This is a genomic window from Antricoccus suffuscus (assembly GCF_003003235.1).
Taxonomy (GTDB): Bacteria; Actinomycetota; Actinomycetes; order Mycobacteriales; family Antricoccaceae; genus Antricoccus; species Antricoccus suffuscus.
Genome location: NZ_PVUE01000008.1, coordinates 1 through 57671 on the forward strand (window position 1 = coordinate 1; position 57671 = coordinate 57671).

Annotated in this window: 51 protein-coding genes and 1 pseudogene; 27 read left to right on the forward strand and 25 right to left on the reverse strand. The window is 64.7% G+C overall.

All coding sequences use genetic code 11. From position 1 onward, the window contains the following. Nucleotides 1–99: 99 nt before the first annotated feature. A pseudogene (locus tag CLV47_RS22780) lies at nt 100–297 on the forward strand (HNH endonuclease signature motif containing protein); the annotation flags it as partial. 45 nt (nt 298–342) lie between these two features. Here CLV47_RS22780 and CLV47_RS10725 read toward each other — a convergent pair. After that, on the reverse strand, nt 343–1434 hold the full coding sequence (locus CLV47_RS10725) for an NAD(P)-dependent alcohol dehydrogenase (RefSeq protein WP_106349047.1): 1092 nt from the start codon (nt 1432–1434) through the stop codon (nt 343–345). A 268-nt stretch (nt 1435–1702) separates the two neighbouring features. Here CLV47_RS10725 and CLV47_RS22040 point away from each other — a divergent pair, with 268 nt between their 5' ends. Beyond that, entirely contained in the window at nt 1703–2056 is a 354-nt protein-coding gene (locus CLV47_RS22040) for a YrdB family protein (protein ID WP_170111034.1), read from the forward strand. Between the two features lie 18 nt (nt 2057–2074). On the opposite strand, the gene CLV47_RS10735 is transcribed toward CLV47_RS22040, so the two are convergent. Continuing rightward, the gene (locus CLV47_RS10735) at nt 2075–3130 is read right to left on the reverse strand and encodes an S-adenosylmethionine:tRNA ribosyltransferase-isomerase (protein WP_106349048.1); all 1056 of its coding nucleotides are present in this window, start codon (nt 3128–3130) and stop codon (nt 2075–2077) included. After that, nucleotides 3127–3834, reverse strand: a complete 708-nt coding sequence (locus CLV47_RS10740) for an SDR family NAD(P)-dependent oxidoreductase (RefSeq protein WP_106349049.1) — start codon at nt 3832–3834, stop codon at nt 3127–3129. The genes CLV47_RS10735 and CLV47_RS10740 overlap by 4 nt, the downstream gene beginning before the upstream one ends. A gap of 147 nt (nt 3835–3981) precedes the next feature. On the opposite strand from CLV47_RS10740, the gene CLV47_RS10745 reads away from it, so the two are divergent. After that, entirely contained in the window at nt 3982–5913 is a 1932-nt protein-coding gene (locus CLV47_RS10745; protein ID WP_106349050.1) for an acyl-CoA dehydrogenase family protein, read from the forward strand. Nucleotides 5914–5925: 12 nt separating this feature from the next. Here CLV47_RS10745 and CLV47_RS10750 read toward each other — a convergent pair whose 3' ends face one another. Genes CLV47_RS10750 through CLV47_RS10765 form a run of 4 tightly spaced genes read right to left on the reverse strand, consistent with a single transcriptional unit; the run spans nt 5926 to nt 12280 of the window. Continuing rightward, complete coding sequence (locus CLV47_RS10750; protein WP_106349051.1) at nt 5926–8487, reverse strand: dynamin family protein; 2562 nt, start codon at nt 8485–8487, stop codon at nt 5926–5928. Further along, a complete protein-coding gene (grpE, locus tag CLV47_RS22230) occupies nt 8484–8987 on the reverse strand; it encodes a nucleotide exchange factor GrpE (RefSeq protein ID WP_202862512.1) in 504 nt (167 codons plus the stop codon). Before grpE ends, CLV47_RS10750 begins: the two co-directional genes overlap by 4 nt. Further along, on the reverse strand, nt 8984–10516 hold the full coding sequence (locus CLV47_RS10760) for a dynamin family protein (protein WP_106349052.1): 1533 nt from the start codon (nt 10514–10516) through the stop codon (nt 8984–8986). Before CLV47_RS10760 ends, grpE begins: the two co-directional genes overlap by 4 nt. A 60-nt stretch (nt 10517–10576) precedes the next feature. Next, on the reverse strand, nt 10577–12280 hold the full coding sequence (locus CLV47_RS10765; RefSeq protein ID WP_170111035.1) for an Hsp70 family protein: 1704 nt from the start codon (nt 12278–12280) through the stop codon (nt 10577–10579). A 361-nt stretch (nt 12281–12641) separates the two neighbouring features. Here CLV47_RS10765 and CLV47_RS10770 point away from each other — a divergent pair, with 361 nt between their 5' ends. The 6 genes from CLV47_RS10770 (at nt 12642) to CLV47_RS10795 (ending at nt 20264) form a co-directional block, all read left to right on the forward strand. Then, nucleotides 12642–14435, forward strand: coding sequence for a MinD/ParA family ATP-binding protein (locus tag CLV47_RS10770; protein ID WP_170111036.1), 1794 nt, complete (start codon nt 12642–12644; stop codon nt 14433–14435). A 415-nt stretch (nt 14436–14850) separates the two neighbouring features. Next, complete coding sequence (locus CLV47_RS10775) at nt 14851–16434, forward strand: MFS transporter (protein ID WP_106349055.1); 1584 nt, start codon at nt 14851–14853, stop codon at nt 16432–16434. Further along, nucleotides 16431–16994: a TetR/AcrR family transcriptional regulator gene (locus tag CLV47_RS10780; protein WP_106349056.1), complete on the forward strand. Its 564-nt coding sequence runs from the start codon at nt 16431–16433 to the stop codon at nt 16992–16994. Before CLV47_RS10775 ends, CLV47_RS10780 begins: the two co-directional genes overlap by 4 nt. Nucleotides 16995–17037: 43 nt before the next feature. Beyond that, nucleotides 17038–18213: an aminotransferase class I/II-fold pyridoxal phosphate-dependent enzyme gene (locus tag CLV47_RS10785; protein WP_106349057.1), complete on the forward strand. Its 1176-nt coding sequence runs from the start codon at nt 17038–17040 to the stop codon at nt 18211–18213. Between the two features lie 35 nt (nt 18214–18248). Then, on the forward strand, nt 18249–19355 hold the full coding sequence (locus CLV47_RS10790) for a saccharopine dehydrogenase family protein (protein ID WP_106349058.1): 1107 nt from the start codon (nt 18249–18251) through the stop codon (nt 19353–19355). A 3-nt stretch (nt 19356–19358) separates the two neighbouring features. Further along, entirely contained in the window at nt 19359–20264 is a 906-nt protein-coding gene (locus CLV47_RS10795; RefSeq protein ID WP_106349059.1) for a PaaX family transcriptional regulator C-terminal domain-containing protein, read from the forward strand. Nucleotides 20265–20392: 128 nt separating this feature from the next. On the opposite strand, the gene CLV47_RS10800 is transcribed toward CLV47_RS10795, so the two are convergent. Both CLV47_RS10800 and CLV47_RS10805 read right to left on the reverse strand, forming a co-directional pair. Then, the gene (locus CLV47_RS10800) at nt 20393–21985 is read right to left on the reverse strand and encodes an ABC transporter permease (protein WP_106349060.1); all 1593 of its coding nucleotides are present in this window, start codon (nt 21983–21985) and stop codon (nt 20393–20395) included. Next, a complete protein-coding gene (locus CLV47_RS10805) occupies nt 21982–22926 on the reverse strand; it encodes an ABC transporter ATP-binding protein (RefSeq protein ID WP_106349061.1) in 945 nt (314 codons plus the stop codon). Before CLV47_RS10805 ends, CLV47_RS10800 begins: the two co-directional genes overlap by 4 nt. A 64-nt stretch (nt 22927–22990) precedes the next feature. Here CLV47_RS10805 and CLV47_RS10810 point away from each other — a divergent pair, with 64 nt between their 5' ends. Together CLV47_RS10810 and CLV47_RS10815 are read left to right on the forward strand one after the other, a co-directional pair. Then, nucleotides 22991–23491, forward strand: a complete 501-nt coding sequence (locus CLV47_RS10810) for a GbsR/MarR family transcriptional regulator (protein WP_106349062.1) — start codon at nt 22991–22993, stop codon at nt 23489–23491. A 39-nt stretch (nt 23492–23530) separates the two neighbouring features. Then, on the forward strand, nt 23531–24232 hold the full coding sequence (locus CLV47_RS10815; protein WP_106349063.1) for a DUF998 domain-containing protein: 702 nt from the start codon (nt 23531–23533) through the stop codon (nt 24230–24232). Between the two features lie 160 nt (nt 24233–24392). Here CLV47_RS10815 and CLV47_RS10820 read toward each other — a convergent pair whose 3' ends face one another. The 4 genes from CLV47_RS10820 to CLV47_RS10835 all read right to left on the reverse strand — a co-directional run bounded on the left by CLV47_RS10820 (nt 24393) and on the right by CLV47_RS10835 (nt 29137). Next, nucleotides 24393–25181, reverse strand: a complete 789-nt coding sequence (locus tag CLV47_RS10820) for an SRPBCC family protein (protein ID WP_106349064.1) — start codon at nt 25179–25181, stop codon at nt 24393–24395. A gap of 171 nt (nt 25182–25352) precedes the next feature. Continuing rightward, a complete protein-coding gene (locus CLV47_RS10825) occupies nt 25353–26207 on the reverse strand; it encodes an FAD binding domain-containing protein (RefSeq protein WP_106349065.1) in 855 nt (284 codons plus the stop codon). Then, nucleotides 26204–28651: a xanthine dehydrogenase family protein molybdopterin-binding subunit gene (locus tag CLV47_RS10830; RefSeq protein WP_106349066.1), complete on the reverse strand. Its 2448-nt coding sequence runs from the start codon at nt 28649–28651 to the stop codon at nt 26204–26206. The genes CLV47_RS10825 and CLV47_RS10830 overlap by 4 nt, the downstream gene beginning before the upstream one ends. Before the next feature lie 3 nt (nt 28652–28654). Continuing rightward, complete coding sequence (locus CLV47_RS10835) at nt 28655–29137, reverse strand: (2Fe-2S)-binding protein (RefSeq protein WP_106349067.1); 483 nt, start codon at nt 29135–29137, stop codon at nt 28655–28657. 244 nt (nt 29138–29381) lie between these two features. Between CLV47_RS10835 and CLV47_RS10840 the strand changes: the two genes are divergently transcribed. Further along, the gene (locus CLV47_RS10840; RefSeq protein WP_106349068.1) at nt 29382–30530 is read left to right on the forward strand and encodes an NAD(P)/FAD-dependent oxidoreductase; all 1149 of its coding nucleotides are present in this window, start codon (nt 29382–29384) and stop codon (nt 30528–30530) included. A gap of 222 nt (nt 30531–30752) precedes the next feature. Then, nucleotides 30753–32354: an ABC transporter substrate-binding protein gene (locus CLV47_RS10845; RefSeq protein WP_106349069.1), complete on the forward strand. Its 1602-nt coding sequence runs from the start codon at nt 30753–30755 to the stop codon at nt 32352–32354. 53 nt (nt 32355–32407) lie between these two features. Here the strand turns inward: CLV47_RS10845 and CLV47_RS10850 are convergent, their stop codons facing one another. Beyond that, nucleotides 32408–33574 carry a carbohydrate kinase family protein gene (locus CLV47_RS10850; protein WP_106349070.1) on the reverse strand — a complete coding sequence of 389 codons (1167 nt, stop codon included), beginning with the start codon at nt 33572–33574 and terminating at the stop codon, nt 32408–32410. Nucleotides 33575–33612: 38 nt separating this feature from the next. Between CLV47_RS10850 and CLV47_RS10855 the strand changes: the two genes are divergently transcribed. Continuing rightward, nucleotides 33613–34566: a DMT family transporter gene (locus tag CLV47_RS10855; protein ID WP_202862513.1), complete on the forward strand. Its 954-nt coding sequence runs from the start codon at nt 33613–33615 to the stop codon at nt 34564–34566. 72 nt (nt 34567–34638) lie between these two features. Here CLV47_RS10855 and CLV47_RS10860 read toward each other — a convergent pair whose 3' ends face one another. From CLV47_RS10860 to CLV47_RS10870, 3 genes are read right to left on the reverse strand one after another with little or no spacing between them, the layout of a single operon-like run. After that, nucleotides 34639–35781: an XdhC family protein gene (locus CLV47_RS10860; RefSeq protein ID WP_106349072.1), complete on the reverse strand. Its 1143-nt coding sequence runs from the start codon at nt 35779–35781 to the stop codon at nt 34639–34641. Next, complete coding sequence (locus tag CLV47_RS10865; protein WP_106349073.1) at nt 35774–36931, reverse strand: vWA domain-containing protein; 1158 nt, start codon at nt 36929–36931, stop codon at nt 35774–35776. The genes CLV47_RS10860 and CLV47_RS10865 overlap by 8 nt, the downstream gene beginning before the upstream one ends. 13 nt (nt 36932–36944) lie before the next feature. Continuing rightward, nucleotides 36945–37817, reverse strand: coding sequence for an AAA family ATPase (locus CLV47_RS10870; RefSeq protein WP_106349074.1), 873 nt, complete (start codon nt 37815–37817; stop codon nt 36945–36947). 170 nt (nt 37818–37987) lie between these two features. On the opposite strand from CLV47_RS10870, the gene CLV47_RS10875 reads away from it, so the two are divergent. Next, nucleotides 37988–40051, forward strand: a complete 2064-nt coding sequence (locus CLV47_RS10875; protein ID WP_106349075.1) for an MFS transporter — start codon at nt 37988–37990, stop codon at nt 40049–40051. Between the two features lie 5 nt (nt 40052–40056). On the opposite strand, the gene CLV47_RS10880 is transcribed toward CLV47_RS10875, so the two are convergent. Next, nucleotides 40057–41334 carry an MFS transporter gene (locus CLV47_RS10880; RefSeq protein WP_106349076.1) on the reverse strand — a complete coding sequence of 426 codons (1278 nt, stop codon included), beginning with the start codon at nt 41332–41334 and terminating at the stop codon, nt 40057–40059. Nucleotides 41335–41614: 280 nt separating this feature from the next. On the opposite strand from CLV47_RS10880, the gene CLV47_RS22045 reads away from it, so the two are divergent. The 7 genes from CLV47_RS22045 to CLV47_RS10910 all read left to right on the forward strand — a co-directional run bounded on the left by CLV47_RS22045 (nt 41615) and on the right by CLV47_RS10910 (nt 45930). Next, the gene (locus tag CLV47_RS22045; RefSeq protein ID WP_170111037.1) at nt 41615–41767 is read left to right on the forward strand and encodes a hypothetical protein; all 153 of its coding nucleotides are present in this window, start codon (nt 41615–41617) and stop codon (nt 41765–41767) included. Between the two features lie 153 nt (nt 41768–41920). Beyond that, nucleotides 41921–42511, forward strand: a complete 591-nt coding sequence (locus tag CLV47_RS10885) for a DUF421 domain-containing protein (RefSeq protein ID WP_106349077.1) — start codon at nt 41921–41923, stop codon at nt 42509–42511. 46 nt (nt 42512–42557) lie between these two features. Continuing rightward, nucleotides 42558–42788 (forward strand): hypothetical protein, encoded by a 231-nt coding sequence (locus CLV47_RS10890; RefSeq protein ID WP_106349078.1) that lies wholly within the window; start codon nt 42558–42560, stop codon nt 42786–42788. Then, nucleotides 42788–43978 (forward strand): alpha/beta hydrolase, encoded by a 1191-nt coding sequence (locus CLV47_RS10895; protein ID WP_106349079.1) that lies wholly within the window; start codon nt 42788–42790, stop codon nt 43976–43978. Before CLV47_RS10890 ends, CLV47_RS10895 begins: the two co-directional genes overlap by 1 nt. A gap of 70 nt (nt 43979–44048) precedes the next feature. Further along, nucleotides 44049–45065: a ketopantoate reductase family protein gene (locus CLV47_RS10900; RefSeq protein ID WP_106349080.1), complete on the forward strand. Its 1017-nt coding sequence runs from the start codon at nt 44049–44051 to the stop codon at nt 45063–45065. Nucleotides 45066–45141: 76 nt separating this feature from the next. Next, entirely contained in the window at nt 45142–45411 is a 270-nt protein-coding gene (gene tatA / locus CLV47_RS22500) for a Sec-independent protein translocase subunit TatA (protein WP_238145324.1), read from the forward strand. A gap of 48 nt (nt 45412–45459) precedes the next feature. Further along, entirely contained in the window at nt 45460–45930 is a 471-nt protein-coding gene (locus CLV47_RS10910) for an SRPBCC family protein (protein ID WP_106349081.1), read from the forward strand. A 113-nt stretch (nt 45931–46043) separates the two neighbouring features. On the opposite strand, the gene CLV47_RS10915 is transcribed toward CLV47_RS10910, so the two are convergent. From CLV47_RS10915 to CLV47_RS10925, 3 genes are read right to left on the reverse strand one after another with little or no spacing between them, the layout of a single operon-like run. Next, nucleotides 46044–47021, reverse strand: coding sequence for a 3-hydroxyacyl-CoA dehydrogenase NAD-binding domain-containing protein (locus tag CLV47_RS10915; protein ID WP_106349082.1), 978 nt, complete (start codon nt 47019–47021; stop codon nt 46044–46046). Beyond that, nucleotides 47018–47905 (reverse strand): beta-keto acid cleavage family enzyme, encoded by an 888-nt coding sequence (locus CLV47_RS10920; protein ID WP_238145325.1) that lies wholly within the window; start codon nt 47903–47905, stop codon nt 47018–47020. The genes CLV47_RS10915 and CLV47_RS10920 overlap by 4 nt, the downstream gene beginning before the upstream one ends. Nucleotides 47906–47928: 23 nt before the next feature. Continuing rightward, nucleotides 47929–48798, reverse strand: coding sequence for a TetR/AcrR family transcriptional regulator (locus CLV47_RS10925; RefSeq protein ID WP_177557527.1), 870 nt, complete (start codon nt 48796–48798; stop codon nt 47929–47931). Nucleotides 48799–49165: 367 nt separating this feature from the next. On the opposite strand from CLV47_RS10925, the gene CLV47_RS10930 reads away from it, so the two are divergent. The 5 genes from CLV47_RS10930 to CLV47_RS10950 are packed head-to-tail and all read left to right on the forward strand — an operon-like array spanning nt 49166 to nt 55394. Beyond that, nucleotides 49166–50737 (forward strand): ABC transporter substrate-binding protein, encoded by a 1572-nt coding sequence (locus tag CLV47_RS10930; protein ID WP_202862515.1) that lies wholly within the window; start codon nt 49166–49168, stop codon nt 50735–50737. Between the two features lie 4 nt (nt 50738–50741). Then, nucleotides 50742–51692, forward strand: a complete 951-nt coding sequence (locus tag CLV47_RS10935; RefSeq protein ID WP_238145340.1) for an ABC transporter permease — start codon at nt 50742–50744, stop codon at nt 51690–51692. Further along, nucleotides 51689–52609 carry an ABC transporter permease gene (locus tag CLV47_RS10940; protein WP_106349085.1) on the forward strand — a complete coding sequence of 307 codons (921 nt, stop codon included), beginning with the start codon at nt 51689–51691 and terminating at the stop codon, nt 52607–52609. Before CLV47_RS10935 ends, CLV47_RS10940 begins: the two co-directional genes overlap by 4 nt. Before the next feature lie 2 nt (nt 52610–52611). Then, nucleotides 52612–54426: an ABC transporter ATP-binding protein gene (locus CLV47_RS10945; protein WP_106349086.1), complete on the forward strand. Its 1815-nt coding sequence runs from the start codon at nt 52612–52614 to the stop codon at nt 54424–54426. After that, nucleotides 54423–55394 carry an alpha/beta fold hydrolase gene (locus tag CLV47_RS10950; protein WP_106349087.1) on the forward strand — a complete coding sequence of 324 codons (972 nt, stop codon included), beginning with the start codon at nt 54423–54425 and terminating at the stop codon, nt 55392–55394. The genes CLV47_RS10945 and CLV47_RS10950 overlap by 4 nt, the downstream gene beginning before the upstream one ends. 1 nt (nt 55395) lies before the next feature. Here CLV47_RS10950 and CLV47_RS10955 read toward each other — a convergent pair whose 3' ends face one another. The 4 genes from CLV47_RS10955 to CLV47_RS10970 all read right to left on the reverse strand — a co-directional run bounded on the left by CLV47_RS10955 (nt 55396) and on the right by CLV47_RS10970 (nt 57296). Then, nucleotides 55396–55710, reverse strand: a complete 315-nt coding sequence (locus tag CLV47_RS10955) for a hypothetical protein (RefSeq protein WP_106349088.1) — start codon at nt 55708–55710, stop codon at nt 55396–55398. Nucleotides 55711–55963: 253 nt separating this feature from the next. After that, nucleotides 55964–56266, reverse strand: coding sequence for an ester cyclase (locus CLV47_RS10960; RefSeq protein WP_202862516.1), 303 nt, complete (start codon nt 56264–56266; stop codon nt 55964–55966). 155 nt (nt 56267–56421) lie between these two features. Then, the gene (locus tag CLV47_RS10965; protein WP_106349089.1) at nt 56422–56913 is read right to left on the reverse strand and encodes a hypothetical protein; all 492 of its coding nucleotides are present in this window, start codon (nt 56911–56913) and stop codon (nt 56422–56424) included. 38 nt (nt 56914–56951) lie between these two features. Beyond that, nucleotides 56952–57296 (reverse strand): MGMT family protein, encoded by a 345-nt coding sequence (locus tag CLV47_RS10970; protein ID WP_106349090.1) that lies wholly within the window; start codon nt 57294–57296, stop codon nt 56952–56954. Between the last annotated feature and the right edge of the window lie 375 nt (nt 57297–57671).

The following is a 57671-nucleotide window of genomic DNA, read 5'->3' on the forward strand; positions in this document are numbered from 1 at the left end:
GTGCGGTGAAAGTCGCACGCCGGGTTCGGAAGGCGGCCTGGGGAAACGGGCCCGGAGTAATTCAGGAACCGCGCCCCAGGCCGACCTAACCACGTCACCGCGTGGCGAGACGGCGGCCCGACCGACATCGATAATCTGGCCCTCGCGTGCGGCTACCACCACCGCGAATACGAAGACCGCGGCTGGGAATCAGTCATGATCGGTGGCCTGCCGCACTGGCGCCCGCCCGCGTGGATCGACCCCGACCGCGTCCCGGTCCTGCATCACCGCATCACCCTGAACAACAGACGCGAATGACCACCAATCTCACTAGTAGATTTTCACTCGGCGCCGGTCAAGATCTCAGGCCTCGGGAATCAGCACCGGTTTGATGGCGCCGCCACTGAGTGACGACTTCTCGGCCTCGTTGATCTGCGACATCGGAAACTTCTCGATCAGCTTGTCGAATGGAAACTTCCCGTCCTGCCACAGATGCACCATTTGCGGGATGAACTTCTGCGGATCGGCGCTGCCCTCGAGGATGTTGAGGATCGTCTTGCCGATGGACGTCGCATCGAGCGCGACGTCGCCTTGCTGTACGCCGACCAGCCCGCACTTGCCCGCCATCCGGGTCGTCGCGATCGCCGTCGAAATAACGGCCGGTACGCCGGTGCTGTCGAAGGCGTAGTGCGCGCCGCCGCCAGAGATCTGGGTGATCTGCTCTGCGAGATCGGGCGCGTCGCCGCGCAGCACGTGGGTCGCGCCGAGTTCACGCGCCAACTCGAGCCGTGAGTCTTGAAGGTCGACCGCGATGATCGTGCTCGCGCCCGCGACCTTCGCGCCCATGACGGCTGCTAAGCCGACCGCGCCCGCGCCGTACACCGCTACCGACGTGCCAGGCTGGACGTCGAGTGCCACGAGGATCGACCCCGCGCCGGTCTGGATCCCGCAGCCGAGCGGACCCATCAACTCCAGTGGTAGCGACTTGTCGACCACCACGCTGTTGCGTTCGCGGGCGATCGCGTGATGGGCGAACGACGACTGGCCGAACCAGCGAGACTTGATGTCCTTGCCGTCCGCGCCGGTCGCGGTCGAAGTGCCATCGACCGCCTGCCCGGACAGGTTGCGGACCATGAACGTGTCGCAGTACGCCGGTACGCCGGCATTGCAGTTTTCGCAGGCTCCACACGAGTCGAAGGACAGCACGACGTGGTCGTCGACCTTGACCGAGTTAACGTCCGCGCCGACGGCTTCGACGATTCCGGCGCCCTCGTGTCCGTTGATGATTGGCGGCGCGGCCATGAAGTCCGGCACGCGCGGCAGCACGTCGGTGTGGCACATGCCTGCCCCGACGATCCGCACCAATACCTCATCCGGTCCGATGTCGCGCAGAGTCACCGTTTCCAAGGTGTATGCGCCATCCGGGGACCTCAAAACAGCGGCAGTCGTTTCCACAACATCTCCCTTGTTGTCAGCTCGCCCAGCCCTTGATGGGCTGCTTGGACAAACCGTAGCCTTGTCGCATCGCGATGTCTGCAAGTCGACTGCCGCGAATAGCCTCATCGCGCGGATCCGTGCCGTACTCCTCACGGAAGGCTGCTTAGCGAACGAAAGTCACCGGCCGGGTCAAGCTGCTCTGAGCCGATGCCTCAATCCGTTGGAGGGCCCGCCGCCTGTGTGGGGCGCGCGCTTGATTTCGCGGCCGCCGCGTAGCGTTGCGATCGTGAAAACGCTCGCGTGGACAGTTTTTACCCTCGTGTTTGTTGCCGAGTTGTGCGCGGTTGTCGCCGTCGGGGTGTTCGGTTGGCACATCGGCCAGCGGCAACCTTGGAAGGCGATCGTCGCCGTGGTGTTCGTTGCGGTCGCCATCGCATTGTGGGCGCTGTTCGCCGCGCCGCATGCGACGTACGACGTCGCGTGGCTAGCGGTGGCAGTCAAGGTGCTCGTGTTCGGCGCCGCCGTCATTGGACTGTGGGTCGTTGGCGCCCACAAGTCGGCAGTGGTATTCGCGGTCGCCGTGATCGCACTGCATGTCGTCGCCGAGCTTCCGGCGATATCCGCGCACAACACGTCCTGAGGCGCGATCGAACCGAGATCACCGTGGCAGCAACAAAGCCGAGTCGCCGAACTCGTGCCACAGGTATTCATGCGCGATCGCGGCGTCGTATGCGCGTTGGGTCAGTTCACGCCCGGCGACTGCTTCGACGAGGAGCAAATGTGAAGCCTCGGGGTTGTGCCAGCCGGTGATGAGACCGTCGACGATCCGCGGCGGATCGGCCGGCGTGACGATCCGCTCGGTCCAGTCGGACCGGGCTACGACGACGTTGTCCGCCGTGACAGCGGACTCGACGGCCCGCGTCGCGGTAGTGCCGACCGCAATGACTCGTCGGCCGTTGGCACGGGTGCGGTTGATCGCCTGCGCCGTCGATCGCGGCACGTCAAATGGTTCGGCCTGCGGGAATTCGCCCGCGTCCTGTGACGAGACGCCGGTATGCAGCGTGATCGGAACAATCCCGACGCCGGATGAGATAAGCCTCGTTACCAGCTCAGTCGTGAAGGGTCGCGCGGCGCTGGCCATCTCGGCGCTGCCGGGGCGAATACCAAATACGGTCTGGTACGCAGGCAACGGGTAGCGCTTGTCGAGATAGCCGTACGCGATCGGCCGGCCGAACAGGGCCATCAAGTTGGTCAGTGATGCCTCTCCGATCAGTGCGACCTGCCAGAGCCGGTTGCCGTGGCCGGTCGGGGAGGAGTTCTCGCGCGGGTACGGCGCGAGCAGGTCGAGTCGGGCGCCGGCCGGTAGGTCGACAGTGTCGCCGGCCTCCGCATCGAGCACGGGCTCGGCTGCGTCTGGAGCGCTGCGCAGCTCTATTACCCAATGTCCGTTGTCCAGCCGGGTCGCGACATGTACGACGATCGGCGCGCCGCGCCAGTGGGCATCGAGCTCCGCGGCCAGCGTCCCTGAGTTGTTGACGACCAGCAGGTCCCCTGTTTCGACGTACGACGGCAGGTCGCGAAACCTCGCGTGCGCAGTACTCTCGCCGGTCGCGACCATCAGCCGAACGCCGTCGCGGGCGAGACCACGGGCCTCGGGAGGTCGCGGTGCCGTGGTCGAATCCGGGCTCGGGAAGTGGATGTTGGGCGCGATCATCGGACGGCCTCCGGAGAAACGACTGACGACGCGTCCGCAGCGAACTCGGCGGCCCGATAGCGACCCGAGGCGGGACGCCGGGCCAGAAGTGCGCGAATCGCCGGTACGACTGATTCGGGCAGCGGGCGGTCGCCGATGTCTTCGCCCGGGAACGCGTCCTGGTGCATCTTGGTGCGCATGTCGCCTGGATCGACCGCATATATGGATAGCTGCGGGTTCTCGACGGCTAGAGTCAAGGTGAGGTGGTCGAGCGCGGCCTTGGATGCGCCGTACCCGCCCCACCTTTCATAGTGTTCGACGGCGGCATCCGACGTGACGTTGACCAGTGCGCCGCCCGATCGACGGAGTGCGGGCAATAGTAACTGGGTCAGTGCGAGCGGTGCGGCGACGTTGGTCAGCCAAATTCCGTCGAAGACGGTCCCGTCGATATCTGCTACCGCGGGCATGGGAGTCGAACCGATCGTGCTTGCATTGTTGACAAGTAGGTCTATGTCGCCGACTGCGGTAGCCAGATCCGCACGATGCAGCGGATCGGTCACGTCGCCGGGGATCGCGCGTACTCGGGGGCCAATCTGGTGCGCGACGCGATGCAGCCGGTTGGCGTCGCGACCGTCGATGACGACGTTCCAGCCATCGTGTGCGAGGTCGGCGGTCAGAGCTTTACCGAGTCCTGCTGAACCGCCGGTAATAAGTGCGGTGGGCATTTGTGCCTCCTTGGGTATCGTGTTGCGATCGGCTACCAGCGTGTCCCCTAAAGTGAACTTGAAGTCAAGGTTTTTCCATGGAGGAGTTCAAGTTCGCAGGTGGTATTTGCGACCACGGGACCGGGAGGATGTGGCAACCTGGGACGCATGACTGACGATGCAGCCGAGCCCGCAGACAAAGAAATCCTTCGCCGTACGCTGGACGGCCGCTGGTACGACGTACGCGAAAGGTCCCGCAAGATCGAGCTCAACGCGTATGCGCCTCCGGCGTACGAGATGGACACCGAAACGCATCGCGCCGCGGTGCTCGAGCGGCTCGCGCAAGTCAGCGCATCGGGACTGCCCCAGGTCGGATTCCCGGCGGCGCAGGGCGGCGCGGACGACACCGGCGGCGGGATGATCGCGATCGAGATGCTCGGATTCCGCGACCTGTCGCTGATGGTGAAGTCCGGTGTGCAGTGGGGCTTGTTCGGTGGGGCGATCCAGAGCCTCGGCACGGCCGCTCACCACGAGCAGTACCTCCCGTCGGTCATGAACCTCGATCTGCTCGGCTGCTTCGCAATGACCGAGTCGGGGCACGGATCCGACGTACAGAAGATTCAGACGACCGCGTCGTACGTCGCCGAGACCGACGAATTCGAGATCCACACGCCGGTGCCGTCGGCGCGCAAGGAATACATCGGCAACGCCGCGCGCGACGGCCGGCTCGCCGTTGTCTTCGCACAACTACACACGCCGGCCGGCGAACACGGCGTACACGCGCTGCTAGTGCCGATCCGCGACGAGTCCGGCGAGCCGATGCGGGGCGTCACGTTGCAGGACTGTGGGCGCAAGGAAGGTCTGAACGGTGTCGACAACGGCCGGATCAGCTTCGATCACGTGCGGGTGCCACGTACGGCGCTCCTCGACCGCTACGGACACGTCGACTCCGACGGCAGCTACACCAGTCCGATCGACAATGCCAACCGGCGATTCTTCACGATGCTCGGCACGCTGGTCCGCGGCCGGATCAGCGTGTCCGGAGCCGCGCAGAGCGCCACTAAGATGGCGCTACTGATCGCCGGTCGCCGCGGCCTCGCGCGCCGCCAGTTCGAACGGGCCGGCGGTGGCGAGGAGGTCATACTCCTCGACTACCAGGCATATCAGCGCCGGCTGCTTCCGTTGTTGGCGACATCGTACGCCTTGAACTTCGCGCAGGACGAGCTGTGCGGGCGGATCCACGACCTGTGGTCCGGGGAGGGTACGCCGGACGGCCGCGCCCAACGTGAGCTCGAGTCGCGTGCCGCGGGGCTGAAGTCGACCGCTACCTGGCATGCGCTCGCGACGATTCAAGCCAGCCGCGAGGCCTGCGGCGGCGCCGGTTTTATGGCCGAAAACGTGCTTCCGCAGTTACGCGCCGACACGGACGTCTTCGCGACATTCGAGGGCGACAACACCGTGCTGCTTCAACTGGTCGGCAAAGGACTGCTGACCAACTACAGCGAGGAATTCGAGGATCTCAACGCGATCGACACGGTCCGGTTCGTCGCCGACCAGTTCGTCGGCGCGGTCATCGAACGTACGGCGGCGCGCAGCATTATCGAGAGTTTCAAGTCGGTGTTCTCCGACACGGACGCCGTACTGCGTGACCGGGCCTGGCAGGTCATGATGCTCGAAGAGCGCGAGAAGCATCTCGTCGACACGCTAGCGGCGCGGATCAAGAAGGGGATTGGGGACGGTACCGAGCCGGCTGAGGTGTTTAACCTGGCTCAGTCGCATCTGCTGCACGCGGGGCGCGCGCACGTCGATCGTACGGTTCTCGAATCGTTTGTCGATGTGATCGAAAAGTGCGAGCACGCGGGTACGGCGCAACTGCTGGGCACGGTCTGTGATCTTTACGCCCTGTCGCTGATCGAGGCCGACCGCGGCTGGTTCCTCGAACACAATCGCCTCACCGACACTCGGGCGAAGGCCGTCGCCTCGGCTGTCGATGATCTGTGCCGTGAATTGCGGCCGCACGTGGCGACGTTGATTGACGGCTTTGGAATTCCGGAGGAATGGGTCGAGGCGCCGATCGCCAAACCGGACTCAATCTCGTAACGAGGACTCTCGTTAGTCGTCGCCGTTTTCGGCTGCGCGGCGTTTAGCCAGCCGCGACGCGGCGATCGCGGCGATGGCCGATACCCGTTCCGGCGCCGGTTTCGCACGTTCGGGTTGGGATGGTCCGCCGGGCGGCACGGGTCGTTCACCGCTCGCGGATTCGGTCGGCTGTGTGCGCTCGGACGGGCTCGAATCGGCGGAAATGCTCGTAGCAGGTGCCGGGGTCGTGGGCGGAGGTGCCGACGTGACGCGTGGCGCTGGAGCGGCAGCGGGGTGTGGCGCCGGCTCGGTAGGCCCGGCATCGCGCGGCCCGGCATCGGTCGGTGCCGGCGGCTGACCGAACTGGGTGGAAACCGGCTGCGGGGCTACGTGGGCTGATGGCGGCGACGGTGAGGTCAACCAGTCGGGTGTCGCCGCTGGATGGGTCGCCTCAGCGACAGCATTCGGTGCGGCGGCGGGGGGTGCGCTGCTCGGGTTCAGGGGCGCGGCGGCAGTCGGCGGTCCGGCGGCAATAGGTGGTGCGGCACTCGAATCCCGCGGTGTGGCGGCGGGCGCGGGCGGGGCCGACACGGCAGACGGCGCGGGCGGGGCCGACTCGGCAGGCGGCGCGGACGGGGCCGACACGGCAGACGGCGCGGACGGTGCGGCGCCGGGTGGCGCGGACGCTGGGACGGCCTGGGGCGTCTTCTTCTTGGCGACTACGGCGTTGCGCAGCCGGGGGAGCAGGATGTCGATCGTGCGGCAGACGTCCTTGACGGCGTGAATCTGCTTGGTGATCTCGGCCGCCCGACGTTCGCGCTCGCCGCGGTCGACCTTCAACGAGTTGTCGATCTGTTTGATGTGGCCGTCGAGGGTCTCGATGCGGCGCAGGAGCGCGCGGTCGAGGGCAAGGGTGAGCTCCTGTTCGGCCTCGATGAAATATGCCGACGCCTCGGCTTCCAGCTTGCCTCGGGTTTCGCCGAGGGTTTCGTTCAGCCACACCTTGAGGTTGTTGCGGTCGGCCGCGGTACGGCGCGCCCACACCATCCAGGAGGCGGCACCGACTCCGACTGCGGCGATGACCGGCAGCATGAGTAGGCCGGCGGTACCGGCCGCGACGCCGAACGCGCCGGCGACGGCCCCTTCGAGCGGCAGGGTCACCAGCTTGCCGAGGGAAAGCGCCGACATAAGGCTGAACCCGGTCATGACCTTTTCGTCGGCGGTCATGCCCTTCTTGTTAGGACCGGAGGTGGTGGTGATGGCGCGCGGCCGCTGCAGCGCGGCGTACACCTCGGCGAGCTCGTGCCGGGCAAACATCGACTGCAGCACCGAGCGAGACACGTTCTGCATGCGGGACTGTTGCCGGTCGTAAATCTGCATCGAGGCGTTCTTGAGCGCGATGTCTAGCGCGGGCGCGATCTGGCTTAGCTTGCTCTTGTCCGAGTCTTCGACGACCTTGCGCCAGTACTGCTGAAATTTGCGTTGTTCGCTGGAAATATCGGCCATGGTGTCGAGCCGCGCGCGCGATAGTTGGGCGCGCAGTCGCAACTGCCACGTCCGTGAGTCGGCCTTGCGGGCGGCCAAGAGCCGATCCCGGTTGTCCTTGAGCTGCTTGGCGTAGGCGAGATCTGGCTGGCAGGCGCGGCGGCTGTCCTCGAGGTTGATCGCGAGTACGTCGAGCTGGGTGTGCATCGTGCGCAGCAGGTTGGCTTCGTGCAGGGCCGAGGCCTTGATCGCGACTTGCTGCTGTAACGCAATCTGAAGATCGATGATCTTGGATTCTTTGCGGAGCGCGACGCCGAGTTCGCTGGCGCCCATTAGACCGGCCTGTTCGAAAAGCTTGGCGGACACGGGCATCATTGGCGCGTCGGCAAAGCGCGGCGCATGCTCGCGTAGTAGTGCCCGGTTGTCTTCGACTACTTGCCGCCAGCCGCGGTAGGCATCGGTCTTGGTGACCGCAAAGATCACCAGGTCAACGGTCTCCGAGGCGCGCAGGAGAAAGTCGAGTTCGGGTTTGGTGAACGGCGCCGATGCGTCGCAGACAAACAGTAGCGCGGTGGCTCGGCCGATCGCGCGCAGCGCGATCTCCGCGTGCGCCGCGTCCAGCCCACCCACGCCCGGGGTATCGACAATATTCAATTTGCCGAGGAGTGGCGAGTCGCATTCGACCTCGATCAGTCGAGGCGGGGAGTACTGCCCGCGGTTGCCGAGGTCGGTCGCCCAGTCGCGCATCCGATCGAGCGGTACGTCGACCGGTACGTCGTTTCCCGGCAGCAGCGCGCGGGCGGCAGTGTGCGGGCCGCGCCGAAACATGATGTAGGTGCTGGTGGCCACGCGCGCGTCGACCGGCGACAGTCCCGGCACGTTGAGCAGGGCGTTAGTGAGGCTCGACTTGCCGCGCTTCGCCTCCCCGACAACGACAACCGTCGGCTTGTCCGGACGAGTCGCGCGCATCCGCGCCAGTCGTTGCGCCAGGTCGGTGTCGTGTTTCTCGATGATGGCCAGACCCTTGTCCGCGGTCTGCCGGGACAGCTGCGACAGGGTGATCTTCTTTGGCGCTCCGCCAGACTGGCCACCGGACTGCGGCTGGCTCATTGCGATTCCTGAGCCTCGGTGCTGTAGACGGTGACAATCGGTGCGCGTACGACACGGTCGCCGTCGATGTAACCGGCAAGCTCGATCTCGGCGATTGTCCCGTGCCGCGCTTTGTCGGTCGTAGGAACGGTCGCCGACGCCTCGTGCTGCTTCGCATCGAACCGATCACCGGGCTCGGGATGGATCACCTGGATGCCGATCTGACCGAGGCTGTCATCCATCCGGCTCGCCACCGCCGGTGAGCTGACTCGGTCGCGGGCGTAGAGGAGTACGTCGATGAGCTTGGTGCGTTCTTTGCGCAAGACCGCGAGCTCTTCAAGGTGCGGCAAGACCTCGGAGTAGAGGACATAGTCGTCCTCGCCCTCGTCGGTTGCGGGCTGATCGTCGTACTCGACTGACTCGTCGACAGGCGCCTCGCGCAAGGCGTGATCGAGGGCGGCGTCGGCCTCTGCGCCGACGTCGGACGCGGTCCGCTCGGGCTCAGGCATGCGATCGGTCATGAGATGGCGCCTCCGGTATTGGGTGCACGTAGTTGCTGCCAGATCAAGAAGTAGGAGCGGTGAATGATATGCGCGATCCGTGCCTGGGTGGGGTTGGACCCGAAGGTCGCGAAGGAGCGCCAGCGTCCGGCTCCCTCCAGTGCGGCCGTTATGAGCTCGTCTGACGACGCGCCGGGGGTGCCAAGCATTTCTCCGGGATTTGTTCCGGTCACCAAGTTGCGGACCTCGTCGAACATGTCGTCGGGCAAGTCCACTTTGCCACTCGTGACGAGGGTGGCCGCCTCGAGCAGTCGCAGCTGCTGAGCCTCGGGATGCTGGTAAAGCTCCTCGAGGGCGTCGTAGATCAAGTCTCGCGGGCCCGGCGCGCATTTCGCCGCCAGCGAATCGAGCGCGCTGAGCGCGACCGCCGACTTGATGTCGTCCGCGCGCACGCTAAACACGCCGTCGATGATCGCCCGCAGCTTGGGATAACCGCTCGCGGACTCGAGAATCGTGCGCAGCTCGCCGGTGCTGATCTGTCCATCGGCGATGATCGCGTCGACCGCGACGCGGATGCCATATAAGTCGAGCTTGACTAGCAGTCGCTCGCGCGCATCCGGGTCGACGCCGATCTCCGGACGCGTGAAGAGGTCAGTAGACATAAACATCATCTGGCGGGTGACGTCGTCGAGTGTCGCGACCGCCCGCAGTGTCTGTGCGTCGGCCTCGGAAAAATAGCCGGTGCCGGTCGACTCGGCAACGAGCCCTACTAACGGCAGCACCTGTGACACAGCGTGCCGGAGCGTGTGACTGTGCTCGCGGGCCAGTTCGATCGCTGCCTTCATCGGTTCGTCGGCGGTGACCTGGTCGGCCTTGTTCAAGATCGCGAGCGCGTTGATCGGGCTGCTGGTCTGCCCGCTGGAAGCGCGACGGAAGGCATTGAGCGCCTCGGCGTCGTCCGCGCGGACGGACTGGGTGAGGACGTAGAGCACGGCCTCCGCAGACGAGACCGCGATCTGTGACTGTTCGTCTACGCCGTCGAGGGCCGATACCCCGCCCGTCTCCCCGAGCATCCCTTGCGTGCGCCCGACGCTCTGTGCATCGAGTGAGGCCAGACCCGGTGTATCGATGATGGTCACGTGCCGCAGCATCTCGTACGTCAGATACGCGTCGACGACCGCGACCTCGTGCGGCTCACAGCCCAGATCTGCCGGGATCACGCCGTCGTCGTCGTACGGCAGGGTCAGCGTCGTGCCGTCGAGCTTGCGCACCTCGACCCGGTCGACGGTGCCGTACTGAAAACGGGTCACCATCCGGGTGCACTCGCGAATATCGGTCGGGGAGACCCGGCGACCGATCAAGCCATTGACGACGGTCGATTTACCGGATTTGATCCGACCCGCGACGGCCAGTTGCAGCGGACCTTGCAAGCGACCCAGAATCTCCCGAATCTGTCCCGCGACGTCCGGCGGTGTCGTGGCGATCAGTCTTTGGCAGGTAGCCGAAACCAGTGGCGACATACGTCGCGGCGCAAGGGCCGGGCCGGTCATGGCTCCCTCCTTAAGAAGATCGATATACGCCGTAAGCGACGGCCGGACACATGCAAGGTCCTAGATATTGGCGATCAGGATGGCGATCAGGATCGCGACTGCCGCGAAGATGATCGCCCAGATCATGGGCTTCCAGTTGGTTGTCTGCAGTTGCTGGTTGGGCGCGGAACCGGCCGGCCGTGTCATGTCCTGTTGACGTTGCCCGCCCATAGGACCCGATCCGGTGCCTACGAGGTTCCGCGGCGCCGAAATTGGCGTGCTGATCGGCCCGGTCGGTGGTCGATGTGCCTGTGTCGATCCCGAACCCGGTCGCATCGACGGATTGCTCATTGGCGAGTTGCCCGTTGGAGGGCGCTGCGGACCGGCGGCCGTCCTGGGTCGCTCGACGGGGGGCCGCTGCGTGGGGCCAGGCGAGGATGTCGCCCCTGTCGGTGGACGGGTGGCGCCATACGCGTTGGGCCCGGGCAGCCTGCGTACATTGCCGGGCGCCGGGCGTTGTTGTGGCCGGACGGTGCGTACGGCGGGCAGGTCGGCGGGGTTGACTCGCTGGGTCGCACCACCCATCGGTCCGCGTGCCTGGGCCGGTACGCCGCCGCTAGCCGGTTGCTGCTGAGCCGGTGCGCCCCCGGTATTGGGTCGCTGACCGGGTGGCATGCCTGGCATGGGACGCGCCTGGGGTGCGGTCCCCGGGCGCGGGCCGACATTGAGGTAGAGCGCGCCGGTCACCACGGTCGACTCGGGCTGATCGAGCGTGGACGGGGTGATGCCCATGCCTTCCTGGATCAACCGTGCGACGAGTGGCACCCGCGACGAGCCACCGACGAGATACACGCCCATCAGGTCTTTCGAGGTGAAGTTCGCCTCGCTGATCGTCGTCGCCAACAGTTCGACCGAGCGCGTGAGATTGCTGCGGATCATCTCCTCGAACTCGCTACGTGTCAGATGCACGTCCTTAAAAGGGGACGACAACGCGATGTCGGTATGCGGGTGGCGAGACAGGGCTTCTTTGCCTTCGCGTACGTCGACCGCTAACGCACGCTGCTTGCGTCGGCTTTCGGTATCGGTCGGGCGATTGAGCCGCGCCCAGTCCTCAGCGTGACTCTCGCCCTCGACACGCCCAATGTATTCGAGGATCGCGTGATCGAAGTCGAGCCCGCCGAGGTCGGGGATGCCTGCCTCGGCGATGACCTCGAACCCGGCATCCCGTTTCTGCACGATGGCTACGTCGAACGTGCCGCCGCCAAGGTCGTAGACGGCAAGTGCTGCACCTGGGGGCATCTGGTGCCCGCCCTGGGTGGCGAAATGAGTAGCCGCACCGACCGGCTCGGGCACGAGGATCGGGTTGTCGCTGAGGCCGGCCTCTTTGCACGCCGCGATCAGGACGTCTTTGCGAGTCTGGCGCCAGCGGGCCGGATGTGTGAGGCGTACGACGTCGGGATTGGCGTTGCCGAACTGCCGACGGAACTCCTGCAGCACGCGCGAGAAGACGGCCGCGATGGCGCGCTGGACCGGGATGACGTCGGTGCCGAGCAGCATCTCGCCATCGTCGATGCGCCGCTTGGGGTTGGGCTCGAAGCGGCTCGGGTCAAGACGCGCCTGACGCTCAGCGTCGCTTCCTACCGCGATCGACCCATCGTCGGCGAGGTAGATAGAGGAGGGGAGTAGCGGTTTTCCGTCGATCGCCAGGACGCGCGGCGGCGCCCCGTCGACCGAAACTGCGGCAACGGTGTTGGACGTGCCGAAGTCGACCGCCAAAACCCGCATTCGGGACCCCTTACTCGACGTACTTGAACTCGACGTACTTTGACTTGTTGGGCCGGTACGGCCGGTGTGCATTGTTGCCCGCGGACCGGTGCTGCCTGTGGACCTCTAGCTCACTGTGCGTGCGAAACCAGCCGCCTGAGAGCACGAATCAGCACCTCATACTGCCACGATCGCGGCGAACGCTGCATCCTGTCTGCGAGAACTAGCGATAATCGACGCGATTTGGTGGTCGGGACCAGGTGCCCTCCGGTAACCTTCGCGCGGAACGCCGCCCGCTCCGGTCGTCGCAGGTAGCGGTCCACTAATGTGGGCGACGGCGTCCACAACACGCGTCCCCAGACAACCCAAGGACATACTTTTCGTGGTTAACGAAGAACGCCCAACCTCGAGTGGCTCGACCGATGAAGACTGGTTTACCGAGCTTCGTCCGCAGCGCGAACCTTCGGCGCCGTCGGACCGTACGCCGGACAGTTCCGCGGCGTACCCGCCTGATCCGTGGCTAGATGGTGCCGGTCCCTTGGAAACGAGTCGAGCCCCCGCGGACAGCGACCAGGATGCGCGCGGTTTTGCAGGCTTGAACAACTCCGCATCCCAAGGCGCCCAGATTCCGGCGCCGGGCCCGGAGAATTTGCCGGCTGACGACCCATTCAACTCCGCGCCGCCGATGCGCGATCCGGGGCTGGCCGTTGACTCCGCGCCGCCGATGCGCGATCCGGCGCCGACTGTCGACTCCGCTACGGCTCCGCGGCCAGGCTTCGATCCGCCGACGACGGCCACGGCGTTACCGCTCCCGCCGGCGCCCAGCGAACCGCACGACCACCCGCAACCTCAGCAGTACCAGTCGCCGCAACAACAAACGAATCCACAACTGCAAACGAATCCACAACCGCACGCTGCGCCCCAGCAGCACGAGACTCCCCAGCAACACGAGACTCTCCAGCAGCATGAGGCACGCCCGTACGAGGGCCAGCGCTACGCTCCGCAGCCGAATCAGTCGTTCGACGGCCAGGCGGCGTACCAGCCAACGGCGCCGCAGCAACAGCCTGCACCGCCGCAGCAGCAGTCGCCGGCACCGCAGGAAACCGCATATCCGCCGCAGCCCCAAGGTCCGATGGGACAGCAATACCCTCAGCAGCCATATCCCCAGGCGCCGTACGACCAGAATGCCGCGTCGCGCAGCCAGCCGATGCCGCTGCACAACCAGACGCAGATGCCGCAGCATGCACCCTCGCGACCGGCGCCGACCGCGAGTGACTTGACCCCGGACAGCCTGGTCAAGCCGGATGCGGAGGTGCCGCATGGTGGCTGGCGCCGTGCAATTTTCAAGGTGTCCGGTGGGAGCATCAACCCGGGGCGGTCGAAAGAAGAAACCGAACGCGAGGACCTGATCAGCCGCATCCGTACGCCGATTCGCGGCTGCCGGAGGATCGCCGTCGTCAGTCTCAAGGGCGGAATCGGCAAGACCACGACAACCTCGTGCCTCGGTCTCACGCTGGCGCACTACCGCGGTGACCGCGTCGTCGCGCTGGACGCCAATCCGGACGCCGGCACACTCGCCGAGCGGCTCACCGGCGTCACCGATGTCTCGGTGCGTGACCTGCTCGACAACATCGAACAGGTCGACACATTTACCGAGATCTCGCGCTATATGTCGCTCGCGCAGCGACTGCAGGTGCTTGCCTCGGATCAGGATCCCGAGGTGTCCGAGGCGTTCGACGCCGAGCAGTACCGCCAGGTGACGGGTCTGCTCTCGCGCTACTACAACGTGATTCTCACTGATTCGGGCACCGGCATGCTGCACTCTGCGATGCAGGGCACGCTGGAGGCCGCCGACGCACTGGTCGTGGTCGGCGCTCCCAGCGTCGACGGCTCGTCACGGGCGTCGAAGACCCTCGACTGGCTTATCGCGCACGGGTATGAGGACCTGGTCGGCAACTCCGTCGCCGTCATCTCATCGGTGCGTGAGCGCACCCCAGATGTCGACATGTCGATCTTGCGTAATCATTTCAGCGCCCGATGCCGCGCAGTGGTTGAGATCCCCTTCGACCCGCATCTCGTCATCGGCGGCCCGATTGACCTCGGCAAGATCAAGCCGCCAACGTCTAAGGCATACCTCGAGCTCGCGGCCACTGTCGCCGACGGTTTCCGCTCCTAACCACCCGCGATCCGGCGCGAATGTCCGGCGATCCGTCGCGAATGTCCGGCGATCCGTCGCGAATGTCCGGCGATCCGTCACGAATGTCCGGCGATCCGTCACGCTTGTAAGCCGCCCGGAGGTCCCGCGCGCACCGGTTTTCGGGACCGGGCAGCGAGGCGGTTTGGGAAGCCGGGCGGGAACGGCGCGCCGTAAGCCGTAAGCGGCAAGCCGTGAGCCGCGACTCACCCGCCCCATGCGGGTTGTGGCCGGCGGTGAACAATGGTTCACTAAATCCGGTGAACTGTTGTTCACCATCTGCGTGTCTGCAACGTCGCCCGCGCAGTCATCCGGCATCATGCGCCAGCGCGCGCCTACGTAACGCGACTACCTAGTCGTACGTGACGCGACTACATACGAGTGGAAAAGAACTTCAGTGGCTTCAACCCGATCGTCGGCTCCGACCCGATCGTCCGAATCGACGCGTCGCGTACCAACCTGGGCAGTTATCGCCGTACTCAGTGTGTGCGGGACGTTCGTATCGCTCCAGCAGACCTTGATCATCCCGATCATCGGCGACTTGCCGAAGCTCTTCCACACGACACCCTCCACGGCCTCGTGGCTCATCACTGCCACGCTATTGACCAGCGCGGTCGCGATGCCGACGGTCTCGCGGTTGGCCGACATGTTCGGCAAGCGCCGGATGATGGTCATCTGCCTGATATTGATCATCGTCGGGTCACTTCTCGGAGCGGTCGGCACGAGCCTGCCGCTAGTCATCATCGCGCGGGCGCTCCAGGGATTTAGTACGGCGCTGATTCCGGTCGGGATCAGCATCATGCGCGACGAACTGCCGAAGGCGAAGGTGCCCGCGGCGGTCGCGCTCATGAGCGCCACGCTAGGTATCGGTGGCGCGATCGGCCTTCCACTTGGCGGGTTCCTCTACGCGCAGTCGAGCTACCACGCGCTCTTCTGGCTCAGTGCGGCCGCCGGCGTTGTACTGCTGGTCGCCATCCTCAAGCTCGTCACCGAATCGCTCATCAAGACGCCCGGGCGGTTCGACGTACTCGGCGCCCTAATCATTTCGATCGCGTTGACCTGTTTCCTGCTGGCGGTCTCCAAGGGCGGCAGCTGGGGCTGGGGGAGCTCGAGCGTGTTGGGGCTGTTCGCCGCTTTCGTCGTGCTGCTCGTCCTGTGGGTGCCGTACGAGCTCAAGATTCGTGAGCCGCTGATCGACCTGCGTACGTCGGCCCGCCGGCCGGTGTTGATCACCAACATCGCGACCGTGCTGATCGGCTTTGCGATGTTCGGTCAGATGCTCGCCGTCACCCAGCTGCTGACCATGCCGACCTCGACCGGTTACGGATATGGATTTACGCCGATGCAGGCGGGCTTGGCGATGCTCCCAGGCGGCACGCTCATGGTGTTCTTGGCGCCGGTTTCGGCCACGATCACCAACAGGTTCGGTGCAAAGACGACGCTGGTGAGCGGTGCAGTCATCATGGGTCTTGGCTATATCGGCCTGGTGTTCATGATCGGCACGCTGTTCACGCTGATCCTCGGCACGATCCTCGTCTCCGCCGGTCTCGCTCTTGCGTACGCCGCCATGCCCACGCTGATCATGCGCGCGGTGCCGATGACCGAGACTGCCTCGGCCAACGGACTTAATGCGCTCTTGCGCAGCGTCGGTACGTCGAGCGCGAGCGCCGCCGTAGCGGCTGTCCTCGCGAGCATGACGATGACCGCCGGTGGAATCGCGATGCCTGCGGTTGGCGCGTTCAAGTTCATCTTCTGGATCTCCGCGATCAGCGCGCTGATCGGCGCCTCGGTTGGCGCGTTCCTGCCCAAGCATCGCGCTGATCTCGAGGAATCGTTCGACCCGGGCGCGGAATACGACACCAACGACATCCGCAAAGAACGCGCCCAGCACGGCGGGGCTGTCGACACCACGCATTTGGTGACGATCCGTGCGACGCAACGCGCGAAGGAGAAGCAGGAGAAGGAGGCGCTGAGCCGATGAGTGCATCCACTACGCGTGCTCAGATCATCGACGCGGCGCGTGAGCTGTTCGCGCAGCGGACCTTCGACTCCGTCACGATCCGCGAGGTCGCATGCGCGGTCAACCTGTCTCCGGCGATGGTCATGAAGTGTGTCGGGTCCAAGGAGCAGCTCTTCGCCGAGGCCATGACGTTTGCTCGCGACGAGTTCCCGGCCGACACCCCGGTCGACCAGATCGGCGAGACTTTGGTACGCCGCATCGTCGAACGTCGAGTCACCGGTGCCCCCGAGCCGCTAGTGCGTGCGGTCTTTATCGGCACCACCAAGCCGGATGCCGCCGACAAAGCGCACGCCTTCATCCAGGAGCAAGTGCACGGCGTACGCCGGATGCTCGGCTGCGGAGCCGGGTCGAAGGCCACCGCCGAGCTCATCGTGTGCGCGCTCTACGGTCTCGGCAGCGGTATGGCGACGCTGCAGCTTGCCGCTCCGGACCGGCTCGGGGCGGAACGAATCATCAGCGAGTACGGCGCTCTCGTGCAACGACTCATCGACCAGCACCTCGGCGCCGATGCCCCGTCCTAAGACTGCCGCGTTCCCCGGCCACTCACACAGATAGAATCGCAAAATGGAATTTCGTCGTATCTCAGGTATGCCGCCGTACGTATTCACGATTATCGACTCGTTGAAGATAGAGGCGCGCCGAGCCGGGATCGACGTCATCGACCTGGGCTTTGGCAATCCCGACCTGCCCTCGCCGAAGATCGCGGTCGACAAACTGACCGAGGCGGCGCGTAACACGCGCAATCATCGTTATTCCTCGTCGCGGGGTCTGCCCAAGCTGCGGCTGGCCTTCGCGGATCTCTACAAGCGGCGGTTCAACGTCGACCTCGACCCCGAGACGGAGGTCATCTCGACGATCGGCGCCAAAGAGGGCTTCTCGCACCTCATGTGGGTGCTGCTGCAAGCGGGAGATGCCGCGCTCGTGCCGGCCCCGTCGTACCCGATTCACATCTGGGGACCGCTGTTCGCCGGTGCCGCGGTTCGCGAGATCCGGATGGGCACTCAGGAAAACCTGTTCGACAACATCGTGGAAGCCTACGAATACTCCTGGCCAAAGCCGCGGGTCATAGTGCTGTCGTTCCCGCACAACCCGACCACTGCCTGCGTAGACCTGGAATTCTTCCAGCGGGTCGTCGACTTCGCGCGTGAGAAAGAAGTGATCGTCGTACACGACAACGCGTACGCCGAGCTCGGGTTCGACGACTGGGAGCCGCCGTCGATCCTGCAGGCCGACGGCGCGAAGGAGTGTGCCGTCGAGCTTTACTCGATGACTAAGTCGTTTTCGATGGCCGGCTGGCGGATGGCCTTCATGGCAGGCAACAGTGAGGTCATCGGTGCGTTGGGGAAGCTCAAGTCCTACCTGGACTACGGCACGTTCCAGCCGATCCAGATCGCGGCCACGGTCACCCTCAACGAGGACCAGGACCACCCCAAGGAAGTTCAGCCGATCTACCAGTCGCGGCGCGACACTCTGGTCAGCGGCCTCAACAACATCGGTTGGAACGTCGAACCGCCAAAGGGCACGATGTTTCTTTGGGCACCAATCCCGGAGCCATACCGTCATATGGATTCGGTCGAGTTCGCTTCCATGTTAATCAAGGAAGCGCATGTTGCAGTATCTCCAGGCGTGGGTTTCGGGCCCGGCGGAGAAGGCAATGTGAGATTCGCATTGATCGAAAATGAGGAGCGGATCAAGCAAGGAATGCGGGGGCTCAAGAAGGCACTGCCCAAACTCGGGTAGCCGCCCCCGCCTATCGAAACGGAAGTAGGCGGCAGTTGACGAAGATCGTGTTGTTTGGTGCGACCGGATACACCGGTCAGCTCGTGGCGGAGTCCCTCGTGAAGCGTGGGGTCTCACCGGTCCTTGCCGCCCGGAACGCCGAAGCGCTCGCAGATCTTGCCGGCCGGCTCGGCGGCGACCTACCGACCCAGGTAGCCAATGTCGACGACCCGGCGAGCGTCGCGGCGCTCGTGGACGCTGGCGACGTACTCATCAGCACTGTCGGGCCGTTTGCGCGCTGGGGCTCGGTCGCGGTGGAGGCCGCCGTCGCGAAGGGCGCCCATTACCTCGACTCAACGGGCGAAGGTCACTTCATTAGGCAGGTCTTCGAAACCTACGGGCCGCAGGCCGATGCTGCTGGAGTGACGCTGATGACGGCCCTCGGCTACGACTGGGCGCCGGGCAATCTTGCCGGTGCGCTTGCCGTCGAGCGAGGCGGTGAGGCGGTGATCGGCGTTAGGGTCGGCTACTTCAACGTCGGGAAGCGCACGGATAAGCCGACGATGTCCGGTGGGACGATGGCCTCGAGTGCCGGGGCGATGTTCTACCCGTCGTACAGCTTCCTCGGCGGTCAGATCGTTACCGAGAGTACGGCGACCCGCAAGCACGACTTCGGCGAGCTAGAGGAGGGGCGGCGCGCGAGAGCATTCAGCATCGGCTCTACAGAAGCGTTCTCGCTGCCGCGGGTATATCCGCAGTTGACCGATGTCGATGTCTATCTCGGCTGGAACGACCCGGACAAGGTGCAGGCACAGGTGGCCGCCCTCGCCCCGGTCCTCGCGGACCCGGAGGCGCGCGCGAAGCTGATCGCCGACACCGACGCCAAGACACCGGGTTCGACCGGCGGACCGGACGCCGAAACCCGCGCGCTCAGCAGCGCGGTCATCCTCGCCGAGGGCGTCAACGCCGACGGCGATGTGGTGTCGACAGTTCGCTGCGAAGGCGTTAACGGCTACGACTTCACCGCCGACTTCATCGCTCTGGTCGCCGACAAGATCGCCGCGGGTGACGTTTCGGTGCCAGGCGCGATCGGCCCGGTAGAGGCGTTCGGGCGGGCAAAACTCGAGGAGTACGTCGCCGAGTCCGGACTGACCTGCAACTAGCCGATGAGCGACAGCAACGGAACAACGGGCGGGTTCAACGGGGTCGGGATGAGCGCGCCGGCGTCGCTGATTCCCTTCCTGTTCGGATGCAGTCGACTGGAGGGGTTCCCTGGTACGCCGCTCATTCGGTTACTCGGTGACCTCGGTGTCACCGAAGCCGCCGCCCGTACGACGCTGGCCCGGCTGCGTGCCAGCGGCAGTCTCACGTCGACCCGGTTCGGGCGTCGTTCGCAGTACCGGCTATCCGGCCCGATGAAGGCAGCGTTCGATCGGGCCCGGGAGCGCCCCGATGAGGGTCGCTGGGACGGCGGCTTTCACGGGATCATCTACGGCGTACCGGAACGCGACCGTTACTTCCGCGACATGCTCCGGCTGGAGATGACGCGGCTAGGCTATGCGCCGCTGCGCCCGGGACTGATGATCTCGCCGCGTGACCGGTTTGATGCGCTGGCTCCGGCGCTCGAAGGGATGCCGAACGGGGCTTACGCCATGCGATCCTGGATCGGGCTCACGCTCGCCGACGCACGCGAAAGCGCCGAGCGCGCGTGGTGCCTGAAACTGTTGGAGCGCGAGTACGCGCGACAGGCAAAGATGTTACAGCGGCTCAGCCGCGGCAACCGGTCGATCCGACCGGACGCGGCGACGCTGCGCAATTTCTTCCAGCATCAGCGGACGATCTTGGGCCTCTACCTGCGCGATCCGCGGCTACCGAGCGATCTGTTGCCGTCGTCGTGGCCAATCCACGAGGTCGACATGGCTCGGCGCGCGTTTCGTGAGACGTGGTCTCCGTCGATCATCCGATACATCGACTCAGTCATTGAGCAGACCGGTACCGGCGACATCGCGTTGGTCGACGCGCGTGCGGTCCAATTCATCCGCAACGAACACTCGATGCGTCACGCTGAGTGACTGCGGGCAGGCGGGCTCGGTCTGGTTGGCGCCGGTTTCCCTCCAGTCATGTTTGCGTCCGGCAAAGTGGTCGCCTTACCGACCACCTTGCCGGACGCTACACGGCATTCGGGCGCCCGAGCTAACGTTTAGCCGACGTCGCGACGGCGGAACCCGACGAATCCCGCGATGCCTAGCGCGATGGCGACCACGCACAACCAGAGCACCGGCGCCGCCGAGAACTCGCCGCCAGGCAACCGGGGCGTGTGCGCGAATGGCGACACGTTCATGACCGCCTTGTTCAGGCCGAGCACATCCCCGAACTGGCCGAGGATCAGAAACACGACCAGCGCGACCCAGCCGCCGACGACGAACCGCGGCGCGAGGCCGAATAGCGCGACGACGATCGCGGTGAGCACCCAGATCGCCGGTAGCTGCGCGATCCCGGCCCCGAGCATCTGGCCGACGGCGTGACCGATGCGGCCGGTGCTCGCGCCGTACGACAGCCCGCTGGCCAGGCCGAACCCGACCATCAGCACGGTCGTCCCGACGAGCGCGATGACGATGTGGCTGACGAGTAGCCGGGGGCGCGTGACTGCGCCGGCCAGCAATGGCTCGGCGCGCAGTGCCGTCTCCTCGGCCCGCAGCCGGGAAGCGGCCTGGATACCGTACGCCGCTGCGACGACTCCGAGCATGCCTATTTCGGTGGCTAGGAACGCGTTGGTCAGGTCGGAGACACCGCCGAGCTTAGTAATCAGGTCCTTGGCGGCCGGCGTGTCGATGAGCCCGCCGACACCGGAGGCGACGCCGCCCATGATGAACCCCAGGATGACGAAGCCGGCCAGCCAGCCATAGAGGGACCCGCGCTGTAGCCGCCACGCTAGCGCGAGTGGGCTGCGCAGCGTGACCCCGGCGCGGGCGTGACCGAGACGGGGCCGCAGTACGCCGGCGCCGAGGTCCCGGCCGGCCCGCACGGCGTACGCCGCACCGACGGCAAGCACGGCGAAGGCGACGATGATGAGCGCGACCCACCAGCGGTTGCCTCCGAAGGGCCGGATCTGGGCGACCCAGCCCATCGGTGACAGCCACGCGAGCCAGTGCAGTCCGTTTCCAGCGTCGGATACGGCCCGTACGACGTACGCCGCACCGAGCACAGTGATCGCAGTCCCGGTCGCGGCGCGGGTGCTCTCGGTCAACTGTGCGGTGATGGCCGCGACGGCCGCGAAGGCGATTCCGGTGCAGGCCCACGCGAGCCCGAACGCGATCGATCCCACTGCGGGTAGACCGGCGCCGATGAGCCCGAGTGCCGTCAGCACGCCGAGCGCGACGCTCGATCCACCGGCGACGATGAGTGCCGCGGTCAGTGGTGCGCGGCGGCCGACGACGCCTGCGCTGAGTAGCTCGAGCCGGCCGCTTTCTTCTTCGGCTCGCGAGTGCCGTACGACCGTGATGACCATCAGTACGCCGACAAACAGTGCTCCGAGGCTGGTCATCTTGAGCATCGCGATCCCGCCCGGGTTCGTCGGGTCGTAGATGCGGCCATAGAGCGCGATCAATGCGGGGCTGGCGTTGCTGGTCTGTGCGGCGGCGGCTCGGGCCTGCTCGGTGGGGTACAGACTCACGGTGGCCCCTGCCGAGCCGGCTGCCGTTGCCACGAAGATCAGCAGCCACACCGGCATCATGATCCGGTCGCGCCGCAACGCGAGCCGCACGAGTGTGCCGGTGCCTTCGTAACCACTCATCGGGTGCCCGCCGTGGCGCCGTCGTCCGTCGTACTGTTCGCGCCGGTGCGGTAGTGCCGCATGAACAGCTCTTCCAGGGTCGGCGGCTGGCTGTTGAGGGTTTGTACGCCGTACCCGCCCAGGTGTTTGAGCAGGTCGCCGAGACTTTTGGTGTCGACATCGAAGCGTGCACGGGTGCCGTCGACGCGCAGATCGTGCACGCCTTCGAGCATGTCCAGTCCGTGCGGTGCTTCGGCCAGTACGACGTCGATCGACGTACGGGTCAGATGCCGCATCTCGGCGAGCGTGCCCGACTCGACCCGCCGGCCGTCCTTGATAATCGTCACTCGGTCGCATAGCCGCTCGACCTCGGAGAGGATGTGGCTGGACAGCAGCACCGTGCGGCCGCGGCCGCGTTCCTCCTGGATGCAGTCGCTGAAGACGCTCTCCATCAGCGGATCGAGCCCGGAGGTCGGTTCATCGAGGATCAGCAGCTCGACATCGGAGCAGAGCGCGGCGACCAGCGCCACCTTCTGTCGGTTGCCTTTGGAGTAGGTGCGGCTCTTCTTGCGCGGGTCGAGGTCGAACCGTTCGAGCAGGTCCGCCCGGCGGGTCTCGTCGAGCCCGCCGCGTAGCCGGCCGAGCAGATCGATGACCTCGCCGCCCGAGAGATTAGGCCAGAGACTGACATCGCCGGGCACATAGGCCAGTCGGCGGTGTAGGGAAGCGACATCGTGCCAGGGGTCGCCGCCAAGAAGGCGGACCGCGCCGGAGCCCGAATCGGCTCGCAACAGGCCCAGCAGCACTCGGATGGTGGTGGACTTTCCTGCGCCGTTCGGGCCGAGGAATCCGTGAACCTCGCCGGCCTCGACCTGCAGGTCAAGACTGTCGAGCGCGCGCGTGGTGCCGAACGTCTTGGTGAGACTCGTGACCGAGATGGCCGCGCTGGATGAGTTCGTCATGCAGACGACGCTACGCTTATTTCAGAAATTTGTGAAGATTAAAAAAGATGGGTAGATTGGGGGCATGTCTCCCAGCCCGGCCGTCGACCCGCACTCGGTTTTTGTCGAGAAGATGGGCAACGACTTGGTCAGGGCCGGCATGCCGCGGATGGCGGCCCGGGTATTCGCCGCAGTGTTATCGAGCGAGGGCGGCAAGATGACGGCGGCCGACCTCGGCGAACTACTCAAGGCCAGTCCTGCGGCGATCTCCGGAGCGGTGCGCTACCTCGAGCAGGTCGACATGGTTGTGCGATATCGCGAGCCCGGGTCGCGGCGGGACGTTTTCGCGCTCGGCGAGGACGTGTGGTACGAAGCGTTCGCGCACAAGGACGAGGTGCTGTCGCAATGGATGCAGACAGCCGCCGAGGGCGTCGAGCTCTTCGGCGTCGACACGGAAGTCGGCCGCCGTCTCGACGAGGCGCGGGAGTTCGACCTGTTCATGATCGAAGAGGTGCCGCTTCTGATCGAACGCTGGCGAGTGCGCCGCGACAAGCTGCGCGCCGAGCGCGGAGACCAGCCCGACTGACCGGCGACTAGTTCGGTCGTTCCCACATACGATGCACCCATGCTCAGTACGACGACCGCTACCGCGTCGCCACCGGTACGTCAGCTAGCGGCGCTCTCGCTCGCCGGGATCGTGGTCGCCGGGATCGCGGTCGCGGCCCTCCACTTTGTTCCGCCGACGTCGCGACTGGATCCTTACCACGAGACCATCAGCGCCTACGGGCTTTCCGAGCTCGGCTGGGTCTTCAACGGCGCGGTTGTGCTGCTCGCGCTGTCGTCGCTATTGCTTGTCGTCGCGCTCGTCCTGGACAAGCAACTGAAACCGCTGTCGGTGGGCACGGTGATGTTGACGCTGTGGGCGGTTGGAATGGCGGGCGTGGCGGCGTTCGAGAAGACCAACTGGGCGATCGGGCCGAGCGTCGCCGGCTCGATCCACCGCGCGGCGAGCATCGTGGCGTTTCTGGCATTGCCGATCGGCGCCGGGTGGCTCATCGGTACGGCGCTACGCCGCCCGGTCGTACCGGGTCGCGGCCTGCTCGTTGCGGCGCTAGTCTTCACGGTGTCGTCGGTGGTTTACATGGGCTACCTGGTCTGGATGGTCGCCGACGCGCGCTCTGCAGGAGCTCAGTGGTGGCAGGCCATTCCGCTCGGCCTCACCGAACGGATCCTCGTCGTCCTCGAGGTCGGAGTCCTCATCTGCCTCGCGCTGCGCACCGCGCGATCCGTCACGAAAAACCCGCGATCCGTCACGAATGTCCGCTGATCCGTCACGAAAAACCCGCGATCCGTCACGAATATCCGCTGATCCGTCACGTACGAGGACACCTTGGGTAGGAAGGGTGCGCTTCAAGCACGAAACGACCTGCGCTAAGCGTCAGTTTCCTGTGCGAAGCGCGAGGTCGTCTCGCGGTTGAGGTGAGGAGCTACTTGCCGCGCTTCTTGATCAGCAGGATGATCCCGATGAGCGCGAGCAGTGCGCCCACGACCGGGATTGCGCGCTTAGCGACAGTTCCACCGGCAAGCTCCAGCAAGTCGATCGGCTCCGGTTCGGTTGACTGCACGGGCCGGGGACTGCTGACCGGCTTGGCGGCCGAACCCGCAGCCGTTGCACCGGCTCCTGCAGCCGCGGCGCCGGCATCGCGAAGGGCATGTTTGCCGGCGTCATCGTCCGTCGCCGAACTTCCACTGGCCGTCGACCCAGCCGCGGCCACCCCGCCTGCGGTCGATGCGGCGGTGCCATCAGCGGCCGTCGAAGTATCTGCCGAGTTGTCCTCGGACAGCTTGCCGGCCAGGCAGTCGGCGAACTGGCCGATGAGCTTGTTGCCGACATCGACCATCACGCCGCGACCGAACTGGGCCGGCTTCCCGGTGATGTTCAGGTCGGTGACGACCTTGACCGTCGTCGACTCGCCATCGGCGACCAGGCCCGCAGTGATCTTGGCGGACGCCGTACCGTTGCCGCGCGAGTCACGGCCGCGCGCGTCGATGACCGCGGTGTTGGTCTGTTCGTTTTTCTCAACGAACTTCGCCTGTCCCTTGTATGTCAGGTTGATCGGGCCGAGCTTCACCTTGACCGAGCCGGTGAAGTCGTCGCCGTCGACGCTGTCGATGGACGCGCCGGGCATGCACGGAGCGATCTGCTCGATGTCGAGCAGGATCGGCCAGGCCTTCTCGACCGTCACGGGGATGGAAAAGCTGTGCTCGAGCTCCATTGCTGCTCCTTATCGAAGAATTCGGTAACGGTCTATACCTTACGTCCCAGCCGTACGAGGGCGCATTCGAGCACACGCCCCGTCAGATGTCCCGGCCGAGCCAGGGTGCGAGCGAGCACATGTACCGGTCTCGATTGGCCGGTACATGTGCTCGTCGTCGACAGAATTGGGCTAAATGCCGGCGGCGGCGGTAACCGCCCGCTTGGTGAGCACCTTGGCCAGGTGCACGCGGTAGTCGGCCTTCGCGGAGAGGTCGTCGGTCGGATTGGTGCCCTCGGCCGCCTGCTGCGCTGCGGCCTCGATGGTTTGCGCGTTGGCCGGTTTGCCGACGAGTGCCTGCTCGACGGCGGTGGCGCGGACCGGCACGGTGGACATGTTGGTCAGTGCTACCCGAGCGTCGGTGATATTGCCACCTTCGACCTTGACCGCTGCGGCGACGCCGACGGTCGCCCATGCCTGCGCCATCCGGTTGAACTTCTCGTAGCGCACGCCGTACCCGACCTGCTTGGGGAAGCTGATGCCCACCAGCACGTCGCCCTCACCGAGCACGGTCGTGAGGTAGTCCTGGAAGAAGTCGGCGGCCGCGACGGTACGCCGGCCGCCGGAGCCGGCAACCTCGAAGGTCGCGTCGAGGGCGACCGCCACGGCGCCGAGATCTCCGGCCGGATCGGCGTGCGCAAGCGCGCCGCCCAGCGTGCCCCGGTTGCGCACTTGCCGGTCCGCGACCGTGTCGGTCGCGGCAGTCAGCAGCGGCAGATGTTGACCGATCAACGCGTTGGTCAGTACGTCGGCATGGGTCACCATCGAGCCGATGGTGATGTTGTCGCCGTCCTCGGTGACTTGCCGCAGTTCCTCGATGCGGCCGAGGTCGACCACGGTGGACGGTGCGGCCAGCCGCAGCCGAAGCACCGGGATAAACGACTGACCTCCGGCTAGGATTTTGGCGTCTTCGCCGCCGCTTGCCAGTGCGCTGACCGCTTCGTCGACAGAGGTCGGCCGTGCGTAATCAAAGCTTGACGGGATCATGAACCGCTCCTGTCGCTGTTCGAGGTGCCTTCGGTGTGTGCGGTGGTCTGCTCGGCCGCTGGCTGCGTGTCGCCAAACCCGGAGTGGATCGCCCGCCAGACCCGTTCGGGGGTGGCAGGCATGTGGATGTCGTTGACGCCGTACTGCCGCAGCGCATCGACGACGGCGTTGATGATCGCCGGTGTCGAGGCGATGGTGCCGGCCTCGCCGACGCCCTTGACGCCGAGCGGGTTGCTCGTGGCCGGGGTGTACGTCGATCCGGTGATGAACGACGGCAGGTCCGCCGAACTCGGCAGTGTGTAATCCACAAACGTGCCGGTCGTGAGGTTGCCATCGGCGTCGTAGACGGCTTCCTCAAACAGCGCCTGCGCGATGCCTTGCGCGAGCCCGCCGTGCACCTGGCCCTGCACCAGCAGCGGGTTGATCTGGTTGCCGATGTCATCGACGCAGCAGTACTTCAGCAACTCGACTTGACCGGTGTCCGTGTCGATCTCTACGGCCGCCAGGTGCGTGCCGTGCGGGAAGGAGAAGTTTTCCGGGTCGAACGTCGCTTCGCTGTCCAGCGACGGCTCCATGCCCTCGGGCAGGTCGTGTGCCATAAACGCGGCGAACGCGATCTCCTGGATCATGAGTCCCTTGTCGGTGCCCTTCACCCCGAACTTCCCGCCCGCGAAGTCGAGGTCGTCCTCGCTCGCCTCCAGCAGGTGTGCGGCGATCTTCCGCGCCTTGGCCACGACCTTGTCGACGGCCTTGACGACGGCGATGCCGCCGACGGTGAGCGAGCGCGAGCCGTACGTATCCAGGCCGCGCGGGGCGCTGGCGGTGTCGCCGTGGATGATCTCGATGTCGTCGTACGGTACGCCGAGCTGGTCACTGACGATCTGCGCGAACGACGTCTCATGGCCCTGCCCGTGCGGCGAGATACCCGTGACGACCTCGACCTTGCCGGTGGGCAGCATCCGCACCGACGAGGTCTCCCAGCCGCCGGCGCCGTAGTCCAGCGATCCGAGCACCCGCGACGGCGCGAGACCGCACATCTCGGTGAACGTCGAGATGCCTAAGCCGAGCTGCTTGGTCGACTTGTCGGCGCGCCGCTTGTCACGGTCGGCCTTAAGCGCGTCCCAGCCCATCAGCTCGAGGGCCTTGTCGGTGGCCGCCTCGTAGTTGCCGCTGTCGTAGGTCAGGCCCGCGACCGTCGTGTAGGGGAACTCCTCGTGCTTGATCCAGTTCTTGCGCCGCAGCTCCAGCGGATCGACGCCGAGCTCGGCGGCCATCTCGTCCATGATGCGTTCGATGGCGTACGTCGCCTCGGGGCGACCGGCGCCACGGTAGGCGTCGGTCTTGGTTGTCGTCGTAAACACGCCGTGGCAGGTGAACCGGTACGCCGGGATCTTGTATATAGCGGGAAACATGAAGGCGCCAAGCACCGGTACGCCGGGGCCGACCAGGCTGAGGTAGGCGCCCATGTTGGCCGTCAGCTCGACATCGAGACCGGTGATGGTGCCGTCCTTCGTGGCGCTCATCGTGATGTCCTGGATTTGGTCGCGTCCGTGGTGTGCCGAAACGAGCGACTCGGAGCGGGACTCGGTGAACTTGCATGGTTTGCCGAGCTTGCGGGCGACCAGCGCGGTGATGACTTCCTCGGGAGTCACGGTGATCTTGCCGCCGAACCCGCCGCCGACGTCAGGAGCGATCACCCGCACCTTGTGCTCGGGCAGCCCGAGCGTCAGCGAGAGCATGATCCTCAAGATGTGCGGGATCTGGGTCGCGGACCAGAGTGTCAGGCCCTCGCCTTCGGGCTGTACGACGTACGAGCGGGGTTCCATGAACGACGGAATGAGGCGTTGCTGGATGAACCGTCGCTTGATCTTGACCTCGGCGCCGCTGAATGCGTCGTCGACGTTGCCTCCGGAGCCGGCCTGGCCGGAGTCGAAGGCCCAGGTGTAGGACTTGTTGGACGTCGTGTTGGCGTGTACCAGCGGTGCGCCCTCGGCGAGTGCTTCCTCCATGTCGAGGATCACCGGAAGAGGTTCGTAGTCGACGAGGACCGCCTCGGCCGCGTCCTCCGCGGCCGCCTTGGTGCGTGCCGCGATGACGGCAACTGCCTCGCCGACGTGGTTGACCTGGTCGATCGCCAACGAGGGGTAGCCGGGATTGACCATGTCCGGTGTCACCGGCCACGCACAGGGCAGGTTTCCTTGCACCTCGGCGAAGTCCTTGCCGGTATAGACCGCGTGTACGCCGGGACGGCCCTGTGCCTCCGATACGTCGATGTTCGTGATCTTGGCGTGCGCCATCGAACTACGCACAAACGCCAGATGCAACATGCCGGCAAGCTGCATGTTGTCCACGAACGTCGAGTGGCCGGTGATGAGGTGCTGATCCTCGCGACGAGGACGGGCCTGACCGACCTCGTGCGCCGGATGATCGTCTACCGCAGTCATCGCTTATGCCCCCGTACTTGACATCGTCTTGGCGGCGTACTGCACGGCCGCAACAATATTTTGATAACCGGTGCATCGGCAGAGGTTGCCCTCGATGCCTTCACGTACCTCTTGTTCGGTGGGGTCGGACTTGCCGTTGGTATTGACGAAGTCGATCGACGCCATGATCATCCCGGGTGTGCAGTAGCCGCACTGCAGTGCGTGCTTCTCGTGGAACGCCTGCTGCATCGGATGGAGTACGCCGTCCTTTGCGAGGCCTTCGATGGTGAGCACGTCGGAGCCGTCGGCCTGCACGGCGAGCACGGTGCAACTTTTCACTGCCTTGCCATCAAGGTGAACGGTGCAGGCGCCGCAGTTGCTGGTGTCGCAGCCGACGAGTGTGCCGGTCTTCCCGAGCGTTTCGCGGAGGTAGTGGACGAGTAGTTGGCGCGGCTCGACGTCGTCTTCGTTTGTGACGCCGTCGACGGTGACGCTGATCTTTGGCATGTAATCTCCCTGCAGACGTGCGGGTGACGTTTACCCCGTCTGATATTTGTACCGCGTGGCTGTGGCATCTGCCACACCACCCGTATGGTTGAGCCAACCGCAGACGGCTGCCTTTAACAAGCGAAATCTCCCAGCTATACAAGCGAAGCGGACCGGCTGTCGCGTTTGCGGATGATCAATTCATTCTGAGCCGCAGGTGCGGGTTCAGCCTCCCCCGACCGCGACCGGCGGCTATGGTCGCTGAGTGGAGCGATACGAGGCAATCATTATCGGCGGCGGTATCGCCGGGATCTCGCTCGGTTACGAGCTGGCGCGGGAGCGCACGGTCGGCCTTCTCGAGATGGAGACGACTCTGGCGTTTCACACCACGGGCCGGTCCGCGGCGACGTTCTTAGAGACGTACGGCGGAGCCCAGATCCGGGCGCTGACCACCGGGAGCCGTGCATTCTTCGAGAACCCGCCGGACTGTTTCGACGGCACACCGTTGTCGCCGCTGGGGCTGGTATGGATTGGCGCGGCGGGCGATTCGGGTCGGGTGCACGAGCTATACGACGAGTTCAGCGTGCTGGTGCCCGACGTACGCATCCTCGACGCCGACGAGGCCGTGGAGGTCAACCCGATCATCAAGCGGGAGTACGTCGAGTCCGCGCTCTACGAACCCGACGCGATGGAAATGGACGTCCATGCGCTGCACCAAGGTTTTCTTCGCGGCTACAAGGAGCGCGGTGGTGTCGTCCATACCGCCGCTCGGATCGTCGACGCTGTGCGCACCGAGCGCGACAACGGCGACACGCTGTGGACGCTGACCGATTCGGGCGGCAATAAGTACCAGACCCCGCTGGTCATCAATGCGGCCGGATCATGGGTAGACGTCGTCGCCGCGACCGTGGGAGCGCGATCGATCGGCATCAAACCGCTGCGCCGCTCGATCTTCATGGTGCCCTCGCCACTGGGTTCGCGTAGTGCCGGAATGCCTATGGCGGCGGACATTCATGACTCGTTCTACGTCAAGCCCGACGGTGAGCAGTACCTCTGCTCACCGGCCGACGAAGTGTTGCAGTCACCGAGCGATCCCAAGCCAGACGAGTTGGAGATCGCTCGCGCCATGGAGGCCATCGACATCGCTACTCACGTCGCGCCACGCCATGTACGCAGCTCGTGGGCGGGCCTGCGCAACTTCGCGCCGGACCGAGTGCCCGTCGTCGGTTTCGACCCGGTCGCGCCGGGCGTCTTCTGGTTTGCCGGGCAAGGCGGTTACGGCATCCAGACCTGCGCGGCGATGGCGCGTACGGCGGCCAGCCTGGTGCGTGGAGAGGGCATCCCGGCCGACCTTATCGCCCGTGGACTCACTGAGGAAGCGCTCTCGCCCGCGACCACGTCCCGCTTCCGCTAGCCCGGTTGCGTCCGGCAAAGCGGTCGTTGTAACGACCATTTCGCCGGACGTTAGGGATTTCGTTTCAGTCGGCGTACAGGGTGCGCGCTGACGAAACTAACAATGGCTTTACACTTGTAATTTTGGCGTTGCCTCGGCGTGACCCTTTGGTCCGATGAGGCGTCCTCACCAGCGGGTTGATCCTTGAGCGATTGCCTCGGGGCGACTCTCAACAATGAAATTATGGGTAGATACGTGACAGCGACAAACCTCTCCCGTCGTGTTCGGGCCTTTACGGCCATCGCGACATCGGCTCTGCTGCTCGCAGCCTGCGGCGGCGCCCCCGATCGTGACTCGTCGGACCTCAAGGACGAGTTCTCGAACACAATCAAACTGGCCTCCGACTATGACCCGAACGGCCACTTCGCCTACTCCTACAGCGTGATGACGCCAGGTTGGGACCCGATCGAGAGCGTGTCGGGATACGACTTCGTCACTCTCGCGCCTGTCTATGACCGGCTCGTGTTCAACGCCCCCGATGGCAGCGTCCAGCCGATGCTCGCGACCGACTGGGAGTCAGCCGACGACGGCAAGGCTCTCGTGTTCACACTGCGCAAGGACGTGACCTTCTCGGACGGCACGCCGTTCAACGCCGAAGCAGTCAAGATCAACCTGGACCGTGCGAGGGGCGAGGGCAGCCGGATCGCGACCGAGATCGAGCAGCTCGACGCGGTCGAGGTCGTCGACGGCTACACCGTCAAGCTGGTTGCCGACACCGGCGTCGGCGCGCTGCTCGGCGCGCTCGCCCAGCGTCCCGGGATGATGGCCTCGCCGGCGGCGATCGCTGGCGGCACCCTGAAGTCGCAGCCCGTCGGCGCGGGCGCCTACACACTTACGGGGTTCACCTCGGGCGACAAGGCGAGCTACGCCAAGCGGGAGGGATACTGGGAGCCCGACGCGCAGCGGGTCGCCACGATGGAGATCAAGCTGATCACCGATGACCAGACACGGCTGAACGCCCTGAAGTCGGGCGACATCGACGGCGCGGTCATGCGACCCGAGCAGGTAAAGTCCGCCGTGAAGGACGGCCTGAAGGTCACCGCTACTCCGTCGGTGGTGTTCATGTACCTCACGGTGAACTCCGCGAAGGCGCCGTTCGATAATCCGAAGGTCCTCGAGGCGCTCAACTACGCCATCGACCGGGAGGCGATCGGCAACGGCTACTTCGAGGGAATGTGTGTTCCACAGATTCAGCCCTGGCCGGAGAGCAGCTTCGCCTACAGCGAAGAGATCGGTAACGGGCTGGACGTCTGGCCGCATGATCCGAAGAAGGCCAAGCAGCTATTCGAAGAGGCCGGCGTCGGTAAGGGTTTCGACCTGCCGACGGTCACCACCAACGTCACGTACACGGTGCAGCTATCCGAGGTCTTGCAGGAGATGCTGGCCGAGGTCGGCGTCAAAATGACGATCGAGCAGGTTCCGACTCCACAGGTGATCGAGGCGTTCTCGGTCTCCAAGACGGTCGCGGGCAACGTCAACCCGTACTCCGGCAGTTCCGACCCACATGGCGTGGCGTCTCGTCATCTGATGCCCGGCTCGATCTACAGCGTCGGCAACCCGGTCGCGCAGTCCACGCTCGACCTCGCCGTCGAGGCGGCGACGCCGATCGATCCGGAAAAGCGGACGCCGATCTACGCGAAGATGATGCAGGACATGGTCGACAATCCGAACCATCTGCTGCCGATCTGCCAGCTGCACGTGATCAGCGTGTTCAATGACTCGGTGTCCGGCTTCGGGCTCAGCCCGAGCGGGTTCCCCGACCTGCGCGGTGTCGCGGTCAGCTAACCTTCCGATTGCGTCCGGCGAAGCGGTCGTGATGGCGACCACTTTGCCGGACGCTACGGGGTTTCGTCGTGGTGACGTAGGCCTAGCGTCGCCCCGGCTCGGCGTACCGGTGACAGGGCGATTCCCGGCAGTACGTCGGCCAGGAACGCATACTCGTGCAGCGTCCCGTCTCCCGCGCCGGACTCGACGGTGTGTTGCCACCAGGCGCTGATCTCACCCCAGCCCGGGGCGGCAAGTGAGCCGCCGAAGTGCTGCACCGACAGCGCCGCGCAGAGGTTCGCGAAGCGCAGCCGCTCTTCGAGGGACCAGCCAGCGAGCTGGCCGACCATGAAACCGGCGCCAAAAACGTCGCCTGCGCCGGTCGGGTCGATCGCCGGCACCGAAAGCCCTCGTACGTCGGCGCTCTCGCCGGTGAGCTGGTCGAGCGCGATCGCACCCTCGTCACCGCGCGTGACGACCACGACCGGGACATGCTCCGACAACGCGGAGCACGCGGCTTCGGGAGTGTCCGTGCGGGTGAGTGCCATCGCCTCCTCGGCGTTCGGCAGGAAGACGTGGCAGGTTTCCAGGCGCCGCAGTATTTCTCGCGACCATTCGCCGCTGTCGTCCCACCCGAGATCCGCGAAAACCAAAGCGCCGGACTCGTAGGAGTGCCGTACCCACGACTGTTCCTCGATCTCCAGGTGCGCGAAGCAGGCGCGTACGGCGGGCGGCGAGCCGATCATCTGGTCAAGCGGCTGCGGCGCAGGGTGTCCGTGGGTGATCATCGACCGGTCGTGCTGGTGCGCGACGGATACGGTCACGGGGGAGTGCCAGCCCCGGAACCGGCGCGAGGCCGTCAGGTCGATGTCCTCTTGTACGGCGAGGGTGTCCCAGCAGTAGTCGCCGTACATGTCATCGCCGAACGCGGCAGCCAGCCATGTGCGCAGCCCCAGACGACGCATCGCAACGGCCATGTTGGCCATGCCGCCGGGGCTCGACCCCATCCCTGGCGCCCACTCCTCGGTCCCGGGCCGGGGTATGTGCTCGAGTCCGGTGAACACGATGTCGAAGAACACCTGCCCGGCACAAAAGACGTCGACGAACGGGTCCTTCGGGCGGCGTACCGACGCGAGCGGATCGATCAGGACCCGCGGACCATGCCGGCGCGGAGTCTCCTCGCGACCGTCTTTCGCTGCGAGGTGGCCGAAGTCGCGGATCGGACCCGGGTGATCGGCCATGTCGTATCCCCTTCTCGCCGACTGAGTAGTCTTCCATTGTGACCGCTTCTGGACATTCTCTCTCATCCAAGACTCATGTCGATCGCACCTGGCTGGTGGCCATCGCCGCCGCGCTGTGGGGCTTGGACGGCTTGCTGCGCGAGCCGCTGGCGGTGTCCATCAATCCGGCGACAGTCGTGCTGTGGGAGCACGTCATCATCGTGGTCATCCTGAGCCCGTTCATACTGCCGGCGATGCGCGTCTTCGCGCGATGCTCGCTGCGCGACAAGGCCGCGATCGTGACGATCGGCGTCGGAGCCTCAGCGGTGGGTACGGCGCTGTTCACTCAGGCGTTCCGGCTATCGGCGCAGACCGGAGACTTCATCACGCCGCTGATCCTGCAGAAACTGCAGCCGATCTTTGCGGTCCTGCTAGCGGTCGTACTGCTGCGTGAGCGGCTGAAGCCAGGATTCGCCATTTACGCCGTACCGGCACTGGTCGGGGCGTGGCTGATGACATTTGCGCAGCCGTTCGACGTCAAGATCGCGGCCCTTCAGTCGGCGCTGTTCGCGGTCGGCGCGGCAGTCTTGTGGGCGTCGGGGACGGTGCTCGGCCGGATGGTGACCGCGAGCGTGAGCCCGCGGGACATGACGGTGTTGCGGTTCAGCTTCGGCGTAATCGGGGCGATCGTCGTCGTTGCCGTCGTGCGGGCCCCCGTGCTCCCGGGCTGGTCCAACATGCCCGGGCTGGTGTTGCTGGCGCTGATCCCGGGACTGCTGGGGCTCGGTCTTTACTACCTGGGGCTGCGCTACACGGCCGCGTCGCGGGCGACGTTCGCTGAGATGGCGTTTCCGGCGACGGCGGCGGTCGTCGGCGTGCTATTCCTGGGCACCACCCTCACCTGGTCACAGTGGGTGGGCTTCGCGATCGTCGTAGCAACGATCACCGCGCTCGGGTGGCGGGAACGAGTCAAGCCGACCGTCGAAGATCCGCTCTTGGAGAAGGTCATCTAAGGCCGGTGACAGCTCCGTCGCTATAGCCAGCACCTGGGCCCATATCGGCTAGCGCAGCGAGCCACGGAAAACTTAGCCGAGGACCGGTTCCTCGCGAACGATGTCGCCGTGGATGCGTCCCGCGCTGGCGCTGAGCCGCGATCCGTCGCCGCCCCACTGCAACGCGATGATCTCGGCCGCGATCGACACCGCCGTTTCCTCGGGAGTGTGCGCGCCGAGGTCGAGCCCGATCGGTGAGGACAGTTTCGCGATCTGTTCCTCGGGTACGCCGGCTTCGCGCAGCCGGTCGAGTCGGTCGTCGTGGGTACGCCGAGAGCCCATCGCGCCGATATAGGCGACATCGAGAGGCAGCGCCACTTCGAGCAGCGGTACGTCGAACTTCTGGTCGTGGGTCAGGATGCAGATAATGGTGCGTTCGTCGATCCGGCCTGCGTCGACCTCGCCTTGCAGGTAGCGGTGCGGCCAGTCGACGACCACCTCGTGCGCGTCGGGGAAGCGCTTCTTGGTCGCGAACACCGGTCGCGCGTCGCAGACGGTGACCTTGTGCCCGAGGAAGGTGCCCATCTTGGCGACCGCGGCGGCGAAGTCGATCGCGCCGAAGACCAGCATCCGGACCGGGGCGGCGTACGACGCGACGAACAGCGTCAGGTCGTCGCCGCGGCGTTCGCCTTCGTAGCCATAGTGGATCGTGCCGGTGCGACCGGCGGCCAGCATCCCGAGTGCATCTTCGGCGACCGCATCATCCAGCCGCTGCATGCCGAGTGAACCCGAACGCCGGTCGTTCCAGAGCACCAGGCGTTTGCCGACGCGATCTTCGGGTCCGGTGACGCAGGTGATGACGGCTACTGGTTCGTGCTTCTCGATGGAGTCGGCGACGTCCTTGAGTTCGGGGAAGGTCGTCTTGCTGATCGGTTCGACGAAGATGTCCATGATCCCGCCGCAGGAAAGCCCCACGCTGAAGGCATCGTCGTCGCTGATGCCGTAGCGGTGCATCTGCGGCGTACTTTCGCCGTCCCGGACCAGTTTGGCCTCTTCATAGACCGCGCCTTCGACGCAACCGCCGGAGACGCTGCCGAGGGCCTCGTCGCTAGTGCTGACGATCATCGAGGCCCCGGCGGGTCGCGGGGCCGAGCGCCAGGTCGCGACCACCGTGCCCATCCCGACTGTCTGGTCGTCTTCCCACCAGGAGAGGAGGTCAGTAAGGATGTCACGCATGAGAAATCACCTTGGCTAATTCGGCGTACGAAGCAAAGCTATGTCCGGCTACAAAATGGTCAATGTATGGGAGGGCCGCGGTTATTCCCCCGGTCAATGGTTCATACCCTGCGTGACCCTTGTGCGGGTTAGCCCAAATCACGCTGTATGCCAGGCGATGCAGCCGCTGCATCTGCTCGCCGAGCAGGGTCGGATCGCCGCGTTCCCAGCCGTCAGAGAAGATCACCACGATCGCCCGCCGCGCGATGCCGCGCTGTCCCCACAGGTTGAGAAAAGCGCGCAACATCTCGCCGAGCTGCGTGCCTCCGCTCCAGTCGGGAATCGCCGCACCGGCGGCTCGCAGTGCCTTGTCCGGGTCGCGTAACCGCAGCTCGCGGGTGACGCGGGTCAGGCGAGTGCCGAGCGTGAAGATCTCGGTGTGGACTTGGTCCCGGCGTACAGCAGCGTGCGCGAACCGCAGCATCGGGTCGGCGTACGGCGCCATCGAACCGCTGACGTCGGCCAGGATCACCAGCCTGCGGGGGCGCACACGCCTCCGCTTGCGAGCCAGCCGTGTCATCTCCCCGCCGTTGCGCATGGCCGCCCGGATCGACTTGTGCGCGTCGGTGATGCCGCGCTTGTTGGGACCGTATCGCCGGGTACGCCGGGTCGCAGAGGTCGGTGCGAGCAACTCGAAAAGGCGGCGCAGCTCCTCACGCTCGGCGGGTTGCAGGTCGGAAAAGTCCTTATGTTGCAGCACTTCTTGGGCGCTGGCCATGCCAGGGATCGGGTCGTCTTCCTGCTCGCCGGTGCCTTCGGGCGCGTGGTCGTCCATGCCGAACGACGCCTCGACGTGCTTGTGTTGCGGCGGCTGGCTTTGTGACGGTTTAGGTACCTCGCCTCCGAAGTACGCCGCAAAACCCGCGTCGTACTTGGGTAGGTCATCGGGGTTGGAGCACAGCGTGAGACGGCCGGCCCAGTAGACGCTGTCCTCGTCGAGTACGTCGAGATGTCCCAGTGCCGCAATCATCGACTGCACTCGGTCGGGGCTGACCGCGACGCCGGCGACCCGCAGCATCCGGGCAAATCCGAGCAGGATCTCATCGACGCCGCGCGGTTCGGCAAGGGCGCCCGCGCTCGCCGGCACGAGGCCGTAGTTGTTGGAAGTCATCGCAGGCCCATTGCTACGCCGTGAGCAGCTCGTCGAGGCCGCGCTGGATGATGCGTTCGGCGTCTTCTCGGTATTTCAGTACGGCGCCAAGCGTGCGAGAGGCGACCTCAGGGGTGAGTTCGCGCGTGCCGAGCAGGTGCAGTGCTTCGGCCCAGTCAATAGCCTCGGCGACGCCAGGCGGTTTGAGCAGGTCGGCCTTGCGCAGGTTAGCAACGGCGGACGCCACCTGGCGAGACAGCGACTCGCTGACCTCGGGCAGCCGGCGGCGGATGATCTCGACCTCGCGGTCGAAGCTCGGATGCGCTACCCAGTGGTAGAGGCAGCGCCGCTTCAACGCGTCATGCACCTCCCGCGTGCGATTGGAGGTGATCACGACCAGCGGCGGGGTTTCGGCCTTGATCGTGCCGAGCTCGGGGATGGTCACCGAACTCTCGGCCAGGATCTCCAGCAAGAATGCCTCGAACTCGTCGTCGGCGCGGTCCAGCTCGTCGACGAGCAGTACGGCGGGGCTGACCTCGAGTGCGCGCAGCAGCGGCCGCGCGATGAGGAACCGGCGGTCGTAGAGTTCGGCCTCGTCGGCGGTGCGGCCGGTTGACTCGGCCGCCCGAAGATGCAGCATCTGGCGGGCGAAGTCCCAGTCGTACAGCGCCTGGCTGGCGTCGATTCCCTCGTAGCACTGCAGCCGGATCAGCTCGGCTTGGAGGACCTGCGCGAGCGCGAGCGCGAGCGCGGTCTTGCCGACTCCGGCGTCGCCCTCAAGGAACAGCGGGCGGCCCATCCGCAGCGCCAGGTACGCCGCGGTGGCGAGCCCCTCGTCCGCGATGTAGTCGGTTTGGTCGAGTGCCTTAGCGAGCGCCTTCGGGTCATCGAATTCAAGCATCGTCATCAGTTGTGCTCCACACGTGTCTGGTGGCAGGTATATCGACGTACAAACGCCGGCCAGTCCCCTCGATGCTACTTGTGCAGGCCGGCTAACCATTGCGATAGCCGGTTAGAGGATCGATTCATGGCGCCTGACGTGCAACACTCAAACGACAACGCCGAAAAGAGGACGCAATGGCTGACTCGCGTGCGACCGACGAAACGGCGTCGGCCTCGGCCTCGGCGCCAATCGGCAAGCGGCAGTTGTGGCTGATTCTCGGCGGACTCCTGTTGGGCATGCTGCTGGCGTCGCTTGATCAGACGATCGTGGCCACGGCACTGCCGACTATCGCCGGTGACCTGCATGGCCTGTCGCATCTTGCCTGGGTGGTCACCGGATACCTGCTCGCCTCGACGGCATCGACGCCGCTGTGGGGCAAGCTCGGCGACATGTACGGCCGGAAGAGGTTCTTTCAGGCCGCGATCGTCATCTTCCTCGTTGGATCGGTGTTGTGCGGCATCGCCAACTCGATGGTCGAGCTGATCTTGTTCCGCGCACTGCAAGGCATCGGCGGCGGTGGCCTGATCGTGGGCGCACAGTCGATCGTCGGAGATGTGGTGTCGCCTCGTGAGCGGGGCCGTTACCAAGGCGTCTTCGGTGCCGTTTTCGGGGTGAGCAGCGTCGTCGGTCCGCTGCTTGGCGGCTTCTTCGTCGACCATCTCTCCTGGCGCTGGGTGTTCTACATCAACCTGCCACTAGGCATAATCGCCCTCGCGGTCACCGCGATCGTGCTGCCGGCGGTGTCCACAAAAGTGCAACACGTCATCGACTACCTCGGTGCCGGGCTACTGGCCGCCGTGGCCACCTGCCTGGTGCTGCTGACCAGTCTCGGCGGGAGCACGTTCGCTTGGGGATCGCCGGTGATCTACGGCCTTGGTATCGCCGCGGTGGTGCTGCTCATCGGGTTCGTGTGGGTGGAAAAGCGTGCGGCCGAGCCCGTCCTGCCACCTCACCTGTTCAGCAATCGGGTGTTCTTGACCTCCTCAGCGATTGGATTTGTCGTCGGGTTCGCGATGTTCGGCGCGATCACCTACCTGCCGCAATACATGCAAGTGGTGCAGGAGGTCAGCCCGACGGCGTCCGGGCTTCGGCTGCTGCCGATGATGGGCGGCCTGCTGCTCACCTCGATCGGCTCGGGCCTGCTGATCACCCGCACCGGTCGCTACAAGATCTTCCCGGTGCTCGGCACAGTGACGATGGCGATCGGACTGTTTCTGCTGTCCCGCCTCAGGGTCAGCACGCCGATGTGGGAATCGTCGGTCGCGATGTTCGTGCTCGGCGTCGGCATCGGCGCGGTGATGCAAGTGCTGGTCATCGCCGTACAAAACTCAGTGGATTACCGCGATCTTGGTACGGCGACCTCTGGGGCGACGTTCTTCCGTTCGATCGGCGGTAGCTTCGGCACCGCGATCTTCGGTGCGATCTTCGCCAATGTGCTGACCGGGAATCTGGCGCACTACTTGAAAGGGTTGACCATTCCGCCGGGATTCAGCGCCACCTCCGGCGCGAGTCCCGCGGTGCTGGCGAAGCTGCCGCCCGAGATCCACACCGGCTTCATCGAGGCGTACGCCGCGAGCATCCGCACCGTGTTCCTCGTCGCGGCGCCAATCGCGCTTGTCGCGTTCGCGTTGTCGTGGCTGCTCAAGGAGGTGCCGCTGCGGGCAACTGCCGCGGCGGCGAACCCTGCCGACACCTACGCGCCGACCGCGATCCCATCCGAGCGCAGCTCGTTCCAAGAGATGGAAAGGGCGATCGAGGTCCTTGCCCGCAGGGAGAACCGGCGGGCGCTGTACGTGCGACTGGCTACCCGCGCCGGTTTGACGCTCCCGCCGCGAGCCTGCTGGCTGCTCTATCGGATCGCCGAGGCCCCCGGGGTAACGGCGGCCGGGCTGTCCGACCGGCTGGGGATTAGTCACGACGACCTCGACGAGCACCTCGGATCGCTGCGCGGGCTCCGGCTGATCAGCGTTGAAGAGGTCGCCGGCGACGAGATCATCCACGTCACTGACGCCGGGGCACACGCCGTACGCCGACTTGTCGCCGCCCGCCGCGATGCGCTCGCTGACCTCCTGCGCGGGTGGTCCACGGATCGCGATCCGGAGTTGCTGACACTAGTCAGCAACCTCGCCAACCAGCTTCTCGCGGACGACGCTGGGATGCTGCGCGATGCGAAGGCCGTGACCTCGGTTGATGCCTGAGCCGGCTATTCGACGTTTTCGTCGACTCGTTCGGCCGGCGTACCACCGGGCGCGGGGGAGTCAATGGCAGACGCGTGCATCCGCTGAGAGGTCTTCTGCACGGCGCTGAACCGCAACCGCGGGCTTGCCACGACCGCGATGATCGCGGCGACGAGCGCGGCGCAGGTGGGCAGCAGGAAGGCGGTGCGCGCGCCGTACGAGTCGATGAGCTGGCCGCCGACGGCCGCACCGATCGTGACGCCGGCGACGAGCGCGGTCGTCGCCCAGGTGAGACCTTCGGTCAGCGCGTACGGGGGGACGAGACGCTCGATGAGCATGGTCGCCGAGATCAGCACTGGCGCGATCGCGACGCCGGCGATGAAGATCAGCACCGTCAGCATCCACAAGTTGGACGCAAGCAGCAGGCCTTGGGCCAGTACGCCGAAAAGTACCGCGGCGGCAACGAACTGCCCACCGACCGAACGCTTCCATTTCATGACGCCGAAGGTAAGGCCGGCCAGCAGCGAGCCGAATGCGTACGCCGCCAGCACGAGGCCGGCGAGCGACTTGTGCCCTTGTTCGTCCGCGAAGGCCACGACGATGACCTCGATCGATCCGAACCCGATTCCGCCGCAGATGAACACCGCGCCGACTACCAGGATCGAACCTTTGAGGAGGGCGAGCGTCGAGACGCGGTGTTCGGTTACTTGCGGGGGCGGCTCGCTCGAGCGTTGCGCCGTGAACAGGAATCCGCCGAACAGCAGCAAGATCAGCGCGGCGAGCAGTCCGGCGTACGGCGCGACAGAGGTTGCGAGGATAGTCGCGAGCGGCGGACCGGTCATGAAGACGATTTCGTCGAGCGAGGACTCCCAGGAGAACGCCCGCTGTTGAAGCGATTTGTCCGGCAGCACGTGCATCCACCGCGCGCGCACCATCGCGCCGATACTCGGTGCTGCGCCGCCTCCGATGAGCGCGATGACGATCCAGGTCCAGTGCGGCCATCCACTGCTGACGGCGATGATCGCGAGCACCCAGATGACGACCGCGAAGAGGATCACTGGACGAGCGATCCGTGCCTGGCCCTTGCGGTCGACGTACTTCGCGATCTGCGGCATCGCAACGGCGGTGGAGAACGTGGCGACGGCGCTGACGATTCCGGCGATGCCGTAGCTGCCGGTCGTCTGGCTGACGAGCAGCACCAGCGAGATAGTGATCATCGAGATCGGCATGCGCGCGATCAGGCCGGTCGAGCTGAAGGCGGCGCTTCCGGGAATCTTGAAGAGCTCGCCGTACTTCTTGAACACTGGGACGTCGTTTCTGGGTGTCGTGCGCGGGCGTGAGTGTGCTGGCTGAGCCAGATCGTGTCACGAATGATCAGAACATGGTGACCCAGGCCGCATCGAATGTTTAATATTCATTCAAAAGTGAGCGCGGTCACCGATGAATCGAAGGCGTGTGCGTCAGTTCACCGAATGATTGTATTGCAATCGTGACCTTATGGGGCATAATAGTTAGTGAACCCGATGACCTCAGGTTCACGGCAAACGCCAAATACAGACTTTCTTACCAAGGAGTGAACAGCTAGTGGCAACCATCGCCAATAAGTGGCAGGCCCGTCGTGCAAACGCAAAGGGTCGCCGCCAACTGCAGAAGGCGATCACCGGGGCAGGTTCGGATACCGTCCGCCTTGAGCTGCTCGCGATCGCGACGCGCAACAACCAGAGCTTGATGCGCTAACTACCGCTCGTACGACGAAGGCCCGGTCCGTTGGGACCGGGCCTTTCGCGATCCGTCACAAAGTCCCGCGCGATCCGTCACAAAGTCCCGCGCGATCCGTCACGAGGTCCCCGCTTGACGCGCGTTTGCCCACCGTACGGCCATGATTAGCGCATGTGGCATTCGATATTCGGCCTGGACCTATCGATCTGGGAAAAGCTCATCCGCGCGGTCGTCATCTACGTGTTCCTGGTGATCGCGCTGCGACTGGCCGGTAAACGCGAGATGGCTCAGCTCACGACGGTCGACTTCGTCGTACTGCTGGCCGTCTCCAACGCCGTACAAAACGGTTTGATCGGCGCAGACAACACCGTGACGGGAGCGGTGATCGGTGCATCGGCGCTGTTCCTGATCAACGCCGGTGCGGTGTACCTGTTCTACCGGAGCCAAACGTGGCGACACTTGTTGACGGGGAAGACGCGAATGCTGGTGCGCGACGGTGAGATCGACTGGACCGCGATGCGCAAGGAACGGTTCACGAAGGCTGACCTCAAGATCGAGCTGCAGAACGCCGGCATATTCGACGTCGCCAACGTCAAGTACGCACGGCTCGAGCCCAATGGCACGGTGCTCGTGACGCCTAAGCATCCCGAAGGGCCGACGAATCAGCAGCTGCTGCACCAGCTCATGCAGCAGAATCGGCGCCTTGAGCAGTCGATCGCCACTATGCAAGGCAAGCTCGATTCCCTCGTTGAGCGCCCGTAAGGGAGTCTCTCAGCAACCATTCAGACTTCGAGGTCAGGATGGATTTATGCGACTCCTCGGACCGAGCAGCACGACGCTTCTCGTCATCAGCCTCGTGCTGGCCGTCCTGGTGACCACGGTGACCGTGGCGTTTTGGGACCGGGGAGTGCTTCGAATGAGCCGCCGGATCGTGGGCCTCACGCTGTCGCAGGCCTTCCTGTTACTTGCCGCATTTGTATTCGCCAACCAGCAGATCTCCTTCTATGCGTCGTGGTCTGACCTATTTGGCGGGCACTGATGTATCCACTGTCGGCCCGGCCGGTCCGCCCTGGCGACCAGCTTTCGGTGCTGGCGCCCAACTCGTTGTTCGTCCAGTACCTCGCCATTGGCGCGTTCGCAGCCGTCGTCGTCTTCGCCGTGTGGGGATGGCGACGGTTTCGGCCGCGGACGGCCAGCCGTGTCGGAGTTGTCCTCGTGGCGCAGTGCCTTGTCGTCGTATCGATCGCCATTTACTACAACCGCACCGATCAGATAGCCGCGACCTGGGATGCTCTCGCCGGATCGCAGCAAGGACTCAACCCGGCAGTCGTCGTACAGCGGGACGGTTCGGCGTCGTTCGGGTCGAGTGCATTTGCTCAGGACCGCTGGAATGTATCCGCGGCGGATCGTCTAACTGACAGCCAATCGGCGTACCGGTCGACCCTTGTTACGACGACGATCGCGGGGCCGCAAACCGGGTACAACCTTCCAGCGCAGGTCTACCTGCCCGGTTCGTACGCCGATCCGGCATCGACGACCCGTCAGTACCCAGTGATCGAGCTGCTCGCGGGATATCCTGGGAGCTACCTTTCGTGGACGTACGGAATGCACCTTAAGGCCACCCTGGACAGCCTCATCGCAGAGAAGAAGATGCCGGCCGTCATTGTGGTCATGCCGTCTCAGAATCCCAATCCGCCCAGCGACTCTGAGTGCGTGAACGCGTCGTTTGCGCACCCGAGTTCGATGGCCGAGACCTATCTGACGCGCGACGTCCCGGCGTACATCGCCGCGACCTATCGCTCCGCTCCCGGCCGGATCAACTGGGTAATCGGCGGATATTCGACCGGCGGCTACTGCGCCGCGAACCTCGCCCTGCGACACCCGCAGGTCTACGCCTCGGCGATGGTGCTGTCCGGCTACTTCATCGGCGTACACGAACACGGACCACATCAACTGTTCGCGAACCGGAAGGACCTTCGGGCGAACTCGCCGCAACTGACCATCTGCGAGCCGCGGCCAAAGGTCGCGATCTTCACCATCGCCGCGAAAGACAACAAGGAGGACATCAGCGCACAGGCACGGTTCATCCGCAAGGTGCCAAAGTACGACGCGTTGATGGCGATGACGACCGAGACCGGTGGCCACACGCCGGTTGTGTGGCGGATCGGCAGCAGGCATGCGTTTGTCTGGCTGGCGAGAGTGCTCGGCCCCGGCGTATCTGCACGTTGACCGGCCGCGCCAGTCCGTGACTACGGCCACTCACACTTTGAGCCGGCCACCCTTGGACTATGTTTCGAGAATGACTCGTTACATCGTGATTGGCGCCGGCGCGGTCGGCGGAACCCTTGGCGGCAAGCTCACCCAGCATGGAATTGACGCGGTCCTGATCGCGCGCGGTGAGCACGGGCAGGCGCTCGTCGAGTCTGGGCTGCGGCTGCGTACGCCGGATGAAAACCTCACGCTGCCGGTCGCTGCGGCGACGGGTCCGACGGGGGTACGCCTCCGGCGTGACGACGTCATTGTGATCGCGACCAAGACACACCAGGCCGCCGATGCCCTCACCCAGTGGGCGGACCAGCCGGTGTACGACGGAGAGACGGTCGCCGGTACGGCGGGGGAGCTGTTGCCGGTCCTGACGATGCTCAACGGAGTGGCCAGCGAACTCCTTGCGTTGCGCTACTTCCGACTCGTATATGGAGTTTGTATCTGGCTACCCGCCGTACACCTCGAACCCGGCGAAGTGATCGCAAGGTCGGCGCCGGTCCCGGGTTTGTTCCACATCGGTCGCTACCCGGCCAGTGCATCAGCCGATACCGCGCTGCTGGAGCAGATCAAAGCGGACTGGACGAAGGCCGGCTTCGCGATCCAACTCCCCGCAGACGTGATGGAGTGGAAGTACAACAAGCTCCTGAGCAATATCGTCAACGCGATCCAGGCTCTCGTGGGGAAGAACGGCGACTTCGCCTCGATCGTGAAGCAGGCTCGCGCCGAGGCATCCGGCGTACTGGATGCCGCCGGGATCGCATACGCGAGCAGGGAGATGGAGGCGGAACTGCGCGCCATCGGGCCGAAGGTCCGTCCCGTTCCGGGTGAGCCGGACGAGCTCGGAGGTTCGTCGTGGCAGTCACTGGCGCGCGGCACCGGCAACATCGAGACCGACTACCTCAACGGCGAGATCGCGCTGATCGCCCGGCAGCATGGACTGGCGGCGCCGATAAACACCAAGATCGCTTCCCTGGCGCGGATTGCGGCCGCGACCGGGCAGCGCCCCGGCGACATCAGCGCGGACGAACTAGCGACGATCCTCGGCATCTAGCCTCGCCACTCACGGAATGCCGTACGCCGACTAAATGCCTGACGGCACATAGATCTCACCGCGCTGAGGGGACGATGTGATCGAGTTGCGCGACGTGAGGCAATCGGTCACGCTGTGCGGCGAAACGCGGGAGCCGAAACGCGGGAGCGACGGCGCGACCTTGGAGGATCAGATGGGGGAGTTTAGCCCGTGGCATCTGTTGATCGTCGCGGCTGTCTTTGTGTTGCTCTTTGGCGCGAAACGGCTTCCTGATGCTGCCAGGAGCCTGGGCCGGTCGATTCGAATCCTGCAATCTGAACTCCACGCCGACGACTCGAAGCCCCAGCCGGCCGAACCTCAGCCCTAGCAACTCTCCGGGTGCGAGCGTCGACTGGTCACGTGCGAGGGTGTTGGTATGACAACAGAACGCTTTGAGGTTCAACGGATGATTGCGGCGTCACCCGAGGCGATCTTCGCGATACTGAGCGACCCACAAGGACACGTGGCGATCGACAGTTCCGGGATGCTGCAGTCCGCCGACGGCGAGCGTGTTGCGGGGGTCGGTGGCGAGTTCGTCGTACATATGGACCGCGAGGCCCTCAATGACCGTCCGATGGGCAAGTACGACGTCACGGTGATCATCACCGAGTTCGAGGCCAACACCCACATCGAATGGACGATCTCGGGAACGATCCAGCCGCCCATCGAGCACCTCTATGGCTACCGGCTCGAGCCCCGCGGGTCCGAAACCCTCGTCACGTCGTATTACGACTGGAGCAAGATCAGTCCGCAATACCGGGACAGCATCCACTTCCCGATCATTCCCGAGTCAGCACTTCGGGCGACGTTAGGGATACTCGCCCGCACCGTCGAGGCGTCAGAGTAGTTGCGCCTGACGGTCTGCGTCGTCGGGCGACCCAACGATTGCTCGGGCGGCGTACCCCCATTGGGCTAGCTGGCGGCCTCGAGGATCCATTAGCGCGCCGTCGCTGGTGACGGTTACTCCCGACGCGAGACGTCCTGCATGGCTTGCATGATTGCGATCATCTTGGCATCGCGTTCGGCGATGAGCTCAACGTTGGTCCGCCCGTCTGCCTCCGTCTCGCATCCGGCGACCATGGCGTCACGCAGTTCTGGTGTGAGCTCAGGTGCCTCCAGTCTGGTCCATGGCGCCTTCAGCGACGGCCCGAAATGATCAAGCATATGTGCCATGCCGCCTTCACCCCCGGCGAGATGGAACGTCATGCACGGGCCGTGAAATGGCCATCGAAGCCCGGGGCCGTCGGTGATCGCGGTGTCGATCTGCTCGACGGTCGCCTCACCTTCCGCGACCATGTGCAAGGCTTCGCGCCACAGGGCCTCCTGCAACCGGTTCGCGATGAACCCGGGCACCTCGCGCTCCATCGTGATGACCGACTTGCCCACGAGGGTGAAGAACTCCGACGCCCACGCTACTGCTCCGGAATGGGTCCGGGTTCCGCCGACAACTTCGACGAGCGGGATGAGGTACGGCGGGTTGAACGGATGGCCGACCACTAGCCGACCTGGGTTCGCCGCCGAGACCTGCATCTCGCTCATGCTGTAGCCCGACGTGGAGGAGGAGATAACCACGCCTTGGGGCGTCAGGGCGTCGATCCGCGCCAATAGGTCGATCTTGACGTCGAGATCCTCGGGCGCACTCTCCTGGACGAACTGTGCGTCGGCGAGAGCGTCGGCCAAGTCATCAACGATGTGCAGACGATCTCTGCTCGCGCCTGGCGCGAGGCCGAGGTTGGTCAGCGCTGGCCACGCCGCGTCGACGATCTGGCGCAAGCGCCGGGCGGCATCGGCGCCGGGGTCCCACGCGGTTACGTCGTACCCTCGAGCCAAAAAATGCGCGACCCATCCGCCGCCGATGACGCCCGCGCCGACGCAGGTGATCCGCTGTACGTCGGAGGGCGCGACCGGAGGAAGGAATACGTCGGAAGGCGCCGTCATCGTGGCTTCAACTCCAGCATCTGGCGGGCTTCATCCGGAGTGGCGACCTTGCAGCCGAGATTGCCGATCAGGGCCACCGCGCGCTCAACTAGTTGTGCGTTCGTAGCCTTGACGCCTTTATCGAGGTAGAGGTTGTCTTCCAGGCCCACTCGCACGTGGCCACCGAGCAGGATCGCCTGTGCGACCCAAGGCATCTGCATCCGGCCCAACGCGAACGCGGCCCACTGCGAGCCGGGGGGAAGCCGGTTGACCATCGCCTGCAACTGCAGGGGGTCTGCGGGGGCACCGTATGGGATATCCATACACAGCTGGAAAAGCGGCGGCGGATCAATCAGACCCTCTTCGACCATCTTCGTGGCAAACCACAGATGTCCGGTATCGAAGATCTCCATCTCTGGCTTGACCCCGAGCTCCTGGATCCGCGCGGCTCCGGTGCGGAGCATGTCGGGGGTGCTGATATATAGCTGGCTTCCTTCGCCGAAGTTCAGCGTGCCGCAGTCAAGGGTGCAGATATCCGGCAGGAGATCTTCGACATGTGGCAACCGTTCTAGTCCATTGACCAGGTCGGTGCCGTCGACGGCCTTGAACGGGTCCCCGGGATCGAGCACAAGGTCGCCACCCATTCCCGCAGTGAGGTTGAGTACGAAGTCCACATCAGAGGCTCGGACTCGCGCGACGACCTCACGATAGAGGTTGAGCTCACGCGAGCCCTTACCGGTCTGTGGGTCGCGCACGTGAATATGCACCACGGCCGCGCCCGCCCGCGCCGCAGCGATCGCGTCGTTGGCAATCTGCTCGGGTGTTACCGGCACGTGTTTACTCTTGCCGACCGTGTCGCCCGCGCCGGTGACCGCGCAGGTGATGATGACGTTCCGATTAATCAACGATTTCCGTCCTATTCCATTGCTTAGATTGGTGTGACTAGTTCGGTCTGTACGAAGTCCCGCAGCACCTCGCGCATGCCCTCTGCTGTGTGTTGGGCGTTTCCAGCGACAAGCTGAATCCCCAGGCCGTCGACCATTGCGGTGACCTTCAACGCGAGTAACGCGGCGTCGGATCGCCGAAACGTGCCCTGCTGTTGGCCAAACTCGATGACGCCTCGCACCGTGCTCTGCCACCGTTCGTACGCCGCGGCATGGACATCACGCATTCGCGGGTTGAGTGCGGCCTCGGACCAGACCTGCAGCCAGATCGACCATTCGCGCAGCATCGGTTCGGACAACGGCATCTGCAATTCCAGCAGGTGCAGGAGCCGTTCGAGCGGATCGCTGATCGACTCCAGCTCGGCGACCTGCCTGTCGTAGGCGTCGCGGACCGATACTCGCAAGGATTCCTCGAGCATCTCCTGGCGGTTTCTAAAGTGGTAGTGCACGGCGGCCGAGCTGACGCCACATCGTTCGGCCACGTCGCTCACGCGCACCGAATGCAGGCCCCGTTCGGCGATGAGCGGCCACGCGGCCTCGATGATGCGCTGCCGAGTGTCGCCCTTCGGCCCCGAGTACAGCTGGTCCGACAGGGCGGCCCTTTCTGGGGGAGCGGTCACTTCCGGCATAGCTAGCGCTGGCTCGTCCCCGCCTGCGAGCCAGTCGAGAGACACCCCGAGGCAGTCGGCGATCCGCTTGAGTTCCATAGCCTCGAAACGCCGCCGCCCGGACAGCGATTTGGACAGCTTTGTGGGGTCCAGTCCGATGGCAGATGCCAACTGAAGTTGGCTCGTCGAACGCTCGGCCAATGCCGATCGAATGCGCCGCCCGGGCGCTGCACTTGCTTCCTGCACGCCGGGAAGCATAACCATTTGATTGCGATATTCGCAAGGCAGGAGGTGCCAGACACGGGCCGTTGAACTCTATTGTTGAGCGCGGGCGCGCGGGGCCAACGCCGTCGATGTGGTGGTCCCAGGTGAGCCTCGGCAATTCGATAATATATGCTTCTGCCTGCGAGAATGTAACAGTACGTCGAGACTTCTGGGCGAACCTACCGTCTGCGGAAGGCCCCGCGTCGAGCGTGGTCGACGCCTTGGAGTGCGGGCTTCAGTCGCGATTGTCGTGACTTGACAGGCCTGACTACGCACCAGAATATGGAACGCGGCTGACTGACACATCAGTCAAGAAATGCATCTAACGCAAGGCATTCGAGGAGACTTCGTGACTTTGGGAAACTTCAGGCGGCGCCGATCACGGCGCGCGATAGCGACACTTGGCGCGGCGCTGATAGCGGTCACCGCGCTCACGAGTTGCTCGTCGGACTCCGGTAATTCCGATGCCGAATCCGGTACGCCGGTCTCAGGTGGCTCTCTGACTGTCGGAGTGGTCGGTGGCTCGGCTAAGGACTCACTTGACGCCCACAAGGCTGTGACCCATCCGGACGAAGCGCGTGTTATTCAGCTCTACGACCGCCTCCTTGAGATGAACACGAACCTTGAGCCGGAGCCCGCCCTGGCCACCAGTGTCACCTCCAACGCGGATGCCACCATTTGGACCGTCAAGCTGCGCGACGGCATCAAGTTCAGCGACGGTCGACCGATCACGGTGGACGACGTCATCGCGACGTACCTGCGCATCAGTGATCCGGACAATCCCACCAACGGGACAGCCTCGATGAAGACCCTCGATCGCGATGGCTTCGTCAAGGTCGATGACCGGACACTGGAGATCCACTTCACCGCGCCGAAGGTCAACTTCAAGGAGGAAGTCGCGGGCTATTCCTCCGGTATCGTCCCTGCCGACTACGACCCGAAAAACCCGGTGAGCTCGGGTCCTTACATGCTCAAGAGCTTCACGCCGGGCGAGCAGAGCACTTTCGAGCGCAATCCGAACTACTGGCGCGACGGGCAGCCGTATCTCGACGACGTCACCATCGTGGATTTCCCAGATGACACCGCTCGGGTCAACGCATTGCTGAGCGGCCAGGTCGACGCCGTCGACCAGGTCCCGCTCGGCCAGGTCAAGGTCCTGAAGCAGAACCCGCAGATGAAAATCCTTGAGAGCAAGACCTCCGGATTCACTCCGTTCACCATGCGCGTGGACCAGGCTCCGTTCAATGATCCAAAGGTCCGCGAGGCTTTCCGGTTGATCGTGAACCGCCAGCAGATGGTGGATCAAGTCCTGGCCGGGCACGGCGAGATCGGCAACGATATGTACTCGCGATTCGACGAGTGCTATCCCAGCGATATCCCGCAGCGTAAGCAAGACATCAAGAAGGCAAAGCAACTGCTCAAGGAAGCCGGACAGGAGAACCTTGAGGTGGACCTGGTGACCTCACCGGTCGCGGCCGGATTCGTCGAAGCGGCACAGGTCTTCTCGCAGCAGGCAAAGAAGGCGGGCGTCACCATCAACGTCAAGAAGGTCGACCCCGGCGTATTCTACGGCGACCAGTACCTGCAATGGACCTTCAGCCAGGACTTCTACTTCACGCATGGCTACCTCTCACAGATCCAGGCGGGCTCGATGCCGGATGCGCCGTACAACGAGACGCACTGGGCCGATCCCGAATGGGTGACGACCGCCGAGCAGGCGCTGACGACCGTCGATAAGGGCAAGCGCTGCGAGCTCATCAAGCAGGCCCAGAAGATCGAGTATGACCGCGGCGGCTACATCGTGTGGGGCTTCCCGAACGCGATCGACGCCTACGCCACGAAGGTGCATGGGCTGACCCCTGACAAGAGCGGCATACCGCTGACCGGTTATCGGTTCCGCCAGGTGTGGGTCAGCGAATAAGCGCATGATGTTTCGGCTTATTGCCAAACGAGTCCTCGTCGGAATCCTCATACTGTGGGTGATTTCGGTGGTCATTTTCCTGGCGACCCAGACGCTGCCCGGCGACGCCGCGCAAGCGATTCTGGGCCGCCAGGCGACCCCCGACCGGCTCGCCGCACTCCGCGAGCAGCTTCATCTCAACGAGTCACCGATCAGCCAGTACTTCAAGTGGCTCGGCGGGGTGTTCACTCTCGACTTCGGCAGTTCGTTATCCAACGGCCGGGCGGTCACGACGGTGATCGGGCCGCTGTTCCTGAATTCGCTCGTCCTGATGGCGGCGGCCGCGATCGTTAGTACGCCGATCGCCCTCGCGCTTGGAGCGTGGAGCGCGTTGCGCAGGGACAAGCTCGTCGATCACGTGACTAGTAGCGCGACGCTGATCTTCGCGGCGGTCCCCGAGTTTGTGGTCGGCATGATCCTCGTGATCGTGTTTGCCACCGGAGCGCTGCGAATCCTTCCCGCGGTGTACGTCGGAACCGGGCCGGCGTGGGGCAATCCCACCCAGTTAATCCTTCCCGTAGTGACGCTGGTGCTGTCGGTTGGTCCCTACATCGTCCGGTCGATGCGGGCGACCATGTTGGAGGTGCTGGAGAGCCAGTATGTCCAGCAGGCCCGGCTCAAAGGCCTGTCCGAGCGCACGGTTCTACTGCGCCACGCCCTGCCCAACGCCGTGGGCCCAGTCGTGCAGGTGATCGCGCTGCAGCTCGCCTACCTCATGGGCGGCGCGGTCGTCATCGAATTCCTCTTCCGCTATCCGGGAATCGGCAACGCGCTGATCGACGCGGTCCGCAACCGCGACCTCCCGGTGATTCAGGCTCTCACCCTGATTATCGCGACGGTGTACATCGTGGTGAATTTGATCGCCGACATCATCTCGCTCGTCGCCAACCCCAAAGTTAGGACGGCGGCGCGATGACCGCACTACCAGCGCAGGACAAACCCGACAGCTCGAGCTCTCCGCCCGCGCAAATCGGCGGCTCAGGGTCGGGCGGCACGCGGCGGGGGCTGATCGCGCGGAGCCTTCGCCAGCGCCGCGCACAAATCGGACTCGTGCTGGTCTCGATCGTGATCCTCGTGGTCGTGCTCGGCCCACTGATCGCGCCGTACACCACGACCGAGTTTGTGGGGAAGCCGTTCGAACAGTCTTCGAGCGGGACGGTCTTCGGCACTGACTCACTCGGCCGAGACGTGTGGAGCCGTTTTCTTGGTGGTGGGCACACGCTGTTGATACTTGCCGTCCTCGCCACCATCTTGGGCGTGGGCGGGGGAGCCCTAGTCGGGATACTGGCGGCGTACCGACGAGGCTGGATCGACGAGACGATCATGCGGCTTGGCGATATCGCGCTCGCATTCCCCGAGATCGTGCTGGCGCTGCTGTTCCTCAGCATTATTGGGCCAGAGATGTGGCTGATGGTGTTGTTGGTCGGCCTGGCTCATTTGCCTCGGGTAGCGCGCGTCATGCGCGGTGCCGCGTTGAGTGTGGTCGAGCGGGACTTCGTTAAGTCTGCCGAGGCGGTCGGCATCCCTCGCTGGAAGATCATGCTTACCGAGATCCTGCCCAACACGACCGGCACTCTCGCGGTTGAATTTGGCTTGCGATTGACCTACTCCATCGGCATTGTGGCTGGTCTGAACTTCCTCGGACTGGGCCTGCAGCCGCCCGCCGCGGACTGGGGCCTGATGATCAATGAGAACCGCGTCGGCATCACCGTCCAGATGTGGCCGGTACTACTTCCCGTCGTCGCAATCGCGATCCTGACGGTCGGCACCAACCTGATCACCGACGGAATCGCGCGTGCCTCAGCAGGAATCGGCCGAGGGGTGGAAAAGTAGCGATGACCACGAACCCAACCCTCGACGTACAAGACCTCCAGATCACTGGCCGCCCCTCTGATGCGCAGATCGTGCGACAGATCAGCCTCCAGGTACTGCCTGGCGAAGTACTGGGTGTGGTCGGCGAATCCGGGTCTGGCAAGACGACGCTCGGCCTAGCGCTGCTGAACTACTGCAAGTCCGGGACGTACATCTCGGCCGGCAGCATCGTCATCGACGGCAACGAGATCACCGCCTTGCAGGGCAACGACCTCCAGGCGTTACGCGGCGGCACGGTGGCGTACATCCCCCAGTCCCCGGCCGCGGCACTCAATCCGGCGCTGCGGATCGGAACGCAGCTCGACGAATGTATGCCCGCGACGACCTCGCCTTCGGACAGGGCGCAGCGCATCCGCGAAGTGATGAAAGAGGTCGCGCTGCCGGAGGGGCGAGAGTTCTTACGGCGCTACCCGCATCAGCTCTCCGGGGGTCAACAGCAGCGCATTGCCATCGCGATGGCGTTCGTATCTCGTCCACGTCTGATCGTGCTCGACGAACCGACCACCGGTCTCGATGTCACCACGCAGGCGACGGTGTTGCAAACCGTGCGCGAACTGTGCCAGATGTACCAGTGCGCCGCGGTCTACATCAGCCACGATATGGCCGTCGTCGCGGAGCTCGTCGATCACATCGCGGTGATGTACTCCGGCTCGGTCGTCGAGTTCGGGCCGATGGAGCAGGTGCTCGCCCGGCCGCAGCACCCTTATACCAATCGGCTGCTGCTCGCCGTACCCGATCTGCATGCGGCGCGGCCCATGGTCGGTATCGGCGGCTATGCGCCCTCGCCGATGAATCGACCTGGCGGTTGCGATTTTGCTCCGCGGTGCCCGCTCGCCGAAGAAGCGTGCCGCACATCGGCGCCCGAACCCCGGACGATCGGCGAGCGAAGTTTCGCCCGCTGCCACCGGATCGGCGTACCGCTGCCGCCACCGGAGCATCACACCCTGCCACCGGAGACGAAGGACCAGTCGGCCGAAGTCCTCCTCGATGCCAAGAACATTCGCGGTCGATACGGCAAACTGGTGGTCCTCGAAGATGTGTCAATTCAGCTGCGGGCTGGCGAATGTCTTGCGCTGCTGGGTGAATCGGGTAGCGGCAAGACAACTCTGTCACGCATCATCGCCGGTCTGCATCGGGAGTTCGACGGCGACCTGACCTTTCGCGATGAGGCGCTCGCGGCGAGCAGTTTCTCCCGTACGCCGACGCAGCGGGGCCGGATCCAATACATTTTCCAGGACCCGTACGAGTCGCTCAACCCACGCCGAACTGTCCGTGAACTGGTGCTTCAACCGCTGCGCGCGTTGAAGCAAAAAGTGGCCGATCCCGAGTCACTGGTCGCCGAAAGCCTGGAGCGGGTGGCTTTGCGGGCGGACATGGCCGGTAGATATCCCGATCAGCTCAGCGGTGGCGAGCGCCAGCGAGTGGCTGTTGCCCGGGCACTGGTGACAAAACCGGAAGTGCTCATCTGCGACGAGATCACCTCGGCCCTCGACGTATCGGTGCAGTCATCGCTGATCGAGCTGCTGCAGTCACTGCAGATCGGGATGGGTCTGAGCCTGCTGTTCATTACTCACAACATCGCTCTGGTGCGCAACATTGCGCAGCGGGTCGCCGTACTTCAAGACGGCGAGATCGTCGAGGTCAGCGATGTCAAGCACGCTTTCACCGATAGCGCACATCCCTATACGCGGTCGCTGATCACCAGTACGCCGAACTTGCGGCTGCCGCAGTCCGCGTTGCCGGTGTCGCTTCCTGCACGTCAACAAGGAGATTCATGAGTGACACGTCATTGAGCTTCGCCGGCCAGCGGGCCTTCGATCCACTAGGGCCCACCGTGCTGAGCACCACGACACCCGAGGGTCGGGGGTTGCACTACATCGACGAAGGCGATCCATCTTGGACGACACTGGTCTTCTTCGGCGGCGCAGGTACGACGGTGCGTGCATTCGGACTGCTCGAGTTCGCGCGCACGTTTCGACAGGAGCTGAAGGTCCGGGTGATCTCGGTCGAGCGCAACGGTCTCGGGCAAACCGAGTTCGATCCGGCGTACGGTCCGACCGAGTACGCCGCAGACGTGCACTGGCTACTCGACAAACTTGAGGTCGAGACCTGTTCGCTGATCTCGATTTCCGGTGGCGGTCCGTACTCCGCCGAGGTGGCTGCAATGCGGCCCGAACGGATCCGCTCATTCCATATTGCGTGTGCGTTTTCAAGCCAGCTAACTGACCATCCGCGGCTGCCGGTGACCGAGGAGTCCGTGCGCGCACTCACCACCGATCCGGTGAGTTGGTGGCGCTACACCGGGGACAGCCCGGTGCACCGGATCCCAGGATTCGCCGACTCGACGTACGAGGAAGCGGTACGGGAGTTCTTCGTGCGCGGTCAGATGGGCGACCCTGCGCCGCTGCTACACGCGATGGAACTGCGAAATCGATCGCTTCCCGACCTAAGCGCGGTGACGGCGCCGGTGTATTTGTACTGGGGCACCGAGGACGCCGCCGTGCCGATCGCTTATATGGAGCACTGGGCGAGTCTGTTGTCCAACGTCCGGGCGCGCCGCGTGTATGAGGGCGAAGGACACGACGTGCAGTACCGGCATTGGGATCAGATCATCGCCGACGTGGCAACGCTCGATGACAAGATCCTGATCAGCGACGCCGACGGGACTCGACTGATCGATGGGTCTGCCGTACCAGCCGCACTCGAGAATGGCGGCTGGCTGGGATTGCAGCCCTGGAAACCCTGAGCTACATCGGTTCGGTGTGCTCGGCGCGATGCTGTAAGAGTCTGCTTGCGAGTATCAAGAGCTGCTCTTCGGGAACCTGCCAGTCAAGGTCTTGTATGTGCTGCAGATAAGCGCTGGTGATGTTGGCGGGATCGGTCGCGAACAGAGTCACCGTCGCGGCCCTCCATACGGTGTTTGGGGGTTGCGGAACTTCGAGCAATTCGGCGAGCCGGGGCAGCATCTCGACGTTAGAGAGCCCGCGGCGATCGCGCGACCAATCGGCGCCGCCCTCGCCGTTTGCGCCTCCGATGCGGTTCTGTTCGTTCGGTCCCGGCATCGCCGGTCCTCCTCGTCTGTCACAACTGCATGATCGGGCCCTATAGAAACTCGGGGGTCGGGCAAAGAGCGCCCGACCCCCGCGGTGCGTCTTGTCTGGCTACACGCCTACTCGGCTGGGATGATGCCGAGCTGTTGGAGGACCGTCACGCCGTCGTCGAGTCCGACCTCCTCGACGATGAGGCCGTCGACGAACTTCAGAACTGTTGTCCCGGTGAAGTGCATGGTCTTACCGGAGGCAGCAGAAACGGAGCCTATTGGCAGATCTTCAAAGGCGGCGGGGCCGCTGTGGGTGCCGCCACCTTCCCACTGGCCGACACATAGTCGCCCTCGGCGATGAGGTCGGCGGTACCCCAGAAGTTGAGGTCGGGGAATGCGGTGCGGAAACGGGTTGCAAAGTCACGGACCTCGTCGCGGCCAGTCATTGGCTCGTGTAGCGAGTAGTGAAAGCGGATATCGGGGGAGGCGAGTTCGTCAATAACAGCGGGGTTGAAGTCGCTGCCCCAGAATTCGGTGAACCACCGTCCGACGACTGCCTTGTTCTCTTCGAGCGACATGGTGCTCTCCTTGTCTCGTATAAGTAGTCGGCGGGCAAGTGTGACCGCCGATATCTGGAAGACGTTCTCGTGCAGTGGTCCGTGAGATGACGAGCACCTTTTCGTTGCAGCAGCGGCGATTGCCTGGGCGAGATGACCTGTGGATGAAGGTCGAATTAGGGAGTGAGGGCGTCGGAAGACACAGACCACTCCGAGCCATCCGCGGCCGCACCGGTGAGGCCGTTAAGGTTGGCGAGGCCGACGAGTGCGAGAACGCGAGCGTTTCCGATGCCGGATGTCGCCAGTGTTCGGCTAGGTGTCCAGTGGGTCGACCACAACAATCGCCGGGTCATTTGTGCCCAGCCAGTTGCTGGTCCGGTCATGATCCAAAGGTCGGGGTCGGCGCTGGCGAAACGCGTCGCCTGACGCAACCATGATGCACCTATCTCTGGCCACGTAATCGCGTCCAAGATTTGGCCGCCGGCCATGTCCCAGGCCGCACCGATCGCTCGGGTTGTCTCGATGGCGTTAGTGCTGCGTCCCGAGCCGATGACAACGGTTCGCGCGCGACGTCGGTGAGCGAGCTCGATGATGGTGGCGACTTCCGCGGCTGTGATCGTCGCGTCCGCTTCGAGAGTTACCGCCGTGGAGAGCAGGGGACTGGCCAATGGCAGGACTCTTCGCCGTGCCTTCGAGGAGTGTTCGTTCATCGGTCGCAAAAGAACCAGCGTCCGGCATGCGTCTGAGCGGATGATTCGAGATCCATTAAGGCTCGCTTCCATTCAGGGCCACCGGCGTAATCGGTTAGCCTGCCATCCCCGCTGAGCACGCGATGGCAGGGAATGAAGATGCACAGCGAGTTAGCGTCCACCGCTTTGCCTACCCGCTCTGAGCGCGGGTCGTCCCGACCGATAGTAACCTCCTCGCCGGAGGTTTCCGGCGACGGCTGATTAGTGCCGTGCATGAAGCAAAGCCGCGTGACTACGTTGTCGCTCGCGACGATCATGACCTGTTCGATCTTGGTCTCTACCAGAGCGTGGCGCGTATACATTCGTGCTCCCTTTTCGTATCCAGCGAGGGCTCCGATCTCGGAGCTCCACCCGGTCTCAGATAGAAGACGTACGCCGTCGCGCGATGCGTGAGATCAAGGAGAGGAAATGTGAGTTTCGAGGCAAATAGCGCACCGCATCGGCAGCGGTATCACGTCTGCGGCGCGAAGTCCGTCTCCTGATTGAAACGCCGAGTGAGCGGACGGTATCCGTGCGCGCCTAAGAGAGTTGACGATGACTGATCGTTATGGGCTTGAAAGTGATCGAGGAATACCGCTCATGACGTGCCCCGGATGCGGCAGCGTCGCCTCTATCGAATGGGAATGCTGGATTAGTAATGTCCTGCACTTCAAGCTTCACTGCCTACGGCGCCACTG

Excerpts from the sequence above, each read along its gene's own strand:
- CLV47_RS10820 (WP_106349064.1), bottom strand. The coding sequence starts at position 25,181 with ATGGAGCTCGAGCACAGCTTTTCCATCCCCGTGACGGTCGAGAAGGCC.
- CLV47_RS10865 (WP_106349073.1), bottom strand. The coding sequence starts at position 36,931 with ATGACTTCCAACAACTACGGCCTCGTGCCGGCGAGCGCGGGCGCCCTT.
- CLV47_RS10765 (WP_170111035.1), bottom strand. The coding sequence starts at position 12,280 with ATGCGGGTTTTGGCGGTCGACTTCGGCACGTCCAACACCGTTGCCGCA.
- CLV47_RS10830 (WP_106349066.1), bottom strand. The coding sequence starts at position 28,651 with ATGACTGCGGTAGACGATCATCCGGCGCACGAGGTCGGTCAGGCCCGT.
- CLV47_RS10915 (WP_106349082.1), bottom strand. The coding sequence starts at position 47,021 with ATGACGGCGCCTTCCGACGTATTCCTTCCTCCGGTCGCGCCCTCCGAC.
- CLV47_RS10860 (WP_106349072.1), bottom strand. The coding sequence starts at position 35,781 with ATGCGTGACATCCTTACTGACCTCCTCTCCTGGTGGGAAGACGACCAG.
- CLV47_RS10805 (WP_106349061.1), bottom strand. The coding sequence starts at position 22,926 with ATGACGAACTCATCCAGCGCGGCCATCTCGGTCACGAGTCTCACCAAG.
- CLV47_RS10795 (WP_106349059.1), top strand. The coding sequence starts at position 19,359 with ATGAGCGACAGCAACGGAACAACGGGCGGGTTCAACGGGGTCGGGATG.
- CLV47_RS10970 (WP_106349090.1), bottom strand. The coding sequence starts at position 57,296 with ATGTATACGCGCCACGCTCTGGTAGAGACCAAGATCGAACAGGTCATG.
- CLV47_RS10935 (WP_238145340.1), top strand. The coding sequence starts at position 50,742 with ATGATGTTTCGGCTTATTGCCAAACGAGTCCTCGTCGGAATCCTCATA.
- CLV47_RS10870 (WP_106349074.1), bottom strand. The coding sequence starts at position 37,817 with ATGACGATGCTTGAATTCGATGACCCGAAGGCGCTCGCTAAGGCACTC.
- CLV47_RS10900 (WP_106349080.1), top strand. The coding sequence starts at position 44,049 with ATGACTCGTTACATCGTGATTGGCGCCGGCGCGGTCGGCGGAACCCTT.
- CLV47_RS10760 (WP_106349052.1), bottom strand. The coding sequence starts at position 10,516 with ATGACCGGCCCGGCCCTTGCGCCGCGACGTATGTCGCCACTGGTTTCG.
- CLV47_RS10895 (WP_106349079.1), top strand. The coding sequence starts at position 42,788 with ATGTATCCACTGTCGGCCCGGCCGGTCCGCCCTGGCGACCAGCTTTCG.
- CLV47_RS10950 (WP_106349087.1), top strand. The coding sequence starts at position 54,423 with ATGAGTGACACGTCATTGAGCTTCGCCGGCCAGCGGGCCTTCGATCCA.
- CLV47_RS10945 (WP_106349086.1), top strand. The coding sequence starts at position 52,612 with ATGACCACGAACCCAACCCTCGACGTACAAGACCTCCAGATCACTGGC.
- CLV47_RS10750 (WP_106349051.1), bottom strand. The coding sequence starts at position 8,487 with ATGAGCCAGCCGCAGTCCGGTGGCCAGTCTGGCGGAGCGCCAAAGAAG.
- CLV47_RS10910 (WP_106349081.1), top strand. The coding sequence starts at position 45,460 with ATGACAACAGAACGCTTTGAGGTTCAACGGATGATTGCGGCGTCACCC.
- CLV47_RS10875 (WP_106349075.1), top strand. The coding sequence starts at position 37,988 with ATGGCTGACTCGCGTGCGACCGACGAAACGGCGTCGGCCTCGGCCTCG.
- CLV47_RS10845 (WP_106349069.1), top strand. The coding sequence starts at position 30,753 with ATGGGTAGATACGTGACAGCGACAAACCTCTCCCGTCGTGTTCGGGCC.
- CLV47_RS10885 (WP_106349077.1), top strand. The coding sequence starts at position 41,921 with ATGTGGCATTCGATATTCGGCCTGGACCTATCGATCTGGGAAAAGCTC.
- CLV47_RS10810 (WP_106349062.1), top strand. The coding sequence starts at position 22,991 with ATGTCTCCCAGCCCGGCCGTCGACCCGCACTCGGTTTTTGTCGAGAAG.
- CLV47_RS10740 (WP_106349049.1), bottom strand. The coding sequence starts at position 3,834 with ATGCCCACCGCACTTATTACCGGCGGTTCAGCAGGACTCGGTAAAGCT.
- CLV47_RS10960 (WP_202862516.1), bottom strand. The coding sequence starts at position 56,266 with ATGTCGCTCGAAGAGAACAAGGCAGTCGTCGGACGGTGGTTCACCGAA.
- CLV47_RS10835 (WP_106349067.1), bottom strand. The coding sequence starts at position 29,137 with ATGCCAAAGATCAGCGTCACCGTCGACGGCGTCACAAACGAAGACGAC.
- CLV47_RS10745 (WP_106349050.1), top strand. The coding sequence starts at position 3,982 with ATGACTGACGATGCAGCCGAGCCCGCAGACAAAGAAATCCTTCGCCGT.
- grpE (WP_202862512.1), bottom strand. The coding sequence starts at position 8,987 with ATGACCGATCGCATGCCTGAGCCCGAGCGGACCGCGTCCGACGTCGGC.
- CLV47_RS10940 (WP_106349085.1), top strand. The coding sequence starts at position 51,689 with ATGACCGCACTACCAGCGCAGGACAAACCCGACAGCTCGAGCTCTCCG.
- CLV47_RS10785 (WP_106349057.1), top strand. The coding sequence starts at position 17,038 with ATGGAATTTCGTCGTATCTCAGGTATGCCGCCGTACGTATTCACGATT.
- CLV47_RS10890 (WP_106349078.1), top strand. The coding sequence starts at position 42,558 with ATGCGACTCCTCGGACCGAGCAGCACGACGCTTCTCGTCATCAGCCTC.
- CLV47_RS10850 (WP_106349070.1), bottom strand. The coding sequence starts at position 33,574 with ATGGCCGATCACCCGGGTCCGATCCGCGACTTCGGCCACCTCGCAGCG.
- CLV47_RS10800 (WP_106349060.1), bottom strand. The coding sequence starts at position 21,985 with ATGAGTGGTTACGAAGGCACCGGCACACTCGTGCGGCTCGCGTTGCGG.
- CLV47_RS10780 (WP_106349056.1), top strand. The coding sequence starts at position 16,431 with ATGAGTGCATCCACTACGCGTGCTCAGATCATCGACGCGGCGCGTGAG.
- CLV47_RS10825 (WP_106349065.1), bottom strand. The coding sequence starts at position 26,207 with ATGATCCCGTCAAGCTTTGATTACGCACGGCCGACCTCTGTCGACGAA.
- CLV47_RS10815 (WP_106349063.1), top strand. The coding sequence starts at position 23,531 with ATGCTCAGTACGACGACCGCTACCGCGTCGCCACCGGTACGTCAGCTA.
- CLV47_RS10955 (WP_106349088.1), bottom strand. The coding sequence starts at position 55,710 with ATGCCGGGACCGAACGAACAGAACCGCATCGGAGGCGCAAACGGCGAG.
- CLV47_RS10735 (WP_106349048.1), bottom strand. The coding sequence starts at position 3,130 with ATGATCGCGCCCAACATCCACTTCCCGAGCCCGGATTCGACCACGGCA.